The organism is Xanthomonas cannabis pv. cannabis (genome assembly GCF_000802365.1).
Taxonomy (GTDB): Bacteria; Pseudomonadota; Gammaproteobacteria; order Xanthomonadales; family Xanthomonadaceae; genus Xanthomonas; species Xanthomonas cannabis.
This window is the reverse complement of the sequence record NZ_JSZE01000013.1, coordinates 1-49114: the sequence shown is the minus strand read 5'-3', so window position 1 is coordinate 49114 and position 49114 is coordinate 1. Positions and strand designations below refer to the sequence as shown.

The following is a 49114-nucleotide window of genomic DNA, read 5'->3' as shown; positions in this document are numbered from 1 at the left end:
GGATCATCGGGAGGCGGTGGCGCCTCGGGGAGCTGGTAATGCGACTGCTCAGGCATCTGTTCGCGCCCTCGGCGCAGCGTCGGTTTCCCGCCAGGTGCATGGAGACCATCACTGCCGCCGTGGCCGACAGCGAGCGCAGCCACACCGGCCAGATCGTGGTGGCGGTCGAGGCGGATCTACCGCTGGGGGCGCTGTGGCGCGGGCAAACGGCCCGCCAGCGCGCCGAACAGGCGTTCGCGCAACTGCGTGCCTGGGACACCGAAGGCAATAACGGCGTGCTGGTCTATCTGCTGCTGGCCGACCACGCCATCGAAGTGGTGGCCGACCGCGGCCTGCGCAGCCGTGTGCCCCAGGCGCAGTGGGACGAGGTGTGCCGGCGCATGCAGCAGTTCCTGCGCGAGGGGCAGTACGAGGTGGCGGTGCTGGCGGGCATCGAGGCAGTGACCGAGCTGCTGGTCGCTCACTTCCCGCGCGGCGCCGACGCGCCGCATGAAGACGAGCTGCCCAACCGGCCACAGCTTTTAGGCTGAGCGCGTCCAAGGTGTCAGAATAGCGGCCTCGCTCTATGTGATCCGCGGTCCGCATGATCTATCTGCACGCCATCGACCCCATCGCCTTCTCGCTCGGCCCGGTACAGGTGCACTGGTACGGCTTGATGTATCTGGCGGCGTTCTTCTCGGCCTGGGCGCTGGGTCGCTCGCGCATCCTGCGCGGCCGCCTGCCCGGGGTAGACATGGACGGTTTTTCCGACCTGCTGTTCTACGGCATGCTCGGCGTGGTGCTGGGCGGGCGCATCGGCTACATGCTGTTCTATGCCTTCGAGACCTTCCTGGCCAACCCGCTGATCCTGTTCAAGGTGTGGGAAGGTGGCATGAGCTTCCACGGTGGCCTGCTCGGCGTGCTGATCGCCTGCTGGCTGTGGGCACGCAAGCACCGGCTGCATTTCTTCGATGTCATGGATTTTGTCGCGCCGCTGGTGCCGCTGGGACTTGGGTTCGGGAGGCTCGGCAATTTCGTCGGCGGCGAGTTGTGGGGCAAGTTCACGCAGGCTGGCTGGGGCGTGATCTTTCCGCATGCGCCGGAGCTTGCCGACCAGTTGCCGGCGCAGATCCAGGCGCAGTACGCCGCCGGCGCATTGAATCAGTTTGCACGCCATCCCTCGCAGCTTTACGAAGCGGCGCTAGAAGGCGTGGTGATGTTCGTGGTGCTGTGGGCGTTCTCGATGAAGCCGCGTGCCCGTTACGCGGTGTCGGGCCTGTTCGCGCTGCTGTACGGCGTGTTCCGCTTCATCGTGGAGTTCGTGCGCGTGCCGGATGCGCCGATCGGCTACCTGGCCTTCAACTGGCTGACGATGGGGCAGATTCTGAGCCTGCCGTTGATTGCCGTGGGCCTGGTGTTGCTGGCGATGTCGCGCCGCGCGCCGGTGCTGCAGCCGGTGGTTGCAGCACCCGCCACGGCGGAGGCGGCCAAGTGAAGCCGTATCTGGATCTGCTGCGGCATGTGCTGGAACACGGCGCCGAGAAGTCCGACCGCACCGGCACCGGCACGCGCAGCGTGTTCGGCTGGCAGATGCGCTTCGACCTCAACGACGGCTTTCCGCTGGTCACCACCAAGAAGCTGCATCTGCGCTCGATCATCCACGAGCTGCTGTGGTTCCTGCAGGGTGACACCAATATTGGCTACCTCAGCGACAACCAGGTGCGCATCTGGGACGAGTGGGCCGACGTCAACGGCGATCTCGGTCCGGTCTACGGCAAGCAATGGCGACGCTGGACCGGCCCGGACGGCGTCGAGATCGATCAGATGCAATGGCTGGTGGACGAGATCAAGCGCAACCCGGATTCGCGCCGGCTGGTGATCAGCGCCTGGAATGTCGGCGAATTGCCGCAGATGGCGCTGATGCCGTGCCACAGCCTGTTCCAGTTCTACGTGGTGAACGGCAAGCTCAGTTGCCAGCTGTACCAGCGCAGTGGCGACATTTTTCTGGGCGTGCCGTTCAACATCGCCAGCTATGCGTTGCTGACCCACATGGTGGCGCAGGCCACCGGCCTGAGTGTGGGCGATTTCGTGCATACGCTGGGCGATGCACATCTGTATTCGAATCACTTCGAACAGGCGCGCGAGCAGCTGACGCGCACACCGCGCGCGCTGCCCAGCTTGCGCCTGAATCCGGAGGTGACCGACCTGTTCGCGTTCCGCTTCGAAGACATCGCCATCGAAGGCTACGACCCGCATCCGGCGATCAAGGCGCCGGTGGCGGTATGAATCGGGGGGACAGCCGGCCCCGGCTCCACCTCATCGTCGCCCTCGACCGCAACAACGCCATTGGCCGCGACAACGACTTGCCGTGGAAATTGCCCGATGACCTCAGGCGCTTCAAGGCGCTGACGGTGGGCAAGCCGATCCTGATGGGCCGCAAGACGGCGCAGTCGTTGGGACGTGCGCTGCCGGGGCGGTTGAACCTGGTGCTGACGCGCTCGGGGCACGTGCCGTTCGAGGGCATGCAGGCGGTGGCATCGGTGGAGCAGGCCATCGAGCGTGCCGCGCAAGAGGGCGCGCAGGCGCTGTGCGTGATCGGTGGCGGGGAGGTGTATCGGCTGACCTTGGAACATGCCGATCTGCTGGCAGTGACCGAAGTGGATACCGTGGTCGCCGGCGCCGACACGCATTTCCCGCCGATCGATCCCGCCGTGTGGGAACCGGTCCAGCGCCAGGCGCATGCGGCCGATGAGCGCCATGCGTTTGCGTTCGAGTACGTGGACTACCGGCGCCGCTGAGCCTTGGCCGTTACGCTGCGATCTTGCCGTTGCAGCATGTGCGCTCAGCCGTGCCGGTGGCTCGGCACCGTCATCCTGCGCCGGGCAGGCGCACCTTAGCCGGAGCGCGTGTTCACGACCAGTTCGCCCAGCGCGATCAGCCGTGCACGCACGACGTTGCGGCTGACTCCCAACAGTGCAGCTGTCCTGACCTGATTCTGGTCGCAGTGCCGATAGGCCGCACGGAACAGCTGCTCTTCGACCGTTGCGTGCAATGCGGCCTCGCCTGTCTCGAAGAGTCTGGCAAAGGCCCGTGCAAGCAGCGCCTGGCCGTCCGCGGGCGGCTCGTCACCGAGACGGGAGGGCAGGCGCTGTGGCGGCAGCTGGATGTCCTCGGCGCGGACCACGCCGTTGCGGTGCATCAGCAAGGCGTGGTGGATGACGTATGAAAAAGTGCGCGACTCAACGGAATCGCGCTGTTTCGCGCGCGTTTCCTTATGCATCTCGATGCATCAGGAACTGCCACGCCAGCACCGCAATGGCATGGCCGCTCATCCGTCGGCGGAGTCAGCGGCAGAGCTGCAATGACGTGATGCTTAAAGGTTCCGGCATGCGGGGCATCTGCGTTTGATGCCGGCCCAGAACCGGAACCAGATCCATGCGTAAGCCTGGCGACCCTTACGTTCTTCTGCGCATTGAAACGTTGGAATGCTACGAACGCGAAGCGTCCGTGCTGAGTCACAGGCCGCACGCTGCTGCATGCGGCGCGCATCGCGCGACCTTGCGAGAGTCAGCCAGACGCGCGTTGTGCCGCACGCCTCGCTGGCGAATCATTCCGTTGCCGGTGTGGCCGGCCGGTTGGGCGCCGCTGTGTCGGCCCCCGTGTTCGCGCCACCGCCACTGCCATGGCCCCGTCCACGGCCACGCCCGCGCTGGCGGCCCTGGCCTTCGCGCGGGCGCCGCGGCGCATGCGCTGCCGGTGCTGCCGGAGTGGGGACTTCGCGCCCGGGGACCTGCACGACACGTAGTTCGTCGGTGTCCAGCTGCAGGGCGGTGAGCTTGCCGCCCCACACCGCGCCGGTATCGATGGCGTGCACGCCCTGGGTGATCGTCAGGCCCAGCGCCGACCAATGCCCGCAGACGATCTTCAGATCGCGTTCGACCCGGCCGGGCACTTCGAACCAGGGATACAGGCCCTGCGCCTGGGTGCCGGGCGTGCCCTTGTCGTCGGTGGCGATCCGCCCGCGCGGGGTGCAATAGCGCATGCGCGTGAACAGATTGATGATGGCGCGGCTGCGCTCATAGCCGCTCAGCCCCGGCGACCAGCCCGGCTGATCGCCGTACATGTTGCGCAACAGCTTGCGATAACCGCCGCCCTGCAACTGCTGCTCGACCTCGCGGGCATGTTTCTCGGCCATCTGGGTGGTCCACTTCGGGGCCAGCCCGGCATGGATCATCATCCAGCCCAGCTCGCGATCCACATGCGCCAGCTTCTGCATGCGCAGCCAGTCCAGCAGCACGTCGCGGTCCTCGGCCAGCACGATGCGCTGCAGGTCCGGGTTGACCTTGAGCTGCTCCTCTTCCGAGCGTGCGCCGATCGCCAGCAGCGAGAGGTCGTGATTGCCCAGCACCACCACGCTGTGCGCGCGCAGCGAATGCACCAGGCGCAACGTCTCCAGCGATTGCCCGCCACGGTTGACCAGGTCGCCGCAGAACCACAGCGTGTCCCGGGCCGGGTCGAAGTTCACCTTTTCCAGCAGGCGCTGGGTGATGTCGTAACACCCCTGCAGGTCGCCAATTGCCCAGACGCTCATCGCGCACGCTCCATCAATCCAGCAGTCATCAGTGCAGCGTCCTGGGTACGCTCAGCACGAAGGCGGCGATCGGGGCGGTGAATTCGGTGCCATCGTCGGCCACCATGTCGTAGTGGCCCTGCATCTGGCCCTGTTCGGTTTCCAGCAGCACCCCGGAGGTGTACTGGAAGGCTTCGCCGGGACGCAGCCAGGGTTGTTCGCCGACCACGCCTTCGCCATCGACCTGTTCGGTGCGACCGTTGGCATCGGTGATCTTCCAGTGGCGCGCCACCAGGCGCGCAGGCACCGCGCCCGCATTCTGGATACGGATGCTGTAGGCGAAGGCGTAACGGCCTTCTTCCGGGGTCGATTGGTGGGCGAGGAAGCGCGGCGAGACCTCGACCTCGACCCGATAGCGTGGATCATCGTGCATGGGAAAAGTCCAAATAAACCACTGTGGGAGCGGTGCTCAAGCCAGCTCGACATTGGCCAGCCGGATGAAATCGGCGACCTCGAGCTGCTCGGCGCGGGCATCCGGACGCACGCCGGCGGCCTCGAAATGCGCTGGTTCGCACACATTGGACAAGGCATTGCGCAGGGTCTTGCGGCGCTGCCCGAAACCGGCGCGCACCACATCGGCGAAGCGGCGGCGGTCCTTGATCTGCACCGTGGCCGGGTCGCGCGGCACCAGTCGCACCACGGCCGAGTCCACCTTCGGCGGCGGCCGGAACGCGCCTGGCGGCACCACGAACAACGCGGTGACCTCGCAGTACGCCTGCAACATCACGCTCAGCCGGCCATACACCTTGCTGCCGGGGCCGGCCGCCATGCGGTCGACCACTTCCTTCTGCAGCATGAAATGCATGTCGGCCACGGCCGCGGCATGGTCCAGCGCATGAAACAGGATCGGCGAGGAAATGTTGTAGGGCAGGTTGCCGACCAGGCGGATCGGCGTGCCGTTGGCCAGTGCGGTGAAATCCACGCTGAGCACGTCGCGATGAATGATGCTCAGTGCGCCGATCGGCGCTGCAGCGTCGGTCAATGGAGCGATCAGGTCGCGATCGAACTCGATCACGGTCAACGCGCCATGGGTGCGTAGCAGCGGGAAGGTGATGGCGCCCTGACCGGGGCCGATTTCGACCAGGTGCTGGCCGGCGCGCGGGCCCACCGCCTGCACGATCCGGTCGATGTAATACCGGTCGGCAAGAAAGTGCTGGCCAAGCGACTTCTTGGCCGGTGCGCTGAAGGAAGAATTCATCTGCGCAGTTTAACGGAGCCGGCGGCTGCACGCCGTGTGGTGCGACGTGCGCGGCGTGTGCCGCCACGGCCAGTGACGCGCACGCAGCTTCGCAATGCCCTGCCGGGATGGTGGCTCAGCCGCGCGCCGCCAGCCGCGCGCATAACGCCGTGGCCGCCATCAGGCTGGACGGGTCGGCGATTCCGCGGCCGGCCAGTTCCAGCGCGGTGCCGTGATCCACCGCCACGCGCGGGTAGGGCAGGCCCAGGGTGATGTTCACCGCCTGCTCGAAACCGCTGTACTTCAGCACCGGCAGGCCCTGGTCGTGGTACATCGCCACCACCGCGTCGAAGCCACTCAGTTTCTGCGGCAGGAAGGCGGTATCTGCCGGCAATGGCCCGATCAGCTGCAGGCCCTCGCCGCGCAACTGCTGCAGAACCGGAATGATCACATCCAGTTCTTCGCGGCCCAGATGGCCGTCCTCGCCCGCATGCGGGTTGAGGCCGAGCACGGCAATGCGCGGCGTCGGCAGGCCGAAGTCGCGCTGCAAGGCGGTATGGGTGATGCGCAGGCACTGCATCAGCGCGTCGGCGCTGATCGCATCGGCGACCGCGCGTAGCGGCAGGTGCGTGGTCACCAGCGCCACGCGCACGATGCTGTTGGCCAGCATCATCACTACCGGGCAGCCGGCCTGTTCGGCCAGCAATTCAGTGGTGCCGGTATAGGCGATGCCGCCGGCGTTGATGACCGCCTTGTGCACCGGGCCGGTCACGATGCCTCGCAGGCGCCCGGCCAGACAGTCGCCGGCGGCCGTGCGCAGGCCGGCAATCACCGCCGCGGCATTGGCGGGATCGGCATGGCCGAAGCGGGTCGGCGCCGCCTGTCGAACCGGAAACAACGGCAGGTCGCCGGGGCGACGCGCCGGCTGGTCCGGATCGAGCAGGCGCACACACAGCGACAGCGCCTGTGCGGCGCTGTGCAGGGTGTCAGGATCGGCGTAGGCAATCAGGTGCGCATCCGTGCGCGGCCGTTGGGCGAGCCGCACACACAGTTCCGGCCCGATCCCGGCCGGCTCGCCCGGCACCAGCGCGAGCGAGGGGACCCCCATCGACTCAGCGCGCCGGCTGTGCCGGCGGCGGGGTCGGGGCAGCCGGTTCGGCCGGCTTGGTCGGCTCTGCAGTGGCATTGCCGTCGGCACGATCGCCGGTGCGGTAGCTCACGTACGCTTCGCCACGCAGTTCCTGCAGGTAGCGGTTGTATTCCTCTTCCAGCTTGCGGCGACCGATCGTTTCACGGATCTGCGCACGCTGGTTTTCGGAACTGACATCGGTCTGGCGGCTGCCGACGCGCTGCACGATATGCCAGCCGGCCTGGGTGCGGAACGGCTCGGACACGGCGCCATCGGCCAGGCTCTCGACCTGCTTGCCGAAGTCCGGGCCGAACGCATCGGCCGGGAACCAGCCCAGGTCGCCGCCCTGGCTGCGGCTGTTGGTGTCCTCGGAGGACTCCTTGGCCGTCGCCTGGAAGTCCGCGCCGCCCACGATGCGGGCGCGCAGCGTGTCGATCTTGGCCTTGGCCTGCGCGTCGGTCTGGTTGTCGCCGATGCGGACCAGAATGTGGCGCGCGTTGTACTCGGTGACCATCTTCTTCTCGCCGCCGGCATTGGCGTCGCGCATTTCCACCAGCTTGAGCAACTGGAAACCGCTGGGGCCACGCAGCGGGCCGGCCACCTGGCCAGGCTGCATGTCGCGAATCAGCTGGGCAAACGCGTTGGGAATCTCGTCCAGGCTGCGCCAGCCCAGGTCGCCGCCTTCCAGCGCATTCGGGCTATCCGAATAACGCACCGCCGCTGCCGAGAAATCCAGCTCGCCCTTGTCGATCAACGCCTTGACGCCATCGACCTTCTTCTGGCCGGTGGCGATCTGGTCGGCGGTCGCGCCTTCAGGCAGGCCGACCAGGATATGGGCCAGGTGATACTGGCTACCGGTCGTGGCCTGCTGGGCCAGCGCGGTGTCCACTTCGCCTTCGCTCACGCTGATGCGGCTCTGCGCAAAGCTCTGACGCAGGCGCTGCACGATGATCTCCTCGCGCACCGACGAGCGGAAGTCGCCGTATGCCATGCCGTCGGCCGCCAGCTTCTGGCGCAGGCCATCGACGGTGGTGCCGTTCTGCTGGGCGATGCTGGCGATGGCGCGGTTGAGTTCCTCGTCGCTGACGCGGATCCCGCTGCCGTCGGCGCGGCCCACCTGCAACTTGACCAGGACCAGGCGCTCGAGCACCTGGCGCTGCAGGACATCGTCCGGCGGCAGCTGGTTTTCGCGGCCCGCATATTGCGACTTGACGTTGCGCACAGCGCGATCGAGCTCGCTCTGCAGCACCACGTCTTCGTCCACGATGGCGGCGATACGATCCAGCGGCTGGGATTGCTGCGCCGAGGCCAGCGGCGAGACCGTGCTGGTGATCACCAGCAGCGAGGCAAGAACAACAGAGAAAGGCTTGGTCATGGAATCAGGTTCGGATCGTAATCGTCCGGATTGGTCGTGGTGTTGCTGGGCGGGACCAGGTACAGGTCGTCGCGGTAATAGCCGAGAATAGCACGGCGCAAAGTGCGGTCCGTGTTCTGGCCAAACGAGCTCAAGCCCTTGAGCACGAACTCGAACTGGATGGAGTTGTCCATCTCGCCATCGCGGTTGCGCACGAACCGGCGCACCAGCGCGCGCACTGCCAGGCAGCAGCTGTCCCACTGCACGCCACCGATCATCTCCAGCGGCTCGCGATCCAGCAGCGAGTAGTAATAACGGCCGACCGCACTCCAGGTGGGGTTGATCGGGTACAGGAACGAGAAGTCGGCCTGTTCGAGCTGATCGCTGTTGTCGGTGGGATTGCGGCGGTAGCGATACGCCAGATTGACGATGCCGTCGTTGCCCAGCAGATAGCGCGTGCGCACACTGGCCAGATCTTCCTTGCGCGAGTTCGGGTTCCACTGGTAAGTGGCGCCCATCGACCAGCGGTCGTTGATCATGTAGTTGGCATCGGCCACCCAGGCGGACTTGCCTTGTTCGATCGGCTGCTCACCGCCGCTTGTCGCCGGATTAGTGCTGTTGTTGATGGTGACCAGCGAGTCGTTGAAATACAGGATCTGGCCGGCACTCAACGACAGCTTCTCGCGCCCGTCGTCCTGGCGCAGCCAGCGCGAGGTCACTGCCAGAGTCAGCTGATTGGCATCGTTCTGGCGGTCGGCGCCCGTGTAACGGGTGTCGCGGAACAGCTGGCCATAGCTAAACGTGAACGGGCGGGTATCGAAGACCGGCAGATCGTCCTGATCGCGGTAGGGCACGTACAGGTAGTACATGCGCGGTTCCAGCGTATTGAGATAGTTGGTCCCGAACAGCGAGGTTTCGCGGTCAAAATACAGGCCTGCATCCAGCGAGGCGATCGGCAGACTGCGGCTGGGCGAGCGATCGCCTGTCAGGGGGCTGGTGTTGGCAAGGTCCCTGTCCAGCTGATAAGCGGTGTGTCGCCATGCGACCGTCGGCGTCATGAACCATGCTGCGCCCGATAGCGGCATCGAGATATAGGGCTTCACGTCCAGGCGTGTTCCGCCGGCGTAGTTGAAATTGCGGACGTTGGTGCGGATGAATTCGTCCGTATCGTTGTCGCCGTCTGTGTCATTGACGTCGCGGAAGACTTGGTACGAATCGTCGTGCGTGAAGCGCACCGCCTCGGCATACACCCCGGCCTCGAAGAAGCCAAATGGCTTCTCCCACGTGAAATACGCGCGCGGCTGGCGGTTATAGGGGAGTGCCGTCTCATCCAGCGTGTAGTCGGTCAACTGCCAGCGGTCGGCCATCAAACCTGCAGTCCAGGTTTCACCGGTGCCGTAGATGCCGATGGTGCTCTGCAGGCTGGAGGCCGAGCCCATGCCGTTCAGGCGGCTGGTGAAGTCCTCCACATAGCGCGTGTCGCTGACCCAGGAGATGCTGCTGCGCGCCTGCCAGTGATCGTTGATGTTGTGATAACCGGTGTAGAAGACGCTGCCGCGGTCTTTCTTGCGCAGGTTGTCATTGGGCAGGTAATTGCCGGTGATCTCACCGCGACCGCCCTCGTAGAGGTAACGGAATTCGGTGCCGAACATGAAACCGCGCTTGCTCATGTAGCGCGGCAGCAGGGTGGCATCGTAGTTCGGCGCCAGATTGAGATAGATCGGCTGCAGATAATCAAAGCCATTGCGGCCGGACAGGCCGAACTGCGGAAACAGCAGGCCGGTCTGACGGCGGTCGTCGATCGGGAACTTGAACCAGGGGAAATACAGCACCGGCACCTTGCCGATCTGCAGCACGGCATTGCGTGCCGTGCCGAAGCCTTCTTCATTGTCGACGTCGATCTCGGGCGCACGCACGCGCCAGATCGGCTGCGACGGATCGCAGGTGGTATAGGTCGAGCGATGCATCTGGCCGACCTGGCCCTGCAGGTCCACAGATTCCGCACCGCCGTTGCCGCGCCGGTCCACCAGTTGGTACTGGATGTTGGTGACCTTGTGGGCGTCGGTGTCCTGATTGCCTTCGGCACGGTCGGCAATCATCCGGAACGAGCTGTCCTGGTACCGCACGTTGCCTTCGGCGATGTAGTTGCCGGTCTCGGTGTCCATGCGCAAGTTGTCTGCGCCCAGGAACTGGTCGCCGCGCTTGAGCGCCACGTTGCCCTGGTATTGCGGAGTGGTACTGGTCCCGGACAGCTGGTCGCCTTCGATGTCGGTCGGCAACTGCGGGCGTATCTCGGCCGCCTTGGGGTCCGCGGCGGGCGCGCCGTCGAAGCCGGGTAGCGGGTCCACGGCCGGGCACAATCCCCAGTTCAACGGCTTGTCGGCAGCCATGGCCGGGAGGCAGATGGCAATGCTCAAGGGCAGGGGCAGCAGGCGGAGAGCTCGGCGCACGCGTGGTTCAACCAATAAAATGGCGACTAGCTTGCCGTATACCCCGCATAGGGGCAATGAAGAGCGGCTGCGCCGCGCGGGCGAGGTTCATCGCCGGCGGCCGCGCGCCAGGCGTGCCGACGGGGTCAGCGCAGGGCGGCGACGTGGGCCACGCTGCTCTCGCGCAACGCCTGCAGGTCGTATCCGCCTTCCAGCATGGACACCACCCGACCGCGCGCATGGCGCTCGGCCAGGGTGCGCAGCGCGCCGGTCAGCCAGGCAAAATCGTCGTCGTCCAGCATCAGGTCGGCCAGCGGATCGCGCAGGTGCGCATCGAAACCGGCCGAGATCAGGATCAGCTGCGGGCGGAAGGCATCGATCAGCGGCAGCATCTCGTCCTCCCAGACATTGCGGAAGCGCAGCCCGTCGCTGCCCGGCGGCAGCAGCAGGTTGTGGACGTTGCCGACGCCGCGTTCGTGGACGCTGCCCGAGTGTGGATAGAGCCCGGACTGATGGGTGCTCAGATACTGCACGGCCGGGTCGCGCTCGAAGATCGCCTGCGTGCCGTTGCCGTGGTGGACGTCGAAATCGACGATGGTGATCCGCTCCAGCCCATGCCGGTCGCGCGCATGGGCGGCGGCCACGGCGATGTTGTTGAACAGGCAAAAGCCCATCGACACCTGGGCGGTGGCGTGGTGGCCGGGCGGGCGCACTGCGCAGAAGGCAGTGCGGGTCTGGTCCTGCATGACCGCGTCCACCGCGGCGATGCCGGCGCCGGCGGCGCGCAGGGCGGCCGCGCGCGAGGCAGGCACCATCCGCGTGTCCACATCCAGTTGGCGATAGCCGTCGAAAGCGGTTTCCAGCACCGCGTCCACCTGCTCGCGCTCATGCACGCGGCACAGGTCGCCCAGCTTGGCCAGGGGCGCCTCGCGCCAGTCCAGGTCCGGAAAGGCGGCGCGCAGGGCGTCGACCACCGCTTCCAGGCGGGCGGGGCTTTCAGGATGCTCGGGGCCGGCGTCGTGACCGAGGCAGGCGGGATGGGTAAAGACCAACATGGGACGACTCTAGCCTCTCCGCCGTGCCGGGCACAGGGTCAACCGCGCCGGCGGTCGTGCCGCCACAGCACTTCCTGCTGGCCATCGACCCGTGCCAGCACGCGCGCCAGGACGAACAACAGGTCCGACAGCCGGTTGAGATAGCCGATCGCCTCGCTGCGTACCGCTTCCTGGCGGGACAGCGCGACGGTCTCGCGCTCGGCCCGGCGCACGATGGTGCGGGCCAGGTGGCAGCGCGCGGCCGCTTCGCCACCAGCCGGCAGGATGAATTCCTGCAGCGGCGGCAAGCCGTCGTTGTAATGGTCCAAGTGGCGTTCCAGGGCGGCGATATCGGCCGCCTCGATCGCCGCATGCCCGGGGATGCACAGCTCGCCGCCCAGGTCGAACAGCTGGTGCTGCACGGTGGTCAGCAGGTCGGCGACCGGGGCAGGCACGCCGGGCGCGGCCAACAGCACGCCGAGCGCCGAATTGGCCTCGTCCACGGTCCCGTAGGCATTGACGCGCAGCGCGTCCTTGCCGGTACGGCTGCCGTCGCCCAGGCCGGTGCTGCCATCGTCGCCGGTGCGGGTATAAATGCGCGAAAGCCGGTTGCCCATGATCTAGCCGGCGTGGGAATGGTGCTGCGGCGCTGCCAGGCGCTCGGCCGCGACCTGGACCAACGCGGCGGCGGCGACATACAGCGCCGCACTGCGCAGGTAGGGCCACAGCCAGTCGGTGTAGTTCTTGAACCAGCCGGCCAGCGTGGGCTCACTGACGCTGGCACTGATCCAGTAGAAGCTGCCCTGGGCGATCAGCTGGCACAGCGCCACGCCGATCAGCAGGGCGGGCATCAGCCGGGCGAGCGCGTTCCAATGGGCGCCGTGGTAGTGCCGGCGCAGCCAGACGCCACCGGCCCACAGCGCGAAGTACGCTGGGATCAGGCACCAGTAGGCCGGCGAGACGCAATAGTGCTGCCAGAAGCTCAGGCCCTGGCGGGTGATCACCAGCCAGTCCACCGCCACCGCAAGCCCCATCAACAGCGGGAACGCCAGCCGCGTGCGCGCGGCCAGGTGAAAGCCGCCGATGAAGAACACCGCCCAGGACGCATCCGGGACCGGCGGGAAGTGATTGATCCGCGTGGCCGCCATCAGGAGGGCGAGCAGACTCAGAATCCAGGTGTCGTGCGAGCGAGACGTCATGCGCGAAAGTGGCCAGGTCACAGGCCGGGGAGTGTAGCGTGGAACCCGGCATGCCCGTGCCGGCGACGCGGGGAAAACGGGCCGGGCGCGGCAATCTGTCTCAACGCCCGGCGGCAACCTGCCTGGGGCCAGGGCTTATCATGTGGCGATGACACATCCACATGACGTTTTGATCGTTGGCGGCGGCCTGGTCGGCTCCAGCCTGGCGATTGCGCTGGACCGCCTCGGCCTGGATGTCGGGTTGGTGGAAGCCACCCCGGCCGGCGCGCCACCGGCGGTATTCGACCAACGCAACCTGAGTTTCGCCGCCGCCACGGTCAATGCATTGGGCGCGCTCGGGGTCATGGCAAGGTTGCGCAACCCGCCCGGGCCGATTCGGCGCATCCACGTCAGCCGTGCAGGCGACTTCGGGCGCGTGCAGCTGGACGCCGCCGACTACGGGCGCGAGAGCTTCGGCCAGGTGGTGGTGGCGCGCGATTTCGGCGATGCCCTGCAGGCGCGTCTGGACGAGCTGACCCGGTTGCACCGGTATCGCCCGGCACGCTGCATCGGCGTGGAGCCGGTGCAGGACGGCCTGCGCGCAGTCCGCCTGGCGGCCGCCGACGGCGAGCGACTGGTCCGCGCCAGGCTGGTGGTTGGCGCCGATGGCAGCCACAGCGCGGTGCGCGAGCTGCTGCATATCGGCACCGACGCGCACGATTTCCTGCAGACCCTGTTCGTGGCGCGCGTGCGGGCCGCCAGGTCGCCCGATGGCACTGCCTGGGAGCGCTTCGGCGAACACGGGCCAACCGCATTGCTGCCGCGGGGCGACCGCCATTACGGCGCCATCCATTGCGTGGCGCGTGCCGATGCCGAAGCGGTGGCGGCCCTGGACGAGGCCGGCTGGCTGGCACGGCTGCAGCGCGCGGCCGGCTGGCGTGCCGGGCGCTTCATCGCCAGTGGCGAGCGCAGCGCCTACCCGTTGGTGCAGGTGCTGGCGAACAGCCTCATCGCCGAACGCGTGGTGCTGCTGGGCAATGCCGCGCAGACGCTGCATCCGATCGGCGCGCAGGGCTTCAATCTCGGGCTGCGCGATGCGCTGACGCTGGCCGAACTGATCGAACACGATCGCAGCGATGCCGGTGCGGGTGCGCGGCTGGATGCGTATCTGGCGCGTCGACGCGTGGACCGTGAACACACGATCGGCTTCTCCAGCGGGTTGGCGCGGCTGACCGGCAATCCGGCGCCTTTGCTACGACCGCTGCGCAGCCTGGGCCTGCTGGCGACCTCGCAGGCCGCTCCGTTGCAGTCGATGCTGGTCGGGGGCGCGATGGGCTTCCGTGGCGAAGTCCCGCAGCTGTGCCGGGGTGTGGCATGAACCGGCGCACGCCGCGTGATGCGGTGATCGTCGGTGGCGGTGTGGTCGGCGCCGCCTGCGCCTTGGCGCTGGCCGATGCCGGGCTGCAGGTCGCGTTGGTGGAAGGGCATGAACCCGCGCACTGGCACGCCGACCAACCCGACCTGCGCGTCTACGCATTCGCCGCCGACAACGCCGCGTTGCTGGACAGTCTGGGCGTGTGGTCGGCGGTGCGTGCCGCCCGCGTGCAGCCCTACCGGCGGATGCGGGTCTGGGATGCCGGCGGGGGCGGCGAGCTGGGGTTCGATGCCGACACGCTGGGGCGCGAACAGCTGGGCTGGATCGTCGAAAACGCGCTGCTGGTCGATCGCCTCTGGGCGGCCGTGCACGCAGCCGGCATCGAGGTGCATTGTCCGGCGCGCGTGGTCGAACTGGAGCAGGACAGCGGCAGCGTGCGCCTGCGGCTGGACGATGGCAGCCGCCTGGAGGCGGCGATTGCGATCGCCGCCGATGGCGCTGCGTCCACCTTGCGCGAATTGGCCGGGGTGCCGGTCTCGCGGCACGCCTACGCGCAACGCGGCGTGGTGGCCTTCGTGGAGACCGAGCGGCCGCACCAGTCCACCGCCTGGCAGCGCTTCTTGACCACCGGGCCGCTGGCGTTCCTGCCGTTTGCCGAAGGCCGCAGTTCGATCGTATGGACCTTGCCGGATGCCGACGCCGCACGTGTGCTGGCCCTGGATGATGCGGCGTTTTCGCGCGAGCTCACCCAGGCCTTCGCCGCACGCCTTGGCCAGGTGCGGGTGGCCTCGCCGCGCGCTGCCTTTCCGCTGCAGCGGCAACTGGTGGAGCAGTACGTCAGCGGCCGTGTGCTGACCCTGGGCGATGCCGCGCACGTGGTGCATCCCCTTGCCGGGCAGGGCGTCAATCTGGGGTTGCGCGATGTCGCTGCGCTGCGCGAGCAAGTGCGCAACGCGCGCGCCAAGCGTGCCGACTGGGCTGCGCCGCACCGCCTGCAACGGTGGGCGCGAACCCGTCGCAGCGACAACGCCGTCGCCGCCTACGGCTTCGATGCGATCAATCGGGTGTTTTCCAATGACGAGATGCACCTGACCTTGCTGCGCGGAACGGTGCTCGGCCTGGCCGGCAAGCTGCCGCCGCTGGTCGATGTGTTGTGGAAGCGCGCCTCTGGCGGTGCGTGAGCATCGCCGCGCCGGCCGGCGTGAACGCGGATAACCGGCGCAGCCTTTGTTTTATGCCTAGAAACTTATAGCGAAGGCCGCATCTTCCATACGACGGACGCGCACGGCCTAGCTACAGTCGGCGCATGACCTCGGTTGCGCGCCCACCCAAGCCCCCCTTGCTGCTGCTCTGCGGCCTGCTCTGCGATGCCGCCATCTGGCAGCCGCAGCGCGAGGCGCTGGAGGGCCTGGCGGAGGTGCAGGTGCTGGACTTCCCCGGTTTCGACAGCATCGTGCAGATGGCCACCCACGTGCTGGCCGATGCACCGCCGCAGTTCGCACTGGCCGGGCACTCGATGGGGGGACGCGTCGCGCTGGAGATCATGCGCCAGGCACCGGAGCGCGTGACCCGGCTGGCATTGCTCGATACCGGCGTCGCCCCACGTCGCGAGGGCGAGCGCGAAGAGCGACAGGCGCTGGTGGACCTGGCCCGCACCCAGGGCATGCAGGCGCTGGCGTCGGCCTGGCTGCCGCCGATGCTGCACCCGGACCGTGTCGACGATGCCGCGTTGATGGAGCGCCTGACGGCGATGGTGCAGCGTCAAAGCCCGAAGGGGTTCGCCGGCCAGATCACGGCCCTGCTGGAGCGCCCCGATGCCGCGCCGGTGCTCGCACGGATCCGCTGCCCCACCTTGCTGGGCGTCGGGCGCCAGGACGCCTGGAGCCCGTTGGCCCGGCACCAGGACATGGCGCGGCACATCCCGCAGGCGCGTCTGGTGGTGTTCGAAGACAGCGGGCACATGGCGCCGGTGGAGGCGCCGGCGGCGGTGACCGCCGCCCTGCGCGACTGGCTGCAGGCCGCGTGATGGCCAGCGGGCCACGCCACCGGCGGTGACGCAGCGGTCGCTGGCGACGCCGATCGGTTTTGCTGAAATCCAAGGAGGCTGCATGCACGACGAGGCATCGACCATCATTGCCTGCGAGCAACTGATCCACAGGTTCGCGCTGTACAACGACCGCCACGATTACGAGGCGCTTGCTGCCTTGTTCACCGACGATGGCGTGTTCGCACGGCCCAGCGCACCCGACGCACCGGTGCGTGGGCGCGAGGCCATCCTGCAGGCGTTTCGTACGCGTCCGCCGCGCACCACCTGCCACCTGATGCTCAATACCCTGGTCACCGTTCAATCGTCGACCCTGGCGCATGCGCATAGCAATGTGCTGCTTTACACCGCCAGCCAGACCTCTGCGCCACCGCCGTTCGCCGCGCAGTCACCGGCCTTGCTCGGTAGTTTCGACGACGTGCTGGTCTTCGAGCAGGAGCGTTGGCTGTTCAAGCAGCGGCTCGGTGCGTTGCTGCTGCAGATCGGTTGCTGAGCCGCCATCGCTAACACGCAGAAGCGTTGCAGCCGCCATCGGCGTGCCGCGCTGTCGTATCGCTTTCTCCCCCACGCCGCGCCCGCTGTCACCCACCTGTCCGCACCGGAGATTCGCCTAGTGGAACGCGTCCGTTTGTCTGCTCATTGTCGTTCGGTGTTGCTGTGCGCCCTGTCGCGTCGGCAACGGTCATGGATTGTCGGCGCCACACTCGCTGCGGTGTTGCCGGGCACGGTGATGGCGCAGGCCGTACCGGAAACGGCGGCACCGCCGCAGGGCATCAATGTGGGGGGCACCAGTTTCATGGACGGGTTTGGCTCGCTGACGCCCGGCTGGACCGTCATCGAATACCTGCGCCATTACCACTTCAATTCGATCCGGAATGCCAGCGGCGACGATTCGCCGGCCTTTCGCGACCCGCAAGTGGACGTCAGCGTGCTGTTGACCCAGATGATCTATGTCACGCCCTATACCTGGAAGGGAGGTTCGTTGAGCTTCAATGCCATCGTGCCGTTGGTCAATTACGACACCGCATTTGCCGCAGACAGCCCCGTGCAGCTGAGCAGCAATGGGTTCGGCATGGGCGATATCTCGTTCGGGCCTGCCTTGCAGATGCCGCCGGTCATGCGCGACGGGCGCGTGTTCTTCTTCCAGCGCTTTGCAATCGACGCCTTTGCGCCGGTCGGCAAGTTCGATCGTGATACCGCGATCAACCAGAGCACCGGGTTCTGGTCGGTGGCCCCGCACTGGGCATTCACCGTGCAACCCAGCGATCGCTGGGAAATCAGCGGGCGCCTGAATTATCTGTACAACTTCCGGACCAGCCGCGCCGGCGGCGTGCCGCCGATTCCCGGCTTCCGTTTCCGCAACGGGCAGGCCGGCGACCTGGTCTGGCTCAACTTCGCCACCTCGCTGAAGCTCAACGAGCAGTGGCGGGTGGGGCTCAATGGGTACTACCTGCAGCAGTTGAAGGACAACCGCACCAATGACCAGCGTGTGCCGGACAGCAAACGCAGGCAGTTCTATATCGGCCCCGGTCTGTCCTGGCGCATGAACGAAAAGAACCTGTTCAACTTCAATGTGTACCTGCCGGTGGATGTGGAAAATTCGGTCGCTGGCAATAACTTCAATCTGATGTTCGTGCATTCGTTATAGGCGTCCACCGCCGCCATGCGCAGCGCCTGCGACGGGGCGCTGCGTGTGGCGGGTTAACTGCCGTTGCCACCTGCACGAGCGGGTAGCAAGCTGGTCGCTCAATGGGTGCCGCGTGGCGCGTCTGCGGTGTTGGCGCAGGTGCGTCGTGCTCAGCTCCGGGGCGCGGTAGTCACATTCCCATGCTGTGGCGTTGCGTATGCGCATGTTCGCGGAACAGCAGTTCCGCACGTGCTCCGTCGCGTTGTTCGATCGCCGAGACGATCGCCCCATGTTGGCGGTGCCCGTAATACAGATCGTCGTAGGCCACGGTGGCCGAGCGCTGGCCGAACACCACATGGCTGGGGCTGACGAACGGCACCACCGTGCAGCGGTCCACGGTTTCGGTGAGGATGGGCTTGTTGGCCGCCACCACGATGGTGCGATGGAAGCGGGCATTCATCGCGGCATAGGCCTGCTCGTCACCGGCATCGAGGCTGCGCTTGGCGAACAGGCGGTCGCCTTCGCCAAGACAGCCGTGCAGGGTGGCAAGCACCTCGGCCGACGCGCCCTGCTCGGCCAGCGTGCGCGCCGCCAAACCTTCCATCAGGGCGCGTACGGCCAGGGCATCCAGGCTTTCCTGCTGGCTGAAGCGGCGCACCGCATAGCCGCGGTTGCCTGTCTGTGCCAGCAGGCCTTCCTGGCACAACGCCGGCAGGGCCTGGCGGATGGGCGTGCGCGAAATCGCCAGGCGTTCGGCCAGGGCCGCTTCGGTGATGCGTTCGCCCGGGGCAAAGGTGCCGCACAGGATCAATTCGCGTAGCTGCTGGACCGCTTGCAATCGGTGGTTGTTCGCCATTGGCTCCATTCTCTCGCGCCGTACCGCAGCGCACGTTCCTTGGAAGGGGAAAACTCGCAAATGCGTGTATAAAAACCTTGCGGACGAGATCGCTTGATGGCAATTTGGATCCCAAGGATACCTTCTTTGGTAATCCGGAGTGCTCGATCGTCCCTGTTGGGATCCATTGCATCGCCGGTCCCGACCCAATCAATGACGCGCGCCCGGCCTTCCTCGGCGGCGCCGCGTCGCAGGAGCGCAGCATGGCAAGCATCATCGGCGGCATCGGAACCTCGCACGTTCCTACCATCGGGGTGGCCTACGACAAGGGCAAACAACAGGATCCGATATGGAAACCGTTGTTCGACGGCTACGCGCCGGTCGCCGAGTGGTTGGCCCGGCAACGGGCCGACGTGCTGGTGTTTTTCTACAACGATCACTGCACCACGTTCTTTTTCGATCTGTACCCGACCTTCGCGTTGGGCGTGGGCGAGCGTTTCCCGGTGGCCGACGAGGGAGCGGGCTTGCGCAACCTGCCGCCCATTCGCGGCGATGTGCAGCTGCAGTCGCATATCGCCGAGTGCCTGGTCAATGACGAATTCGACCTGACCGTGTTCCAGGACAAGCCCATCGACCATGGCTGCGCGGCACCCTTGCCGCTGCTATGGCCGCATGTGCCCGACTGGCCCGGCACGGTGGTGCCCATCGCGATCAACGTGCTGCAGTACCCGCTGCCGACCGCGCGCCGCTGCTACCGGCTGGGTCAGGCGGTGCGGCGTGCCATCGAGTCGTATCCGGAAGATCTCAGGGTGGTGGTGGTCGGCACCGGCGGTTTGTCGCACCAGATCCATGGCGAGCGCACCGGCTTCAACAACACCGAGTGGGACATGGAGTTTCTGGACCGCTTCCAGCATGCCCCCGAGACGCTGACCGACCTGACCCACACCGATTACGTGCGCCTGGGCGGGGCCGAGAGCGTGGAGCAGATCATGTGGCTGGCCATGCGTGGCGCGCTGGAGGGTCCGATCCGCAAGTTGCATCAGAACTACTACCTGATGACCACCACCGCGATGACCGTGGTGGTGTACGAGCCGGGCGAAGAGGCGGCCGATGCGCCGCGTTCGGCAGAGCTGTTGGCGCGTACCGCCAACGCGGCATGAGGGCCTGCACATGAATCCGCAAGTCAACGGCATGGACAAGATCGACGGGACCTATCTGTTCGATCTGCGCACCAGCAACCGCGCGCTGCGCCTGAATCGCTTTTTCTGGCAGATGATCCGCGCGCCGTGGCGCGACCGCTTCTTGCAGGATGCAGAAGTGCTGATGCAGGAGGCCGGGCTCACCGAGCAGGAGAAGGCGCTGATCCGCGCACGCGACTGGCTTGGCCTGGTGCAGTACGGCGCCAATTTTTTCGTCATCGAAAAGTTCGCCCGTGTGGTGCGCATGACCAATCTGCAGGTCTACGCCATCATGCGCGGCGAATCGTTCGAAGCGTTCATGCAGACCCGGCAGGTGCCCGAGGCGCGCTGAACTGCGCGCCTCGGGCACCTGCCGGGTGCTGTCACCGACTTCCCAACGTAAGGCCCATCCCCCATGACCATGTCCTCCGTGTTCTTCGAACACCGCATCAAGGTCCGGCATCTACGTGTCATCGAGGCGCTGGACCGGCAAAAAAGCCTGCTCCGCGCCTCGCGCGTCTTGAATGTGACCCAACCTGCGCTCACGCGTGCCCTGCAGGAGATCGAAGAGATCGTCGGGGCACCGCTGTTCGAACGTCACTCACGCGGTGTGCGCCCCAACGCCATGGGCGAGGTGCTGGTGCAGACCGCGCATGTGGTGCTGGGCCAGTTGCGCCGCGCCCAGGACACCTTCGAGGGTCTGCTGCAGGACGACGCGCTCACGATCACCGTGGGCGCCCTGCCGGTGGCGGCAAGCGGCCTGTTGCCGGCCGTGCTGGCGGCGCTCTACCGCGCCGAGCCCACGCTGCGGGTGCGGCTGTTGCATGGCCGTACCGACGAACTGCTGCCCAAGCTGGCCGGCAACGAAGTCGATCTGGTCGTGGGCCGGCTCTATCCGCTGGCACGCTACGACGCACTGGTCCGCAAGGTGCTGTACCAGGATCCGATCGCCCTGGTGGCGCGCAGCGACCACCCCCTGTTTGCGAACGGCCCGGTACGCATTGCCGAAGCCGCGGCATATCGCCAGGTGCTGCCGACGCTGAGCCAGCACGTGGAGCGTGACGTGGCGCAGGTCATGCGCGAGCATGGGCTGGCCACGCGCGACCAGCTGCGTTCCAGCTCGGCCAGCTTCACCCGCGAGATTCTGCTCGGCACCGACAGCATCGCGGTGATGCCGAGCATGATGGTGGCCGGCGACATCGCACGTGGCGAGTTGCGCGCCTTCCAGCTGCAGCAGCCGTCGCAGGCGCGCGCAGGTGGGGTGATCTACCGCGACAACAATGCCATTCTCAAGCCGGGCGTGCGCCTGCTGATGCGCGAGCTGGAGCACCAGTTGGCGCTCATGGCCGAGCAGGGCGCGGTGTGGGTGGACGACCATGTCGGCGAAGACGACATCCTGCTGGATGCGTCCGCGTAAGCGCTGGCGCGCCTGTCTGCTCGTGCTGCAGTGAAAGGCACGATGCAGGCGGTCTGAGTAACGCACATCGGGCAGCCAGGGCTGCCCGATGTGCATATTGGGACAGTGGTGCCCACGACGGCGTCTTCGGCATTCCCCCTGCGCGTGCGTTGGATGCAGGGCACGCGCAGGGCGAGTGCTGGAGTCAGGGACGCGCAGCGACACACACACGCTGCCAAGGCCAGTCGGCGTGCACGTCGCCGCCGGGCAACGTGTCCGCCCAAGAGTGGCTAAAAAACGTAGCGAGCGCCGCCAGGCGGGTGCGGATGGCGCGGAGGGACCGGCGTGGACGCGTGGTACATGCGGGTTCCGGGCAGCGGCCATGCAGTCGTTTTGTCAGCTGCTCTGCGTCCGACGTGCATCAGCAGGCGCTATGCGTCGTTCGCGAGCGCATCCTTCAGGCGCGCCTTCTGCAGTTTGCCTGTCGCCGTGCGTGGCAACGCCTCCACCACGCGTAGATGCTTTGGCACCTTGTACTTGGCCAGGCGCTCGATCAGGTAGCTGCGGATCTGCTCCAGATCCGGGTCCTCGGAGGCTGGCACGATCGCCAGATACCCCACCTCGCCCCATTGCGGGTCGGCCATGCCCACCACCGCGCATTCGCGGATCTGCGGGTGGTCGGCGAGCACGGCTTCGATCTCCGCGGGGTAGACGTTTTCGCCGCCGGAAATGAACATGTCCTTCTTGCGGTCCACCACGAAGAAGAAGCCATCGGCATCGCGCTTGACGATATCGCCGGTGCGGAACCAGCCCTGCGCATCGCGCATCTCCGCAGTGGCCTTGGGGTCGCGCCAGTAGCCGGGGCTGAGATTGGGTCCACGCAACAACAGCTCGCCGGGAACCCCTGTCGGGCAGTCGTTGCCGTCGCCATCGACGATGCGGGTCTGCACCGTCGGCGAGCAGATGCCGGCCGCGCCCAGCTTGTTGCGAATGACCTCGCAATCGACCGACATGCCGAACACCGTGCCGGCCTCGCTCATGCCGAAGCCGCAGACCATGGGAATGCCGTCGTCCACCCAGCCCAGCAGGTCGTCGCTGGCGTGCGGCGCACCGCCGCTGACCAGGGCGGTGAGGTGACGCAGCGCTGCAGGGTCGAAACCCGGTTGAGCGCGGAAGGCCTGCATCATCTGCGGCACACCGACGTAGTGGGTGATGCCCAGCGCCGGATTGCCGAGCCAGCCCAGCGTGCGCTGCGGCTCGAAACCGCTGGAGACCTGGATCGACCCGCCCACCGCCAGTGCCGGCCGCACATTGGTGGCCAGGCCGATGATGTGGAACATCGGTGCTTCGCACAGGAAGCTGCTGCCTGCATCCACACGGGTGGTGACGCCGAAGTTGTGCGCCACCTGCTGCAGGTTCTGCTCGCTCAGCATCACGCCCTTGGGCTGGCCGGACGTGCCCGAGGTGAACAGGATCAGGCTGACGCGGTCCGGCGGAATGTAGGACGTCTCGGCCGGCGCAAGGCCTTTGGCGGTCTCGATGAAGTCCGTCAGCGCTTCGACATGCGCGCGCCCGGCGGCGACATCATCGCCCAGCAGCAAGCGCGGCTCGGCGCGTTGCAACAGGGCATCCAGCTCGGTGGCGCTCAGGCGCCAGTTGAGCGGCACGTAGATCGCGCCCACGCGTCCGCAGGCGAAGTGCAACGCCACCTGCCAGACCGAGTTGCGGGCGAGCACGGCGAGCCGTTCGCCGTCGATGCAGCCGCGCAGTTGCAGCAGGGCGGCGAGGCGGCCGATCAGCTCGTCCAGTTCGGCGTAGGTCCATTGCTGATCCAGCAACAGGTCGCGCGCGGCGAGGCGTTGCGGTGTGAGGCGGGCATGGAAGGAAATCGAGTCAGTCGGCATGGTCATGGCGCTGTCTTCCGAATGCGGTTTGGGGGAGTGGCTGGCGTGAGTGCGACGGCAACGGCAGAAGGTTCACGCGCACGCCCGATGACGCAGCGGGCATTCACCAGCGATGGCGTGAACCGGTTGCAGGAGAGCGGCAGAGCCGCAGTGCTATCGCCGCGAGGCGGGCGCGCACCGCTGGCAGGTACGCGCTCGGGTGGTGCCCGGCTAGCTGAGATAGACGGTTTTGGTTTCCAGGAAGGCATGCAGCCCTTCGATGCCGCCTTCGCGGCCGACGCCGGAGTGCTTGAAGCCGCCGAACGGCATGTCGATGTCCACCCACATGCCGTTGATCGAGTGGCTGCCGCTGCGCACGCGGCGTGCGATGCGGTACGCGCGGTCGACATCCTCGCTGTAGACGGTGCCGTGCAGGCCGTAATCGCTGGCATTGACCTTGGCGATCAGGTCGGCCTCGTCGTGGTAGTCGATGAAGCTGACCACCGGGCCGAAGATTTCCTCGCGTGCGATGGTCATGTCGGGCGTGACATTGGCGAACACCGTCGGTTCGAGGAAAAACCCGCGCGGCAGATGCGCTGGCCGGTTGCCGCCCATCACCAGCTGCGCGCCCTCGGCGCTGCCCTGCGCAATGTAGGACTGCACGCGCTCCAGCTGCCGGCCGAGCGCCAACGGGCCCATGCCGGTGTCGGCGGCGAACGGGTCGCCGAGCTTGAGTGCGCCCAGGGCCGCGCAATACGCCTGCAGGATTTCCTCGCGCCGTTGCGCCGGGACCAGCACCCGGGTCAGCGAGAAACACACCTGGCCGGTGATCGGCATGGAATAGGGCACCAGGCTGGGCAGCACCTTGGTGAGGTCGGCGTCCTCGAGCACGATGGCGGCCGACTTGCCGCCCAGCTCCAGGCCGACCCGGGCCAGCCGTTCGGCGCAGGCCACACCGATCAGCCGCCCCGCCTGGGTGGAGCCGGTGAAGCTCACCTTGTCGACGAGCGGATGGCGGATCAGCTGTTCGCCAACGTCGCGACCGGCCGGCAGCAGGTTGAACACGCCATCGGGCACACCGGCGGCGCTGATGCATTCGGCCAGGATGTAGGCATCGATCGGGGTTTCCGGCGATGGCTTGGCCACCACCGTGCAACCGGCGGCCAACGCGGCGGCCACCTTGTAACAGAGCAGCACCAGCGGCGCATTCCAGGGCGTGATGGCAGCGACCACGCCAACCGGTTCCTGCACCACATGCACGCGGCCGCCATTGGCACGTGCGCGCGGTTCGACGAACGGGTGGGTGGTGATCAACTCGCCGTAATAGTCGAACAGCCCCGGCGCCTGCTGCGAGGCGCGGCGGCTGAAACCGATGGTGGCGCCGACCTGGCCGGTCCAGGCCTCGGCCAGTTCCGGCAGGCGGGCACGCAACTGGTCGGCAACCCGCTTGAGCACCGCGCCGCGTTCGGACGGCGACAGCTGCGGCCACGGGCCGGTATCGAAGGCGGCACGCGCCGCGGCCACGGCGGCCTCGGTATCTGCGTGCGAGGGTTCGGTGTAGCGCAGCAGGCGCTCTTCGTTATGCGGGGCGACCACGTCGACATGCCGGTCGCCGCTGCTCGCGCGCCACTGGCCATCGATGAACAGGCCCAGGGGCCCACGCGCGGCGATTCCGCGCAGCGTTGCGGATAAGGCTTCCATACTCCCTCCTCGGTGCAGAAAACCACTGGCGGCGCCAGCGATGCGTGGCGTGCACGCAGCGCTTCAGGTGCCGTTGGACGTGCTCAGGTGCTCTTTTTGGTCAGGTCGTATTCGCCCAGGCCGGGCTTGTAGCTCTTCTCGTCGATGAACTGACGGATGCCTTCCTTGCGCGCGTTGTTGTCGAAGGAATTGGCCGCTTCCTGCATGCGCACCAGATAGTCTTCGGCTTCGTCGTAGGTCATGGTGCCCACGCGACGCACCGCATCCTTGGCGTATTTCAGCGCCACCGGGTTCTTGCGCAGCAGCAGCTCGGCCACTTCGCGGGTGCGCGCTTCCAGGTGCTCCAACGGCACGCTTTCGTTGACCAGGCGCCACTCGGCGGCCTTCCTGCCATCCACCATTTCGCCGGTCAGCGTCATCCACATCGCATCGCGCATGGACAGCAGTTCCACCGCCACCTTGGTCACCCCGCCGCCGGGCAGGATGCCCCAGTTGATTTCCGACAGGCCGAACTGCGCCTCGTCGGCGGCAATGGCCAGATCGCACGCAAACAACGGGCCGAAGCCACCGCCGAAACACCAGCCGTTGACCATCGCGATGGTCGGCTTCTGATACCAGCGCAGGCGCCGGAACCAGCCATAGGATTCGCGTTGCGAACGGCGCACGCCACGCAGGCCCTGCGCTTCGGTTTCGCGGAAGTATTCCTTCAGATCCATGCCGGCCGACCAGGCGGTGCCTTCGCCGCCGAGCACCAGCACGCCGACGTTGTCGTCGAACTCCAGCTCGTCCAGCACATCCATCATGCGGCGGTTGAGCGCCGGGCTCATCGCGTTGCGCTTGTCAGGGCGGGCGAACTTCACCCAGGCAATGCGGTTTTCGATGCGAACCGATACCACGTCATGCTCGTTCAAGCGGCGTCTCCTTCAAGTCGGGGGCTGCGGGGATCAGAAGTCTTCGGCCAGCGCGGGGTCCGGCGCGGTCGTCCGTTCCAGCGTGGCGCTGGCGTTCAATTTGCATAGCAGGCGCAGCAGGGTCTGCTGCTCGCTGGCCTGCAGGCCGGCGCAGGTGCGTTCGACGGCACGCGCAAGGCAGCCCTGCGCCACTTCCAGCGTGCGCTGGCCGTGCTCGGTCAGGTACAGGCCCTTGCTGCGGCGGTCGCGGCCGGCCAGGCGTTCGATCAGGCCCTGCTCGGCCAGCGCATTGGCGATCTTCATGCCGGCGGCGCGGTTGACCAACAGGCGATTGCCGAGTTCGGTCTGGTCGCAGCCGGGCTGGTCGCGGATATGGATCAACGCGGTGACACGCGCCGGGGTCAGGTGCAGTTCGGCCAGCTCCTGGCGCGCAGCGTGGCTGGAGGCCAGGGTGGCCAGTTGCAGTTGGTAGCCGAGGTCGGCGGCAAGTGCCAGGCGAGCGGTCATCGATCCATCCAAATTGTATCCGTTAAATACAATCTAGCCGAGCGAAGCGAGCGCTGCAAGGGGGTGGTGTGTCAAAAACGAAGGCCGGCGCGCGCCTGCGTAGCACCGGCGCGCGTGACTGCCATGCGGATGTGCGCCAGGGCTACTGGATCAGCCAGCCGGCCAGCTGTTCGCGGGTGAGATAGCCGCTGTGACGGCTATCCAGCGCATCGAATTCGTCGGCCAGTGCGGGGTTGGCCTGGGCTTCGGTGCGACTGATGCGGCCATCGCCGTCCACGTCCATGCCCTGGAAATCGATGCGGTAGCTGCCCGCCACGCTGCTGGGCTGGATCGAGCGCACGATCACGCTGGATTCGCCGCGCGGGCGCTCCAGCTGGGTCTGATGGGTGACCTCGCCGCTGGCCAGCGGCTGGGTGCGGATGACGTTGGGTACCTCGATCAGCGGCATGCTGCTGGCTGGTGAGGGTGCTTGCTGTGCGGGCGCGGCGCCGCACGCGAGCAGCATGGCAATGAGTGTGGCACTACGGCTGGTGGTCATCAGATCCCCCTGATGCGGAACAGCCGGTAAGGATAGTGGGTGTCGAGCCGATTGCGGTGGGCACCGCTTGCACGCTTGCCGCTGCGCGCCACGCGGGCGACCGCCAGCGTGCAGGGCAACGGCGTGTGGCCGCTGTCCTGCACGTCGCTCAGCCGGGAATGAAGGGAAACACGATCTTGAGCAACCCCTTCAGTCCGCCCTCGGCGGTGCTGGCCACGGCCTTGGCGCCCAGGCTGTTGAGTGCGCGGCGCACATCGTCCCAACGCAGCTGGGCGATGTCTTTCTTCAATAGGTCCGACACTTCTTCGGCGGTGGGGGTGAGCTTTTGCAGCGCGCGGATGGCCGCCTGCGGGTCCTGCTGCAGATAGCCCCAGCGTTCGGCAATCTTCAACAGCGTGTCGAAACGCACCGCCACCACTTCGCGATTGCGTTCGTACACCGGCAATGCGCCAACGTCGAGGATTGCCTGCTCGAACTGTTGCGCATCGTCGGGGTGTTCGATGCGCACTGCCAGGAAGCCTTCCTTGCGGCTGCGTTCGCTGACGTGCTTGGCACCCGAGCGCAGGTTGTCCTCGGTCAGCACGTTGGCCACGATGCGCTGCATGGCCGCGTCGCCTTCCTCGGGCACCAGCGCACGCCAGCGCGCATAGCCATCGCGACGCAGCGCCTTGACCTTGGCCGAGGTGACCCGCAACTGCAGTGCGACCACGGCATTGGCGCTGTTGCGCGAGATGGCGCCATCGCGTTCGAGCAGCACGAAGATCAACAATTCCAGGTCGCGCTTGGTCAATGACTGAAACCCCTGCAACAGGGTCAGTCGCAGGAATTCGCTGCCGAAGGCGGCTGCGTCCTTGAGTTCGATCGGTTGCATGGGGAGTCCTCCGCAGGTGACCTGCACAATGCCAGCACCCGGTTGCGCGGGCTGAGAACCGATGCGACGCGCACAGCAGTTTCAGTGTCCGGTTTCGCGCCCGGGGCGGTCGGATCTGAACGTTTCAACTGCGCCGCGATCCTGCAGCGTCACAAAGACCTGTTTGCCGTCGCTGCCGCCGAAGGCGACGTTGCTGGCCTTGCGCCCCTTCAGCGCAACCGTGCGCAGCAGCCTGCCCGTCGGCGACACCACGGCGATCTGGCCCGCATCGTAGCGGGCGATGTACAGATTGCCATCGGCATCGCAGCGCATGCCATCCATGCCGAAATCGGGGAACGCGATCAGCAGGCGCTTGTTGCGCAGGCTGCCGTCATCGCCACGGTCATACACCCACACCTTGCGCGACATGCTTTCGTTGACGTAAAGCCGCTTGCCGTCCGGGCTGACGTCCAGTCCGTTGGGGGTGGTCATGCCGGACTCCAGCAGCCGCACCGCGCCGTCGCGCCCGATGTGCCACAAGCGCCCGCTGTTGTCCTTCCAGTTCGGGTCGCTGGCGTAGAAGCTGCCATCGGGTGCAAGCGCCAGATCGTTGGGACCATCGGCGTCGGGCAACGCAGCGAACGTGGTCACGGCACGCGTCTGCATGTTCACCTGCAGCAGTTTGTGGCCGGTGTAATCGGCCACGTACATCGCCCCATCGCGAAAGCGGATGCCGTTGCCGGTGCTGCCTGCCGGCAAGGTGACGAACACCTGCGCGTGGGCACTGCCGTCCGGCTGCAGGGTGATGCGCGCGATGGTGCCATCCTTGCCCAGATTCACGGCGTAGAGCGCGCCATCCGGGCCGGTGGCCGGGCCTTCTGCGTTATGCGTGAAGACGCCATCGCCGATCAGATCACGCGCAACGAAGGGCGCGTCGGCCGCGGCAGCGAGCGAACTGGACAACAACAACGCCAACGTCAGGTAGCGGGCGCGTGCAATAGCCATCATGCGGAATGCTCCAGGCGAGATCGTGCGCAGTGTGCCAGAACGTGCGCCGCGACCATGGCGGTACTCACGCGCGATCAAGTAAGGTGCGCGGGCGGTACCGAACCAGTGCAAGGTGCAGGGGGCAGCTTCTGCTCCGGCAGGCGATGGCGTGACGCATACGTGTCCTGCGTGCCGCATGACATCGCGATGTCACCGCTGCCTGCATGACGTCGCTTGCCAGTGCTGGTCGCCATTCTCACTTGAAGGAGGTTTGCATGTCCGTGGAATCCTTGACACGTCGCCGCTTGCTCGCCGCCTTCGGCAGTGCCGGCATCCTGCTCGGCGCGCCGGCCTGGACGCTGCCCAAAAAGAAGCCGGGAAAGCCGCTCAATGTCGCCCTGGCCGGTCTCGGCAGTTATGCCAGCGAACAACTCGCGCCGGGTCTGGCCTTGACCAAGCACTGCAAGCTGGCCGGCATCGTCACCGGCACGCCGTCGAAGATTCCGCAATGGCAATCCAAGTACGGCATCGCCGATCGCAATGTCTACAGCTACGAGAACTTCGACAAGATTGCCGATAACGACGATATCGACGTGGTGTACATCGTCACCCCGACCCATCTCCACGCGCCGCTGACCCTGCGCGCAGCGGCAGCCGGCAAGCACGTGTGGTGCGAAAAGCCGATGGCGATGCATGCCGGCGAATGCGAGGCGATGATTGCCGCCTGCAAGCGCAACAAGGTGGCGCTGACGATCGGCTACCGCATGCAGCACGAGCCCAACACGCGGCGGCTGATTGCGATGGCCAGCGAGAAGCCGTTCGGCGCCATGCAGCGCGTGCGTGCCGAGGCCGGTTACAACGGGTATCGCGATACGACCAAGGCCGACCGCCCATGGCGGTTGCGCTCGGAATTCGGAGGCGGCGCGATGTACGACATGGGCGTGTATCCACTCAATGCCGCACGCTACACCGTGGGTGCCGAGCCGCTGGCAGTCACCGCCAAGCGCTGGACCGACCGTCCCGAACTGTTCGATGAAGTGGACGAACATATGGATTTCACGCTGGAATTCCCCAATGCCGTGCGTGCGGCGTGCAAGACCAGTTTCGGTGCCAACATGAATGTGCTGCGTGCCGACTGCGAGCGCGGCTGGTATGAACTGTCGCCGTTTCAGAGCTACCAAGGCGTCACCGGCAAGGCCAGCGATGGCCGTGTGTTCGATGCCAAGGTGCCGCACCAGCAGGCCTTGCAGATGGACGAAGACGCATTGGCCATCATGAATGGCACGCCGCTGCGCGCGCCCGGCGAAGAAGGCCTGCGCGATATCCGCATCGTCGATGCGATCTACCGCTCGGCCCGCGAGGGCAGCAAGCGCATCGTGCTCTGATCGCGCCCAGCTCCGTCAATCGACGGAGTTGACCCGCCGGGGCCAGGCGAGCAGGCTGGCGCGCACCAGCCTGCCACGATGAAGTCCCCACGAACATGCAGTCCAGCACCGAAAGCGGCTGCCCAGCAATCACACCGGACTGCCATCAGCGCGACTGGCGCAGGTGAATCACCACACCAGCTCCCGCGATACCCGCCCGCACCCACAGCAACAACGCCACCAATCCGCGCTTTTACGATTCCCGATTCCCGATTCCCAGCCTCAGTCCCGCATCGCCAGCACCGTGATCTCTTCGCGATCGTGATACAGCTGCTTGGCCCGCACGGTCAGCGACTTTTCGGCCTGCTGCTCGAAGAGATCCAGGCACAGGCGGGTCTCGTCCCAGCGTTTTTTCATCGGCAGCTTGAGGTTGAACAGGGTGTGGCGACACCAGCCTTCGCGCACCCAGGTGGCCATGCGCTCGGCGACGCGGCGCGGTTGCTCGACCATGTCGCAGACCATCCAGTCCAGCGCCTGTGCCGGTTTCCAGTGGAAGCCATCGGCGCGCAGGTGCTCGACCAGGCCGGTGTCCAGCACGTGCTCGCGCAGCGGGCCGTTGTCCACGCTGGTGACATGCAGGTGCTGGCGGGTGAGCACCCAGGTCCAGCCGCCGGGCGCGGCGCCCAGATCGGCAGCGCGCATGCCGGGCTTGACCAGGCGTTCGCGCTCGTCGGGCGTCAGCAAGGTGAGCAGTGCTTCGTCGAGTTTGAGCGCCGAACGCGACGGTGCGTCGGGCAGCAATTTGAGCCGCGGAATGCCCAAGGGCCAGGGCGCGCTGTCGTCGGCATCGGCCACCGCCAGCACTGCGTGGTCGCCATCGAGGAAACACACATGCAGCCGTGGCAGGCGCGGCTGCGGCTTGTCGGTGAGCAGGCCGGCCTTGCGCAGGGCCGGGCGTAACGCATTGCCAAAGCTGCGCGCCAGGCCTGCCAGCGGTTTGCCGGCATCCGAATCCGGATGCTCCACCCACAGGTCGCCAAAGCGCGGTTGCCCGTGCAGTGCGGCCAGGATCGGGGTGATGCGATCGGTCGGGTCGATGCCCTTGAGTTCTGCCAGGACGACCAGCTTCTGCCGCGCGAAGATCAGCTCGCGCCACTGCAACCTGGCGGCCAGTTGCGCAGCTTCATCGCAGACGAACACCACATAGCCATCGTTGCGCTGCGTGCGCGCATAGCCGGTGATGCCGACGAACGCGGCGCGCGCGCTCAGTTCTGCGGCCAGTTCCGGCTCGAAGCCCTGGCGGCAGTAACACAGCAGCCCGCTCATCGCAGCGCTCGCAGGGAGAGGTCAATAATGGTCACCGCCGCCCTCGCCGTAACTGCGCAGCACCGCGCACGCCTGCTCGCGCTGTACGTCGCGCACCACATCGATGCCGCGGCGGGTGAGCTCGCCCACCCAGTCGGCGGGCAGCGGGCCTTCGTCGAATTCGGTCAGGGCCATCACGTCTTCGGCGCGGGCGCCGATCAGCAGCCGGTCGATGCCCGCCCATACCGTGGCGCCGTAGCACTGGCAGCACGGTTGCGCGGAGGTCGCCAGGGTGATGGGCGACAGCACATCATTCAGGCGCGGGGTCTGCAGGCGCTGCTGCGCCAGCATGTAGGCCATGTTTTCGGCGTGCGCCAGCGAGGTGGTCTGCGGCACCACACGATTCACGGCTGCGGCAATGATGTGATGGTCCGGGCCGAACACCACGGCGCCAAAGGGGCCGCCGCTGCGTGCTTCGACGTTCATCCGCGACAACGCGATCGCCAGCGCCACCTTCTCGTCGTCGCTGGGATAGGCGCGACTGGCATCCACGAAATCATGGATCCAGGCGGGCAATGTGAGGTGGACTTGCGCGTAGAGCATCACGTGACGACCGGTAGGAGAGGGGGGAAGGGGCGGCGCAGTGTATCGGCCCGGGGGCAGCGCGCAACACCAGGAGGTGGCCGGAGATGAATGCCGTCACTGCCGGCCACGGGCTGCTGCACGCCAGGCGGCAACCAACGTACGCGATCGCTACCGGCGGCAGCCGCTTCACTGCACCCAGGGGCCCTGCCGTGGTCCTACTTGGCGGCGCACTGGCCGGAGACGCATTGGCAGCCGCTGATGTCCTGAAAACCGCACACGCTCATCATGCCGCTGGACTGGCATTGCGCCATCACACCCTTGGGGTCGGTGGCGCTGTTGACGTTGACGCAGGCCGGGAACGCCCCGCAACAGTTGCCGACGTTCTTTACCGTGCAATCGGCATCGACCTTGCACGTGGTGATGACGGTGACGGGTTTGGCGGTCGCCGCAGGTGGCGTGGCGGCCTCGGTCGGCGGTGCGGCGACACAACCGATCAACGTGAACACTACCAACAGCAACAGGCTGCTCAGACACCAGGACAAGGCACGGGACATGCGGTTGCTCCGATCAGGACAGGTGAGAGGTCATGGTAAGCCTTGGGCGCGCCCTGGGGTGCGGCCAGGCGTCCCAGGCGTTGATCGCTGCGCGTTTCGCGACTGCATGTCGCTGGCGTCAACGGGCGTTGCCGCGCGCAGCGTGACCACTGAGGTGGGCCACGTCTGGTAGGGCCGCCGATGGGCGGGGACCGGCGGCACCGGCTGCCGCGGTCATGCAAAGACCACGGGTCCCATCCACGGCTCGCTGTACTGCAAGCGCGTGGTCAGCGACCTCGGGTCAGTGCAGAACCGCAACGGCTGGCCAGCGCCAGTTGCTGCATGCTTTCGTCGCGGCGATCGCTGGGCAGTTCGTCGTCCGGCGGGTGCGGAACGAACAGGCACAATGCCTCGGCCGGCGTCACCGCTTGCGCGTTGTGCGGCGGCGGCGAACAGGCCGTCAGCCCGATGGAGAGCGCCAACACGGCGCCATACAGCGTCCGCGGTCTGGGGCGTGGCAGGCACATGGCGGCGTTCCAGTGGACACGGCCTGCAATCTAGGCGCAGCGCCTCGACAGCGCTGGGCGTCAATTCGCTTCCGAATGCAGTGCTGCGCACCACAGCACGCCGACCAGCAGGCACGCGATCGCTGCCAGTTCCAGCGGCGTGGGCAGACGCATTTCCCAGGCAAAGCCGTACAGCAGTGCAAAGATGGTCTCGAACACGATCATCTGCCCGACCAGCGTCAACGGCAGCACGCGGCTGGCGCGGTTCCACAGGGCGTTGCCGATCACCGAGGCCAGGATGCCCAGCAACAGCGAGACGCCCCAGAAGCCGGCCCAGTCGATCGGCGCATGCGGCGCGCTGCCGATCAGCGCGGCCGGCGCCAGCAGCGCCGCCAGTGCGCCGGTGACCACGCCGGTCAGCAGCGACCAGTCGCCGCCGGACAGATCGGGGCGGCGCCGCAACCAGCGTGCATTGACGATCGAATAGGCCGACCACGAGACCAGTGCACCGACGGCGCACAACAGGCCGGCAATACGGGTGAGACGGTCGCTCGCCTGCTGCCCCGAATCGTCCTGCACGGTGTCCAGCGCCACCAGCGTCACGCCGATGACGCACAGCACGCACGGGGCAGCGAGCCGCCGTAATTGCACCGCGCCCGCCGCCCGCGTCCCGACGACGGTCACCACCACCGGCAACAGGCCGATGATCAGCGCGGTGGCGGCGCTGCCGGCCCATTGCACCGCGCTGCCCAGCAGCACGTAATAGACCAGATTCCCCATCAGGCTCAGGCGCCCCAGCGCCCACCACTCGGCGCGGCCCAGCCGGGCGGCGGTCTGGCGCGCGCGTGGTGCCAGCACCACCGCCGCCACCGCGCCGTACGACAGGTAGCGCGCCACCGCCAGTTGCAGGGGCGTGAACGCCGACAACAACTGCGGTGCCAGAAACACCAGCCCCCACAGCGCGCCCGCGCCGACGCCGCAGGCAACCCCCACCATCAAGCGCTCACGCATCGTGTTGCTCCTGTCAGTCGTGCAGCATGCAGGCCACGGCCGGGCGCAGCTCCCTGCGCGTGTGCATCAGCTCAGAACGCGACGCGTCTTGACAGCCCTGTGCGGGGTGCGCAATGCCATGTGGCCCCTCCGTTTGCATCGGTAGCCACGTGTTGCGCAGTGCAAAGGCCGCACCGGCGCCTTGATCCGGTGCAGACACCCGTTACTTGGCCCAGGTATCGCGCAAGGTCACGCTGCGATTGAACACCGGTGTGGCTGCACTATGGTCGCGGCGATCGGCAACGAAGTAGCCGGTGCGCTCGAACTGAAACGCCTGCTCGGGCGTTGCCTGCGCGGCGGCCGGTTCCACATATCCGCGCACGCTGCGCTTGGACTCGGGGTTGAGATAGTCGCGGTAGGTCTTGCCTTCGGATTCGTCGTCGGGCTTTTCCACCGAGAACAGACGGTCGTACAGGCGGATTTCCGCGTCCACCGCATGCACGGCGCTGACCCAATGGATGGTGCCCTTGACCTTGCGGTTGGCACCTTCCATGCCCGGGCGCGATTCCGGGTCCAGCCAGCCGCGCAGCTCGACGATGTCGCCGTCGGCGTTCTTGATCACCTCATCCACGCGCGCAATGCCGGCGCCACGCAGGCGGATCTCACCGCCCGGTACCAGCCGTTTCCAGCCCTTGGGCGGAACCTCGGCAAAATCCTCGCGCTCGATCCATAGCTCGCGTGCGAACGGCACTTCACGCGTGCCGAAGCTCTCGTCCTTGGGGTGATTGGAAAACTGCAGCGTCTCGGTGTGGCCTTCGGGCAGGTTGGTCAGCACCAGCTTGAGCGGTTCGATCACCGCCATGCGGCGCGCCGCTGCTGCGTCCAGATCTTCGCGCAGGCAGCCTTCCAGCACCGAGAAATCGATCAGCGAGTTCTGCTTGCTGATACCCACCCGATCGACGAACAGGCGCATCGCCGCCGGTGTATAGCCACGACGACGCAAGCCCTGCAGCGTGTACATGCGTGGGTCGTCCCAGCCGTCCACCAGCTGTTCGTCCACCAGCGCGGTGAGCTTGCGCTTGCTCATCACCGTGTAATTGATGTTGAGGCGCGAAAACTCGATCTGACGCGGTTTGCCGGCTTCGCGCGGCAGGCCTTTCTCCAGCAGCGGCTGCAGCAATTCCGGGTGGCCGGCCAGGTCCACCTTGTCCACGCACCAGTCGTAGAGTGGGCGGTGGTCTTCGAATTCCAGCGTGCACAGCGAGTGGGTGATGCCTTCCACCGCATCGCCCAGCGAATGCGCAAAGTCGTACATCGGGTAGATCGGCCAGGTGTTGCCGGTGTTCTGGTGCTCCACATGCTTGATGCGGTAGAGCGCCGGATCGCGCAGGTTGATGTTGCCGCTGGCCATGTCGATCTTGGCGCGCAGCGTGCGTGCACCATCGGGGAACTCACCGGCGCGCATGCGGCCGAACAGGTCCAGGTTTTCCTCGACGCTGCGCTCGCGAAACGGCGAATTGCGGCCGGGTTCGGTCAGGGTGCCGCGGTACTCGCGCACCTGCTCGGCCGACAGGTCGCAGACGAAGGCGTGGCCGTCGCGGATCAGCTTCTGTGCGGCCAGGTAATACACCTCGAAGTAGTCCGAGGCGTGGCGCAGCTGTGCCCATTCGTAGCCCAGCCAGCGCACGTCGTCCTGGATGGCCACCACGAACTCGGGGTCTTCCTTGGCCGGGTTGGTGTCGTCCAGGCGCAGGTTGCACAGCCCGCCGAACTCGGCCGCCAGGCCGAAGTCCAGGCAGATCGCCTTGGCGTGGCCGATGTGCAGGTAGCCGTTGGGCTCGGGCGGGAAGCGGGTGCGGATGACGGTGTGCTTGCCGCTGGCCAGGTCCTCGCGAACGATCTGGCGGATGAAGTCTTTCTTCTCCGCCGGGGCGGTGGCGTCGGTGGCTGCAATCTCGGACATGCGGGGCATCGGCATTAGGTAAACCGCAAGTTTAGGCGGTGGCACCGGTTAGGGGTAGGCGGCGGGGCAGCGGGGCGCGTCGGGCCGGCAGTTCGGGTGTATCGACCAGGCGGTTCGTCACCGCTGCAGGCTGTGCTGGCAATGCCTGGCGTAGCCGTGGCCCGGTTTGGCACCATGCAACCCACCGGCGCATCGCGTGGTCCGCATGCCCGGCGACCAGTGCGCGGTTGCCGCCATCGGTGCGCCGCAACCGCATTGCGTGGCTGCGGCCATGCAATGCCTGGCACCGGTCGCCCAGGCCCTGCCCAAGCGCCGCCCCGTCGCAGCGCGCTGCAAGGCGGTTGTCCCCACGTGCGGCCGGGCGCGGCTGGCGGGCATCGGTCGCGACGCGTACGCTGCGCCAACCCCGTTGGAGCGCCCCACCCATGTCACTGCCCCGCCTGGTGATCGGCGACAAGACGCTTTCTTCCTGGTCGTTGCGGCCGTGGCTGCTGTTGCGGCACTTCCAGGTGCCGTTCCAGGAAGTCGCGCTGCCGCTCGATACGCCGGAATTCCAGACCCGCATCGCCGGGTATTCGCCGACGCGCCAGGTTCCGGTGCTGTGGGACGACACCCTGCATGTATGGGATTCGCTGGCGATCTGCGAGTACGTCAACGAGCGCTGGCTGGATGGACGCGGCTGGCCTGCCGGGCTGGCCGTGCGTGCGCAGGCGCGCGCGGCCGCGGCGGAGATGCATTCGGGCTTTGGCGCGCTGCGCACCCAATTGCCGATGGACCTGGCCCGCACGCCCGCGCCCGCGCAGTGGGACGCCGCCGTCGAGCGCGATATCACCCGCATCCAGGCGCTGTGGGCCAGCCTGCGCGCCGAGCACGGCCACACCGGGCCGTTTCTGTGCGGCGAGTTCGGCATTGTCGATGCGATGTACGCGCCGGTGGCGTTGCGCTTTACCAGCTATGGCGTGCCGCTGTTCGAAGCCGCCGGCGATTACCTGGCCGCACTGGATGCACTGCCGGCGCTGCGCGAGTGGAAGCAGGGCGCCGAGCGCGAACGCCTGGAGCGCGGCTGACATGCAGATCGCGTATCGCGCCAGTCACATCATCGACGCGCATCTGGCCAAGCACGCGCTGGAAGATGCCGGCATCACCGCATTCGTGTTCGGCGAGTCGCTATTGGGCGGTGCCGGCGAACTGCCGGCCTTCGGCGTGCTGCAGGTCTGCGTCGCCGACCTGCACCTGAGCCAGGCGCAGGCGGTGCTGGCAGACATCGGCCTGTGCGGCGAGGTCACCCGCGCGCTGTAGCGCAGCGCCAGTTGTAGGAGCGCACCCGGGCGCGACGAGGCTGGGCCGATAAACGTCACGTCGCGCCCGGGTGCGCTCCTGCGCTGGCGTTATCGGCAAGCCCCCGTCGCGCCCGGGTGCGCTCCTACGCTGTGCAGGCATCATCCCGGCTGGCGCCACCCGGGCGGCGCAGCCTCCGGCGCGGCCAATGCACGCAGGCGCTTGAACAGCACGGTGGTTTCAGCCACGTTCCAGACCCGCAGCGCCACCTCGAAGGTGTCCAGCGGCTTGGTCAGAAAGTCTTTTGCCCCCAGCCCCAATGCACGGTGGCGCGCGCTGCGGCTGGGATCGGCGGTGAGCACGATCACCGGCAGGAAATGCGCCGGGTCGGACAGCCGGGCCAGCTGTTCCAGCAGGGCGTAGCCGTCCAGCTCCGGCATCTTCAGGTCCAGCAAGATCAGATCCGGTGCAAATGCCGAGACCAGGCCCATGACCCGCAGCGGATCGGTGGTGGCGATGACCTGCTGGAAGCCTTCGCGCTGCAGCAGGTCTTCCAGCAGCCGCACATTGGCCGGCTCGTCGTCGACGATGAGGATGCGGGAGCCGAGAATTTCGTCGCGTGTCATGCCAGCAACCTGTCGATCACGGTGAAGAATTCCGCCACGTCCAATGGCTTGGTCAGATACGCACGCACGCCCTGATTGCCGACGCGCGCCAGCGTGGCGGTGGTGGCATCGGCACTGATCACCACCACCGGGACCTGCGCGGTGGCCGGCTGCGCCTGCAACTCGCGCAGCAACTCTTCGCCGTTGCCGTCGCTCAGGTGCAGGTCCAGCAGGATCAGGTCCGGCACGCCCTGCCGCAGCAGTTCGCGCGCTTGCGCCAGGCTGGCCGCTTCCAGCAGCTGCCATTGCGGGCGGCGCTCGGTGAGTGTGCGGATCAACGCCTGGTTGGAGGGGTTGTCCTCGATGCTCAACAGGCGGCAGACGCCGCTGCCGGTGGCGCTGGGCGGCAGCAGGGTCCGCGCGGGCTCGCTGCGTTGCGGCTCGCCCTGCGGCAGCGAGATCCAGAAGCGCGCGCCATCGCGACTGCTGTCCACCCCGATCTGCCCACCCATCGCCTCGATCAGGCGCTTGCTCAGCGCCAGCCCCAGGCCGGTGCCTTCCACGGCGGAACGCTCGGCACCCAGCCGCTCGAACGGCGTGAACAGCCGCTCGATCTGCGCCGGGGTGAGCCCCGCGCCCTGGTCGGCCACGGTGATGCGCACCTGCTCGTCGCCGGCGTGTGCGCTCACCTGCACCTGGCCACCGGGACGATTGAACTTCACTGCATTGGACAACAGGTTGAGCAGGACCTGCCGCAGCCGCTGCGCGTCGGCGCGCACCGTCCACGTCGCTTCGATGGCCGGCGGTTGCAGGGCAATGCCGTATCGGTCCGCATCCGGTGCGATCAGGCCCAGCGCCTCGTGCACGGCCGCGCGCACCGAGATTGGTTCCGGGCTCAGATCCAGCTGATCGGCCTCGATGCGCGCGATGTCCAGCAGCTCGGTGATCAGCCCCAGCAAGTGCCGGCCGGCGCCCAGGATGTGTTGCAGGTGGCGGCGGTGGCCGGGCTCGGGCAGGTCCATTTCCAGCACTTGCGCATAGCCCAGGATGGCATTGAGCGGAGTGCGCAGTTCGTGGCTGCTGCGCGAGAGGAACTCGGTCTTCGCGCGGTTGGCGGTTTCTGCTTCGCGCCGCGCCAGCTGCGCTTCGGCCGCGCGCGCGGCCAGCAGTTCGCTGGCCTGCGCCAGACGCTGACCGACCTGGCCCAGCTCGTCGCCGGCGCGCGGTTGCGGTGCCAGCGGCAGGCCTTCGCCCAGGCGGTCCGCATTTGCCGCCAGCGTGCGCAGACGCCCGGACAGCGCCGAGGCAAACCAGGCCACGGCAAACACCGCGCCCAGGCCGCCGAGCATGGCTGCACTCAGGGTGATGATGAGATTGCGCTGGCGCAGCCCTTGCGCCTTGGCCGTGCGCACCTGCAATTGCGCGGTTTCGTAATTGCGCAGCTCGCGCAGTTCCGCGCGCAGGATGTCGAGCTTGTACTTGCCATCCCAGAGCTGGCGGATTTCTTCCTCGCGGCTCAGATCCGGCGCCAGCAGCCGGCGCCACCCCTGCATTTTTTCGGCAAAAAGTGGCTTGATGCGCGCAAACCGCTGCGCCTGGCCCGGGTCGGTGATGCGTTGCGACAAGCGCTCGGCCACCCGCTGCAGGCGTGGCTCGGCATCGCGATACGGGGTGAGGAATTCATCGCGGCGCACCAGCCGGTAGCCACGCACACCGGCCGCAGTTTCGGCCAGCAGCGCATGCGCTTCGTACAGATCGCTCAACACCTCCAGCGTCTGGCGCACGTCGTTTTCGGCGGCGATGTTCTGCCGCTCCACGCTGTAGATCGCCATCAATGCGACGGCCAGCAGCAACAACGGCAACGTGACGACCGCCAGGCTCTTGCGGGTGATCGGCCAATCGTTCCAACGCACTGCCAATGCATTCATAGCGCGAGTCCGGCTTGGACCGCGTACACCGCGGCCTGGGTGCGATCTTTTACCTCAAGTTTCTGCAGGATTCGCTCCACATGCACTTTCACCGTGCCGGGAGAAATCCCCAGTTCAGCTGCGAGGCTCGCGTTGGTGAGTCCGCGCGGGAGCAACGACAGCACCTGTTTCTCGCGCTTGCTCAGCGCGTTCAGGCGATCGTCCTGCAGCGGTTTGCGCCGCCGCGTGGCAACCGGTTTGGCCGGTTCGGCCACCATCGCCGGCAGCAACAGGGCGAAGGCCTGCAACGCCTGCACGTCATCGTTGCCGGGGGCAGGACGGCCGTCGTTCCAGGCCACGCAGACCATGCCGTGGGTAGTGCCCAGTGCATGGATCGGCACCCTGGCCTCGCGGATGTCGACCGGGCGCGGCGGCATCAGCCAGGCTGCGTCGTGGCTGTCGCCGGCCGCACTGGCCCCGGGCGGCAGGGCCTGCCCACGGCTGGCGAGCACCTGCGTACGCGGCCCGCGCTGTGCCAGCACCGCGCCGTGCTCCAGGCCCAGCAACAGCAGCACGCGCCCCAGCACGGCATCGCAGGCCTGCTCGGGGGTGTGTGCCTGACGCAGCGCCACGGCTGCTTCCCAGAGCGCCTGCCAGCGTGCGCCATCGGAGGCCTCGCGGCGCAAGGCAAGCCGCCAATCACCAGCACTGGTAGGGGTTTCCATGGATTCGCTCTAGGCCGATCAGCATATTTAAGTATATGCCAGTCGGCAGAATTGTTGGGGCCGCTTGATTTCGATACTGAACTCGCCCGATGAGGCACCCCACAACAACCCAACGGAGATTCCCATGCGTCGCACTCTGTTCTCTATGGTTCTGGCTCTGGCTGCCACCCCGGCGCTGGCTGGCGGCGTGATGCACTACACCGACAAGGCCAAGCTGCCGGCTGGCGGCGAAGAGCGCGAAGTCGCTGCACTGTTCGACACCTGGAACGCCGCACTGGCAACCGGTAACCCGGACAAGGTGGCCGATCTGTACGCACCGGATGGCGTGTTGCTGCCGACCGTATCCAATGAAGTGCGCGCCTCGCGCGAGCAGATCGAAAAGTACTTCGAGATGTTCCTGGCCAAAAAGCCCAAGGGCGTGGTCAATTACCGCACCGTGCGCGTGCTCGATGACGACAGCGCCGTGGACGCCGGCGTCTACACCTTCACGCTGACCGACAAGAACGGCAAGAAGAGCGACGTGCAGGCGCGCTACACCTTCGTGTACGAAAAGCGCGACGGCAAGTGGTTGATCATCAACCACCACAGCTCGGCGATGCCGGAAGTCGATACGCGTTCGGCGGTTGCCAAGACCAAGTAAGTGCCCTCCGGCGACCGTGCGCCGGCCGTGCAGGCTTGAAAGCTGCCGCGGCCGGCGCCATCCAGCAGGCAATCCTCACGATCGCGGAGTTGCACCATGCTGGGAATCGGCGCCTTCAAACAACGCATGCCACGTCCGGGCGAGGCATTGCCCGGACGCGAGCAGGCACTACCGCTGCACAACACGCACCTGATCAACGGTCATCCGTTGCGCGGTGAATTCACCGGCCTGGCCCAGGTGCAGTTCGGGCTTGGTTGCTTCTGGGGCGCGGAACGCAAGTTCTGGAACGTGCCCGGGGTGTACACCACGGCGGTGGGCTACGCCGGGGGCGAGACACCGAACGCAACCTACTCGGAAGTGTGCTCGGGGCAGACCGGCCATACCGAGGCGGTGCTGGTGGTGTACGACGCGCAGGCGGTGTCGTTCACCCAGTTGTTGCGCACGTTCTGGGAAAGCCACGACCCCACCCAGGGCATGCAGCAAGGCAACGATGTCGGTACGCAATACCGCTCGGCCATCTACTGCACGACGCAGGAGCAATACGACGCGGCACTGGCCAGCCGCGATGCCTACCAGCAGCAACTCACTGCAGCCGGGTATGGCGCGATCACCACGGAGATCCGTTTCCCGGCGCCCACGTTCTATTACGCCGAAGACGATCACCAGCAATATCTCGCCAAGCATCCCCACGGCTATTGCGGGCTTGGCGGAACGGGAGTGAGCTGCCCGATCGGGCTGGATGCCTGACGGAAAGGCGGGCCGGATTGAAGCGCTGTCATCCACGTGATCGTGGCAGTGCGCCGATGGCCGACAGTGACCGGCAGCGTTATCACGATCAGGCAGCGCATGGGAGTGCATGCCAGGCAACTTGAATGGCTACGTCGGAGACGACGTGGCCATCTTTTTTTGGGGGGGTGTTCGCAATACGGGCTGGCGATGGCGCCGTGTGTGTGGACGGCGAATCGGCTGACGAAGCTGTGCCGCAATCAGTGTTGGTGAGTTGCTGCGGCGAGCAATGCAGAAAGTGGATGCACTCGCCGCAACGACGCGGTGGCGAATCACTGCGGGTGCATCGCTACAGCCAACGGAGCGCAGACCGGGTTCAGTGCATCGGCACGGCGCGTCGGTGCCAGGCATCAGCTGTGCGCGCCTGGATCCGCTGGATCACACGAATTCGCCGGCGAACATGCCGCGCAACTGCGCCAACGTGTCGGTGCGCTCCGGATGCAGCAAGCGCATGCACGCCAGGGCGAAGCCCACCGGGCTGGTGCCCGGTGCGGTAATGACGCCATCGGCGCTGACGACCTTTTCATGGCGGTAGTGCGCTGCGCCCGCATATGGCACGACGTGTTCCTGCAGGAACGCCAGCGCGTTGCTGGTGTGCGCACGCTCATCGAGCAGGCCGGCATAGGCCAGGGCAATGGTGGCGCCGCAGATGGCCGCGACCGGGCGCTGTTGCTGCACGCGCTCGACCAGCAGGCCGCTCAGGCCGGGAATCTCGCCGGCTTGCCAGCGTTCGCTGCCGGGCAGAATCCACAGATCGGCCTCAAGCGGCGCCAGATCGGACAGCGCAAATTCCGGCGTGATGCGCAGGCCGCCGATGGACTGTACCGGTTGCCCGTCGATGCTGGCGATGGCGACCTGGTCGCCGAACCATTCGCGTGCCGCCGGTAGCACCACGCCGATTTCCCAATCGGCGACGCCGTCGACCATCACCACTGCAATGTTTGCCATTGTCCGTTACGCCAGTTGAGGGAATCCGGATTCTAGGCAGTGCGCGCGTGGCGGGTGTAAGCGGCGTGTGGAGAGCAGTGGCGGGCCGTGCTCGGCAATCATGCGGCGCGTTCCCCACCGGGCCAGGGCATTTGCAGTGGCCAAGAGCGCAAGGTCGCAGCTGTCGTGGCACGGGGCGTGAGGCCTGCGCGAATGGCGCGCGGTCGAGGATGGAAGGCGCCATGGTGTCGCATCCATCGCTGTTGCCTCGGGGCAGGCGATGTTGCTGCCACCTCCACAAACGACAACGCCCGCAGCCATCGGGCTGCGGACGTCGTATCGCAGAAGCACCCTGCCGCTATCAGCCGGCGAGCTTGTCGGCGATGGTCTTGCGCAGGGCCTGCAGATCCTTGGCAAAGGTGTCGATGCCGCCGGCGAGCTTTTCGGTGGCCATCGCATCGGCCGCCAGATCGGTGGCAAAGCTGTCGCTGTCGATCGGGGTGATCTGCGCGTCGTTGGCTTTGGCCGGCGAGAGCTTGCGCGGCAGCTCGCCGTGTTCGGTATCGAGCTTTTCCAGCAGGTCCGGCGAAATGGTCAGGCGGTCGCAACCGGCCAGCGCTTCGATCTGGGCGGTGGAGCGGAACGAGGCCCCCATCACCACGGTGGACGAGCCGCGCTGCTTGAACTCGTTGTAGACGGTGCGGACGAACACCACGCCCGGATCTTCATCGATCGTGGCCGGGGTCTGGCCCTGGGCGACGTAGTAATCCAGGATCCGGCCCACGAACGGGGAGATCAGGAACACGCCGGCCTCTGCGCAGGCCAGTGCCTGCGAGCGGTTGAAGATCAGCGTCAGGTTGCAGTCGATGCCTTCCTTCTGCAGCTGACGGGCGGCTTCGATGCCTTCCCAGGTCGCGGCGATCTTGATCAGGATCTTGTCCTTGGACACGCCGCGCTCGGCGTACATTGCAATGAACTTGCGCGCCTTGGCGATGGTGGCCTGGGTATCGTGCGCCAGATCGGCGTCGACTTCGGTGGACACGCGCCCCGGCACCAATTCGGCCAGCTTGACGCCCACGCCGATGGTCAGGCGGTCGGCGACTTCGTTGACGGTGGCAGTGCGGTCTTCGCCACCGTGCTCGCGGCCCCAGGCCAGCTCGCGTTCGATCAGGTCGGCATAGACCGGCAGGTCCAGCGCCTTCTTGACCAGGGTGGGGTTGGTGGTGCAATCGACCGGCTTCAGGCGCTTGATGGCGTCGTAATCGCCGGTGTCGGCGACAACAACGGACAACTCACGCAGTTGGGCAAGCTTGGAGGGGGATGCAGTCATGCGGGTTCTCTCGAATCGTGGAACGGGTCGGGGATGACGCGGCGCGCTACGTTAGCGCGCCGCGCGCTGGAAGTCGCCCGCAACGGCGGGTTGATCGTGCACGGCGGTCACGCGCAGGCGCAAGTTGCGCCCGTCGGGCGTGCGCCAGTCGATGCTCTGGCCGACCGACAGGCCAAGCAGGGCACTGCCGACCGGCGCAAGCACCGAGATGCGGCTGTGCTGGACATCGGCCTCGTGCGGGTACACCAGGGTGAGCGTATGTCGTTCGCCATGCAGCTCATCTTCGCAGTCGATGCGGGAGTGCATGGTGACGACATCGCCGGGAATCTGATCGGGCGGCAGCACACGGGCGCGGCCCAGTTCGTCGCTCAGCGCGGTGGCGGCGGGATGCTTGTGGAAGGCGGGCGAATCGAGCAACGCCTCAAGCCGGGCGAGGTCGTGGCTGGACACAAGGATGGACGGCGGCAAGCCGCTGTGGTGTTGCGAAGTCATGGCGATCTCCTGACAGAAACGGCTCGCCGTCATGGCAAGCGGCACTGACAAGATGAGGGCGCCGGCGGCTGATCGCAATGCATGGACGTGTTGAGAAACCAAGGCACCGGCACGTGCCGCCAGGCAGGCGCTGCAGGCCTGGTGCAGCGAGCAAGTGTTCCAGATGAACTAGCCGCAGGGGCAGGGCATGACAGCTGCTGTTGGACGAGCCCGCTCTGCCGACGCATGCTGCAAACGCCGCGCTCCGAGGCCCAAGCAAACGAATCAAAACGCCGTTTGCAAATCGCGGGGGCGGGCTGGCCGGGCTGCCGGCTCCAGCCAGCCCAGCACGCAGCGGCGAGTTGATGCGCAGCTAACCGTCTGGCAAGAGTGCTGCGCACACAGGCAAACAAAAAGCGACGCTCGCGCGCCGCCCAATTCAAACCTCCACCCGGCGATAAAAGCGACCGCAACCGCGATACGCTTTTACGATTCTCGATCCCGATCCCGATCCCGATCCCGATCCCCGAATCCCGATTCCCCGCCTTCAGGCAGCTACGGCCTTCGGTCCGGTCGCAGGCTGATCCAGCGCAAACAGGGTGTCGGGCAATTCCTTGAACAACTGCGACAGTTGCTCCAGAAATCCGGTCATGGCCGAGCTACGGCGCCATGCCATCGCGATCCGGCGGCTGGGCTGCTTGTCTTCGCGGAAGCGGATCAGACGGATGTTGTCCGAACGCGCCACCGGCGGCTTGACCGCCAGCAGTGGCAGCAAGGTCACGCCGACATTGGCCGCCACCATCTGGCGCAGGGTTTCCAGGCTGGTGGCCTGGAATTCGGATTTCTCCAGCGCGCCGGCCAGGTGGCAGACATCCAGTGCCTGCTCGCGCAGACAATGGCCGTCTTCCAAAAGCAACAGGCGCTGCTCGGACAGATCGTCCAGGGTCATGCTGTCATGGCGCGACAGCGGGTGGCCTTCCGGCACGGCCAGTACGAAGGGTTCTTCGAACAGGAATTCGGCATGCAGCTGGTCGTCCTGCAATGGCAGCGCCAGCAACGCAGCGTCCAGGCGGCCTTCGCGCAGCTGGTGCATCAGCTGATCGCTTTTCTCTTCGATCAACAGCAGTTCCAGGCGTGGGAACCGCTCGCGGATGCGCGGCACCACATGCGGCAACAGGTACGGTGCCAGGGTGGGAAAGATGCCCAGCCGCACGGTGCCCGCTTCCGGGTCCTGGCTGCGCCGTGCGGCTTCCTTCATCTGTTCGACCTCGGCCACGATGCTGCGCGCACGCACGGCAGCTTCGCGGCCGGCCGGGGTCAGCATGACCTTGCGCGGCGCGCGTTCCACCAGCGACACGCCAAGCTCGTCTTCGAGTTTCTTGATCTGGGTGGACAGCGTCGGCTGGCTGACGAAACATGCCGTCGCAGCACGACCGAAGTGCTTGTGGTCGGCCAGGGCTACCAGATATTTCAGGTCACGCAGATTCATGTGCAGCAGCCCTCATGGCGTTGACGATGGACGACGGACGCGTACAGCCAGCTTAGCGCCCGGCTGGGCCGGGCGTTGGCGGCCGCTGCGCTTATGCGGCCTGCGCGACGCTCTCGGCGCTGACCGGGGCGCTGGAGCGGATCAGGTAATCGAATGCGCTCAGGGCGGCCTTGGAACCTTCGCCCATCGCGATCACGATCTGCTTGTACGGCACCGTGGTGGCGTCGCCGGCGGCGAACACGCCTGGCACGCTGGTCTGGCCACGGTCATCGACGATGATCTCGCCGCGCGGAGACAGCTCCACCGTGCCACGCAGGAACTCGGTGTTGGGCAGCAGGCCGATCTGCACGAACACGCCTTCCAGTTCCACATGCTGGCTGTCGCCGCCGGTGCGGTCGGTGTAGACCAGTCCGGTGACCTTCTGCCCGTCGCCCAGCACTTCGGTGGTCTGCGCACTGGTGATGATGCGCACGTTGTGCAGGCTGCGCAGCTTGCGTTGCAGCACCTCGTCGGCGCGCAGCTTGTCGTCGAATTCCATCAGCGTGACATGCGCCACGATGCCGGCCAGATCGATCGCCGCTTCCACACCGGAGTTGCCGCCGCCGATCACCGCCACGCGCTTGCCCTTGAACAGCGGGCCGTCGCAATGCGGGCAATAGGCCACGCCCTTGTTCTTGTACTGGTCCTCGCCCGGCACGTTCATCTGCCTCCAGCGCGCACCGGTGGACAGGATCACCGTCTTGCTCTTGAGCGAGGCGCCATTGGCCAGCTTGATTTCGATCAGGCCATCGGCACCGGCCGGCACCAATTGCTCGGCACGCTGCAGGTTCATGATGTCCACGTCGTACTGGCGCACGTGCTGCTCCAACGCTGCAGCCATCTTCGGGCCTTCGGTTTCCGGCACGGAGATGAAATTTTCGATCGACATGGTGTCCAGCACCTGCCCGCCGAAGCGTTCGGCGGCCACGCCGGTGCGGATGCCCTTGCGTGCGGCATACACCGCCGCTGCCGAGCCGGCCGGGCCACCGCCCACCACCAGCACGTCGAAGGCATCCTTGGCGGCGATTTTTGCGGCATCGCGCTTGGCGGCATTGGTATCGAGCTTGGCGACGATCTGCTCCAGCGTCATGCGGCCCTGGTCGAACAGTTCGCCGTTCAAGTACACCGTCGGCACCGACATGATCTGGCGGGTTTCGACCTCATCCTGGAACAGCGCGCCATCGATGGCGACATGCTTGATGCGGGGATTGAGCACGGCGGCCAGGTTCAGCGCCTGCACCACGTCCGGGCAGTTCTGGCACGACAGCGAGAAATAGGTTTCGAACTGGTAATCGCCGTCCAGGTGCTGCACCTGCTCGATCAGCTCGGCAGTGGCCTTGGACGGGTGGCCGCCCACCTGCAGCAGCGCCAGCACCAGCGAGGTGAACTCGTGGCCCATCGGCAGGCCGGCAAAGCGCAGCGAGATGTCCTGGCCCGGCGTGGTCAGCGCGAAGGACGGCTTGCGCTGGTTGTCGTCGCGGTGGATGTCCAGGCTGATCTTGTCCGAGAGCAGCACCAGGTCTTCGAGCAGGTCGAGCATCTCGCGCGCAGCCGGGCTGTCGTCGATGGACGCATTGATCTGGATCGGCCGCGTGACCCGTTCCAGGTAGGCGGTCAGCTGGGTCTTGAGGTTGGCATCCAACATGGAGAACTCCTGGGAATGGGCAAGGGGAGGGCGTGGCGTCGCTGCGCTGAGGCAGGTCGCCGGGAGAGGAAGGAGGTGAACCGCAGCCGGCGCAAGGTCGGAGTGCGTGCTGGCGATGGCTGGCGGGCAGCCCGGCACCGGCTCCGGTTCACCTCCGGCCCGTGCGGGCCGGAGATGCTCCGACCTGATGACAGGTCGGAAGTGACAGCCGGCTTAGATCTTGCCGACCAGGTCCAGCGACGGAGCCAGGGTCTTGGCGCCTTCCTTCCACTTGGCCGGGCAGACCTGGCCAGGATTGTTGGCCACGAACTGCGCCGCGGTCAGCTTGCGCAGCGTCTCGGTGACGTCGCGGGCGATGGAGTTGTCGTGGATTTCCAGGGTCTTGATCACGCCTTCCGGATTGATGATGAAGGTGCCACGCAGGGCCAGGCCTTCTTCTTCAATGTGCACGCCGAAGGCGCGGGTCAGCTTGTGGGTCGGGTCGCCGATCAGCGGGAACTGCGCCTTGCCCACGGCCGGGGAGGTTTCGTGCCACACCTTGTGCGAGAAGTGCGTGTCGGTAGTGACGATGTAGACCTCGGCGCCTGCCTTCTGGAAGGCGGCATAGTTATCAGCGGCGTCTTCCACCTCGGTCGGGCAGTTGAAGGTGAACGCGGCCGGCATGAAGATCAGCACCGACCACTTGCCCTTCAGGCTGGCCTCGGTGACTTCGATGAAGTTACCGTTGTGGTACGCATTCGCCTTGAACGGCTGGACCTGAGTGTTGATGAGAGACATTGAGTTTCCTCGTGCGATGAAAGGGGGGCGGGGGATGGAACAGTCGCCATGGTAGGCAGGATCGATAGATTCCTCAAATCGATTGATGGAATTGGATAGATAGGTTTTGGCTATCGATTTTGCAGGCGGCATCTGGTGCTGCAGCGGCGATGCTCCGTCTCCGATAATGGTCAGCCGATGTTTCGCATGAGTGAACGATCCGTATGAGCCACGATCCTGCCGCCCTATCCGGCGAACAGCTGCTGCGGCTGGCGGCGGCGCGGATCGAGCGCGGCGATGCCGAACCCCTGCTGCTGCACGCGCTGGGCCGCGACCGCGCCTGGCTCTTCGCCCATGGCCGCGACCCGGTGCCCAGCGCCGTCGCCGCTGCTTTCGACGCACTGGTGCAGCGGCGTCAGGCCGGTGAACCGGTGGCGTATCTGACCGGCTCGCGCGGGTTCTGGACGCTGGATCTGGAAGTCTCGCCGGCGACGCTGATCCCGCGCGCCGACACCGAGACCCTGGTGG

At 66.6% G+C, this 49114-nt stretch carries 50 protein-coding genes, 1 other RNA gene and 1 pseudogene; 18 read left to right on the top strand and 34 right to left on the bottom strand.

Annotation, left to right across the window (positions count from 1 at the left end; genetic code table 11):
- The first annotated feature begins 38 nt into the window (after window positions 1-38).
- From OZ10_RS03280 to OZ10_RS03265, 4 genes are read left to right on the top strand one after another with little or no spacing between them, the layout of a single operon-like run.
- Window positions 39-530: a TPM domain-containing protein gene (locus tag OZ10_RS03280; protein WP_039563941.1), complete on the top strand. Its 492-nt coding sequence runs from the start codon at window positions 39-41 to the stop codon at window positions 528-530.
- 53 nt (window positions 531-583) lie between these two features.
- Window positions 584-1474 carry a prolipoprotein diacylglyceryl transferase gene (gene lgt, locus OZ10_RS03275; RefSeq protein WP_039413016.1) on the top strand — a complete coding sequence of 297 codons (891 nt, stop codon included), beginning with the start codon at window positions 584-586 and terminating at the stop codon, window positions 1472-1474.
- Window positions 1471-2265: a thymidylate synthase gene (locus OZ10_RS03270; protein ID WP_039563940.1), complete on the top strand. Its 795-nt coding sequence runs from the start codon at window positions 1471-1473 to the stop codon at window positions 2263-2265. Before lgt ends, OZ10_RS03270 begins: the two co-directional genes overlap by 4 nt.
- On the top strand, window positions 2262-2777 hold the full coding sequence (locus OZ10_RS03265; RefSeq protein WP_039413021.1) for a dihydrofolate reductase: 516 nt from the start codon (window positions 2262-2264) through the stop codon (window positions 2775-2777). The genes OZ10_RS03270 and OZ10_RS03265 overlap by 4 nt, the downstream gene beginning before the upstream one ends.
- A gap of 95 nt (window positions 2778-2872) precedes the next feature.
- Here the strand turns inward: OZ10_RS03265 and OZ10_RS20355 are convergent, their stop codons facing one another.
- The 10 genes from OZ10_RS20355 to OZ10_RS03220 all read right to left on the bottom strand — a co-directional run bounded on the left by OZ10_RS20355 (window position 2873) and on the right by OZ10_RS03220 (window position 12931).
- Entirely contained in the window at window positions 2873-3259 is a 387-nt protein-coding gene (locus tag OZ10_RS20355; RefSeq protein ID WP_052209956.1) for a hypothetical protein, read from the bottom strand.
- Window positions 3260-3586: 327 nt separating this feature from the next.
- Window positions 3587-4570, bottom strand: a complete 984-nt coding sequence (locus tag OZ10_RS03260) for a symmetrical bis(5'-nucleosyl)-tetraphosphatase (RefSeq protein ID WP_039563939.1) — start codon at window positions 4568-4570, stop codon at window positions 3587-3589.
- A 28-nt stretch (window positions 4571-4598) separates the two neighbouring features.
- Window positions 4599-4982 carry a Co2+/Mg2+ efflux protein ApaG gene (apaG, locus tag OZ10_RS03255; RefSeq protein WP_039413027.1) on the bottom strand — a complete coding sequence of 128 codons (384 nt, stop codon included), beginning with the start codon at window positions 4980-4982 and terminating at the stop codon, window positions 4599-4601.
- A gap of 36 nt (window positions 4983-5018) precedes the next feature.
- The gene (gene rsmA, locus OZ10_RS03250; RefSeq protein ID WP_039563938.1) at window positions 5019-5807 is read right to left on the bottom strand and encodes a 16S rRNA (adenine(1518)-N(6)/adenine(1519)-N(6))-dimethyltransferase RsmA; all 789 of its coding nucleotides are present in this window, start codon (window positions 5805-5807) and stop codon (window positions 5019-5021) included.
- Between the two features lie 115 nt (window positions 5808-5922).
- Complete coding sequence (gene pdxA, locus OZ10_RS03245; protein WP_039413033.1) at window positions 5923-6894, bottom strand: 4-hydroxythreonine-4-phosphate dehydrogenase PdxA; 972 nt, start codon at window positions 6892-6894, stop codon at window positions 5923-5925.
- A 4-nt stretch (window positions 6895-6898) separates the two neighbouring features.
- Window positions 6899-8290: a peptidylprolyl isomerase gene (locus OZ10_RS03240; protein ID WP_039563937.1), complete on the bottom strand. Its 1392-nt coding sequence runs from the start codon at window positions 8288-8290 to the stop codon at window positions 6899-6901.
- Window positions 8287-10719, bottom strand: a complete 2433-nt coding sequence (gene lptD, locus OZ10_RS03235) for an LPS-assembly protein LptD (RefSeq protein WP_039563936.1) — start codon at window positions 10717-10719, stop codon at window positions 8287-8289. Before lptD ends, OZ10_RS03240 begins: the two co-directional genes overlap by 4 nt.
- Before the next feature lie 125 nt (window positions 10720-10844).
- Window positions 10845-11753 (bottom strand): histone deacetylase family protein, encoded by a 909-nt coding sequence (locus tag OZ10_RS03230; protein ID WP_039413038.1) that lies wholly within the window; start codon window positions 11751-11753, stop codon window positions 10845-10847.
- A gap of 38 nt (window positions 11754-11791) precedes the next feature.
- Window positions 11792-12349: a cob(I)yrinic acid a,c-diamide adenosyltransferase gene (locus OZ10_RS03225; protein ID WP_039563935.1), complete on the bottom strand. Its 558-nt coding sequence runs from the start codon at window positions 12347-12349 to the stop codon at window positions 11792-11794.
- A gap of 3 nt (window positions 12350-12352) precedes the next feature.
- Window positions 12353-12931 (bottom strand): hypothetical protein, encoded by a 579-nt coding sequence (locus OZ10_RS03220; RefSeq protein WP_039413045.1) that lies wholly within the window; start codon window positions 12929-12931, stop codon window positions 12353-12355.
- A 148-nt stretch (window positions 12932-13079) separates the two neighbouring features.
- Here OZ10_RS03220 and ubiH point away from each other — a divergent pair, with 148 nt between their 5' ends.
- From ubiH to OZ10_RS03195, 5 genes are all read left to right on the top strand, one after another.
- Window positions 13080-14288, top strand: coding sequence for a 2-octaprenyl-6-methoxyphenyl hydroxylase (gene ubiH / locus OZ10_RS03215; protein ID WP_039563934.1), 1209 nt, complete (start codon window positions 13080-13082; stop codon window positions 14286-14288).
- A complete protein-coding gene (locus tag OZ10_RS03210; RefSeq protein ID WP_039413051.1) occupies window positions 14285-15466 on the top strand; it encodes a UbiH/UbiF family hydroxylase in 1182 nt (393 codons plus the stop codon). The genes ubiH and OZ10_RS03210 overlap by 4 nt, the downstream gene beginning before the upstream one ends.
- 125 nt (window positions 15467-15591) lie before the next feature.
- A complete protein-coding gene (locus OZ10_RS03205) occupies window positions 15592-16311 on the top strand; it encodes an alpha/beta fold hydrolase (RefSeq protein WP_039413054.1) in 720 nt (239 codons plus the stop codon).
- An 82-nt stretch (window positions 16312-16393) separates the two neighbouring features.
- On the top strand, window positions 16394-16822 hold the full coding sequence (locus OZ10_RS03200) for a nuclear transport factor 2 family protein (protein ID WP_039563933.1): 429 nt from the start codon (window positions 16394-16396) through the stop codon (window positions 16820-16822).
- Between the two features lie 120 nt (window positions 16823-16942).
- Entirely contained in the window at window positions 16943-17977 is a 1035-nt protein-coding gene (locus OZ10_RS03195; protein ID WP_039563932.1) for a SphA family protein, read from the top strand.
- A 169-nt stretch (window positions 17978-18146) separates the two neighbouring features.
- On the opposite strand, the gene OZ10_RS03190 is transcribed toward OZ10_RS03195, so the two are convergent.
- Entirely contained in the window at window positions 18147-18821 is a 675-nt protein-coding gene (locus tag OZ10_RS03190; RefSeq protein ID WP_039413062.1) for a GntR family transcriptional regulator, read from the bottom strand.
- Window positions 18822-19054: 233 nt separating this feature from the next.
- Here OZ10_RS03190 and OZ10_RS03185 point away from each other — a divergent pair, with 233 nt between their 5' ends.
- The 3 genes from OZ10_RS03185 to OZ10_RS03175 all read left to right on the top strand — a co-directional run bounded on the left by OZ10_RS03185 (window position 19055) and on the right by OZ10_RS03175 (window position 21386).
- On the top strand, window positions 19055-19951 hold the full coding sequence (locus OZ10_RS03185; protein WP_039563944.1) for a gallate dioxygenase: 897 nt from the start codon (window positions 19055-19057) through the stop codon (window positions 19949-19951).
- A 10-nt stretch (window positions 19952-19961) separates the two neighbouring features.
- Window positions 19962-20321, top strand: a complete 360-nt coding sequence (locus tag OZ10_RS03180) for a protocatechuate 3,4-dioxygenase (protein ID WP_039563931.1) — start codon at window positions 19962-19964, stop codon at window positions 20319-20321.
- Between the two features lie 63 nt (window positions 20322-20384).
- Complete coding sequence (locus OZ10_RS03175; RefSeq protein WP_039414712.1) at window positions 20385-21386, top strand: LysR substrate-binding domain-containing protein; 1002 nt, start codon at window positions 20385-20387, stop codon at window positions 21384-21386.
- A gap of 267 nt (window positions 21387-21653) precedes the next feature.
- On the opposite strand, the gene OZ10_RS20515 is transcribed toward OZ10_RS03175, so the two are convergent.
- The 8 genes from OZ10_RS20515 to OZ10_RS03140 form a co-directional block, all read right to left on the bottom strand.
- A non-coding RNA gene (locus OZ10_RS20515) (sX9 sRNA) lies at window positions 21654-21727 on the bottom strand.
- 69 nt (window positions 21728-21796) lie between these two features.
- Complete coding sequence (locus OZ10_RS03170; RefSeq protein ID WP_039563929.1) at window positions 21797-23275, bottom strand: AMP-binding protein; 1479 nt, start codon at window positions 23273-23275, stop codon at window positions 21797-21799.
- Window positions 23276-23479: 204 nt separating this feature from the next.
- Window positions 23480-24949 (bottom strand): aldehyde dehydrogenase, encoded by a 1470-nt coding sequence (locus OZ10_RS03165; protein ID WP_039563928.1) that lies wholly within the window; start codon window positions 24947-24949, stop codon window positions 23480-23482.
- Between the two features lie 83 nt (window positions 24950-25032).
- Complete coding sequence (locus tag OZ10_RS03160) at window positions 25033-25860, bottom strand: p-hydroxycinnamoyl CoA hydratase/lyase (RefSeq protein WP_039414721.1); 828 nt, start codon at window positions 25858-25860, stop codon at window positions 25033-25035.
- A 33-nt stretch (window positions 25861-25893) separates the two neighbouring features.
- A complete protein-coding gene (locus OZ10_RS03155) occupies window positions 25894-26367 on the bottom strand; it encodes a MarR family winged helix-turn-helix transcriptional regulator (RefSeq protein WP_039563926.1) in 474 nt (157 codons plus the stop codon).
- 142 nt (window positions 26368-26509) lie between these two features.
- Window positions 26510-26905, bottom strand: a complete 396-nt coding sequence (locus tag OZ10_RS03150) for an EF-hand domain-containing protein (protein ID WP_039563925.1) — start codon at window positions 26903-26905, stop codon at window positions 26510-26512.
- Between the two features lie 148 nt (window positions 26906-27053).
- A complete protein-coding gene (locus OZ10_RS03145; protein WP_039414730.1) occupies window positions 27054-27776 on the bottom strand; it encodes a hypothetical protein in 723 nt (240 codons plus the stop codon).
- Window positions 27777-27857: 81 nt separating this feature from the next.
- Entirely contained in the window at window positions 27858-28763 is a 906-nt protein-coding gene (locus OZ10_RS03140) for an SMP-30/gluconolactonase/LRE family protein (protein WP_039563923.1), read from the bottom strand.
- Between the two features lie 254 nt (window positions 28764-29017).
- On the opposite strand from OZ10_RS03140, the gene OZ10_RS03135 reads away from it, so the two are divergent.
- Entirely contained in the window at window positions 29018-30127 is a 1110-nt protein-coding gene (locus tag OZ10_RS03135; RefSeq protein ID WP_039563922.1) for a Gfo/Idh/MocA family protein, read from the top strand.
- Window positions 30128-30388: 261 nt separating this feature from the next.
- On the opposite strand, the gene rlmM is transcribed toward OZ10_RS03135, so the two are convergent.
- The 6 genes from rlmM to OZ10_RS03105 form a co-directional block, all read right to left on the bottom strand.
- On the bottom strand, window positions 30389-31432 hold the full coding sequence (gene rlmM / locus OZ10_RS03130; protein WP_039563921.1) for a 23S rRNA (cytidine(2498)-2'-O)-methyltransferase RlmM: 1044 nt from the start codon (window positions 31430-31432) through the stop codon (window positions 30389-30391).
- A 21-nt stretch (window positions 31433-31453) separates the two neighbouring features.
- Complete coding sequence (locus OZ10_RS03125; protein WP_039409968.1) at window positions 31454-32014, bottom strand: nucleoside deaminase; 561 nt, start codon at window positions 32012-32014, stop codon at window positions 31454-31456.
- A gap of 197 nt (window positions 32015-32211) precedes the next feature.
- Window positions 32212-32550, bottom strand: coding sequence for a hypothetical protein (locus OZ10_RS03120; protein ID WP_039563943.1), 339 nt, complete (start codon window positions 32548-32550; stop codon window positions 32212-32214).
- A gap of 266 nt (window positions 32551-32816) precedes the next feature.
- Complete coding sequence (locus OZ10_RS03115) at window positions 32817-33056, bottom strand: hypothetical protein (RefSeq protein ID WP_068873828.1); 240 nt, start codon at window positions 33054-33056, stop codon at window positions 32817-32819.
- A gap of 60 nt (window positions 33057-33116) precedes the next feature.
- Window positions 33117-34046 (bottom strand): DMT family transporter, encoded by a 930-nt coding sequence (locus OZ10_RS03110; RefSeq protein WP_039563920.1) that lies wholly within the window; start codon window positions 34044-34046, stop codon window positions 33117-33119.
- A gap of 202 nt (window positions 34047-34248) precedes the next feature.
- Entirely contained in the window at window positions 34249-35988 is a 1740-nt protein-coding gene (locus tag OZ10_RS03105) for a glutamine--tRNA ligase/YqeY domain fusion protein (RefSeq protein WP_039563919.1), read from the bottom strand.
- A gap of 425 nt (window positions 35989-36413) precedes the next feature.
- Here OZ10_RS03105 and OZ10_RS03100 point away from each other — a divergent pair, with 425 nt between their 5' ends.
- Window positions 36414-37055, top strand: coding sequence for a glutathione S-transferase family protein (locus tag OZ10_RS03100; RefSeq protein ID WP_039409977.1), 642 nt, complete (start codon window positions 36414-36416; stop codon window positions 37053-37055).
- A 1-nt stretch (window position 37056) separates the two neighbouring features.
- Complete coding sequence (locus OZ10_RS03095) at window positions 37057-37287, top strand: putative signal transducing protein (RefSeq protein WP_039409981.1); 231 nt, start codon at window positions 37057-37059, stop codon at window positions 37285-37287.
- A 140-nt stretch (window positions 37288-37427) separates the two neighbouring features.
- On the opposite strand, the gene OZ10_RS03090 is transcribed toward OZ10_RS03095, so the two are convergent.
- Genes OZ10_RS03090 through OZ10_RS03080 form a run of 3 tightly spaced genes read right to left on the bottom strand, consistent with a single transcriptional unit; the run spans window position 37428 to window position 40503 of the window.
- Entirely contained in the window at window positions 37428-37892 is a 465-nt protein-coding gene (locus OZ10_RS03090; RefSeq protein WP_039409985.1) for a response regulator, read from the bottom strand.
- On the bottom strand, window positions 37889-39799 hold the full coding sequence (locus OZ10_RS03085; protein ID WP_039563918.1) for a hybrid sensor histidine kinase/response regulator: 1911 nt from the start codon (window positions 39797-39799) through the stop codon (window positions 37889-37891). Before OZ10_RS03085 ends, OZ10_RS03090 begins: the two co-directional genes overlap by 4 nt.
- Entirely contained in the window at window positions 39796-40503 is a 708-nt protein-coding gene (locus OZ10_RS03080) for a helix-turn-helix domain-containing protein (protein ID WP_039409991.1), read from the bottom strand. The genes OZ10_RS03085 and OZ10_RS03080 overlap by 4 nt, the downstream gene beginning before the upstream one ends.
- 124 nt (window positions 40504-40627) lie before the next feature.
- Here OZ10_RS03080 and OZ10_RS03075 point away from each other — a divergent pair, with 124 nt between their 5' ends.
- Together OZ10_RS03075 and msrA are read left to right on the top strand one after the other, a co-directional pair.
- Window positions 40628-41143: an SgcJ/EcaC family oxidoreductase gene (locus tag OZ10_RS03075; RefSeq protein WP_039409994.1), complete on the top strand. Its 516-nt coding sequence runs from the start codon at window positions 40628-40630 to the stop codon at window positions 41141-41143.
- A 96-nt stretch (window positions 41144-41239) separates the two neighbouring features.
- Window positions 41240-41890 (top strand): peptide-methionine (S)-S-oxide reductase MsrA, encoded by a 651-nt coding sequence (gene msrA / locus OZ10_RS03070; protein ID WP_039563917.1) that lies wholly within the window; start codon window positions 41240-41242, stop codon window positions 41888-41890.
- 417 nt (window positions 41891-42307) lie between these two features.
- Here the strand turns inward: msrA and OZ10_RS03065 are convergent, their stop codons facing one another.
- The 6 genes from OZ10_RS03065 to ahpC form a co-directional block, all read right to left on the bottom strand.
- Window positions 42308-42877, bottom strand: a complete 570-nt coding sequence (locus OZ10_RS03065; RefSeq protein WP_039409999.1) for a type 1 glutamine amidotransferase family protein — start codon at window positions 42875-42877, stop codon at window positions 42308-42310.
- A 340-nt stretch (window positions 42878-43217) separates the two neighbouring features.
- Window positions 43218-44186: a transaldolase gene (gene tal / locus OZ10_RS03060; RefSeq protein WP_039563916.1), complete on the bottom strand. Its 969-nt coding sequence runs from the start codon at window positions 44184-44186 to the stop codon at window positions 43218-43220.
- 51 nt (window positions 44187-44237) lie between these two features.
- Entirely contained in the window at window positions 44238-44678 is a 441-nt protein-coding gene (gene rnk / locus OZ10_RS03055; RefSeq protein WP_039410079.1) for a nucleoside diphosphate kinase regulator, read from the bottom strand.
- 526 nt (window positions 44679-45204) lie between these two features.
- Complete coding sequence (locus OZ10_RS03050; RefSeq protein ID WP_039410005.1) at window positions 45205-46146, bottom strand: LysR substrate-binding domain-containing protein; 942 nt, start codon at window positions 46144-46146, stop codon at window positions 45205-45207.
- A gap of 91 nt (window positions 46147-46237) precedes the next feature.
- Window positions 46238-47830 carry an alkyl hydroperoxide reductase subunit F gene (ahpF, locus tag OZ10_RS03045; protein ID WP_039410006.1) on the bottom strand — a complete coding sequence of 531 codons (1593 nt, stop codon included), beginning with the start codon at window positions 47828-47830 and terminating at the stop codon, window positions 46238-46240.
- Window positions 47831-48043: 213 nt separating this feature from the next.
- On the bottom strand, window positions 48044-48607 hold the full coding sequence (gene ahpC / locus OZ10_RS03040) for an alkyl hydroperoxide reductase subunit C (RefSeq protein WP_003488826.1): 564 nt from the start codon (window positions 48605-48607) through the stop codon (window positions 48044-48046).
- Window positions 48608-48810: 203 nt separating this feature from the next.
- On the opposite strand from ahpC, the pseudogene OZ10_RS03035 reads away from it, so the two are divergent.
- Window positions 48811-49114: pseudogene (locus tag OZ10_RS03035) on the top strand (peptide chain release factor N(5)-glutamine methyltransferase); the annotation flags it as partial.

Coding starts and splice junctions, on each gene's coding strand:
- OZ10_RS03280 (WP_039563941.1), top strand. CDS start 39: ATGCGACTGCTCAGGCATCTGTTCGCGCCCTCGGCGCAGCGTCGGTTT.
- lgt (WP_039413016.1), top strand. CDS start 584: ATGATCTATCTGCACGCCATCGACCCCATCGCCTTCTCGCTCGGCCCG.
- OZ10_RS03265 (WP_039413021.1), top strand. CDS start 2,262: ATGAATCGGGGGGACAGCCGGCCCCGGCTCCACCTCATCGTCGCCCTC.
- OZ10_RS20355 (WP_052209956.1), bottom strand. CDS start 3,259: ATGCATAAGGAAACGCGCGCGAAACAGCGCGATTCCGTTGAGTCGCGC.
- OZ10_RS03260 (WP_039563939.1), bottom strand. CDS start 4,570: ATGAGCGTCTGGGCAATTGGCGACCTGCAGGGGTGTTACGACATCACC.
- apaG (WP_039413027.1), bottom strand. CDS start 4,982: ATGCACGATGATCCACGCTATCGGGTCGAGGTCGAGGTCTCGCCGCGC.
- rsmA (WP_039563938.1), bottom strand. CDS start 5,807: ATGAATTCTTCCTTCAGCGCACCGGCCAAGAAGTCGCTTGGCCAGCAC.
- pdxA (WP_039413033.1), bottom strand. CDS start 6,894: ATGGGGGTCCCCTCGCTCGCGCTGGTGCCGGGCGAGCCGGCCGGGATC.
- OZ10_RS03240 (WP_039563937.1), bottom strand. CDS start 8,290: ATGACCAAGCCTTTCTCTGTTGTTCTTGCCTCGCTGCTGGTGATCACC.
- OZ10_RS03230 (WP_039413038.1), bottom strand. CDS start 11,753: ATGTTGGTCTTTACCCATCCCGCCTGCCTCGGTCACGACGCCGGCCCC.
- OZ10_RS03225 (WP_039563935.1), bottom strand. CDS start 12,349: ATGGGCAACCGGCTTTCGCGCATTTATACCCGCACCGGCGACGATGGC.
- OZ10_RS03220 (WP_039413045.1), bottom strand. CDS start 12,931: ATGACGTCTCGCTCGCACGACACCTGGATTCTGAGTCTGCTCGCCCTC.
- ubiH (WP_039563934.1), top strand. CDS start 13,080: ATGACACATCCACATGACGTTTTGATCGTTGGCGGCGGCCTGGTCGGC.
- OZ10_RS03210 (WP_039413051.1), top strand. CDS start 14,285: ATGAACCGGCGCACGCCGCGTGATGCGGTGATCGTCGGTGGCGGTGTG.
- OZ10_RS03205 (WP_039413054.1), top strand. CDS start 15,592: ATGACCTCGGTTGCGCGCCCACCCAAGCCCCCCTTGCTGCTGCTCTGC.
- OZ10_RS03200 (WP_039563933.1), top strand. CDS start 16,394: ATGCACGACGAGGCATCGACCATCATTGCCTGCGAGCAACTGATCCAC.
- OZ10_RS03190 (WP_039413062.1), bottom strand. CDS start 18,821: ATGGAGCCAATGGCGAACAACCACCGATTGCAAGCGGTCCAGCAGCTA.
- OZ10_RS03185 (WP_039563944.1), top strand. CDS start 19,055: ATGGCAAGCATCATCGGCGGCATCGGAACCTCGCACGTTCCTACCATC.
- OZ10_RS03180 (WP_039563931.1), top strand. CDS start 19,962: ATGAATCCGCAAGTCAACGGCATGGACAAGATCGACGGGACCTATCTG.
- OZ10_RS03175 (WP_039414712.1), top strand. CDS start 20,385: ATGACCATGTCCTCCGTGTTCTTCGAACACCGCATCAAGGTCCGGCAT.
- OZ10_RS03170 (WP_039563929.1), bottom strand. CDS start 23,275: ATGACCATGCCGACTGACTCGATTTCCTTCCATGCCCGCCTCACACCG.
- OZ10_RS03165 (WP_039563928.1), bottom strand. CDS start 24,949: ATGGAAGCCTTATCCGCAACGCTGCGCGGAATCGCCGCGCGTGGGCCC.
- OZ10_RS03155 (WP_039563926.1), bottom strand. CDS start 26,367: ATGACCGCTCGCCTGGCACTTGCCGCCGACCTCGGCTACCAACTGCAA.
- OZ10_RS03150 (WP_039563925.1), bottom strand. CDS start 26,905: ATGACCACCAGCCGTAGTGCCACACTCATTGCCATGCTGCTCGCGTGC.
- OZ10_RS03145 (WP_039414730.1), bottom strand. CDS start 27,776: ATGCAACCGATCGAACTCAAGGACGCAGCCGCCTTCGGCAGCGAATTC.
- OZ10_RS03140 (WP_039563923.1), bottom strand. CDS start 28,763: ATGATGGCTATTGCACGCGCCCGCTACCTGACGTTGGCGTTGTTGTTG.
- OZ10_RS03135 (WP_039563922.1), top strand. CDS start 29,018: ATGTCCGTGGAATCCTTGACACGTCGCCGCTTGCTCGCCGCCTTCGGC.
- rlmM (WP_039563921.1), bottom strand. CDS start 31,432: ATGAGCGGGCTGCTGTGTTACTGCCGCCAGGGCTTCGAGCCGGAACTG.
- OZ10_RS03125 (WP_039409968.1), bottom strand. CDS start 32,014: ATGCTCTACGCGCAAGTCCACCTCACATTGCCCGCCTGGATCCATGAT.
- OZ10_RS03120 (WP_039563943.1), bottom strand. CDS start 32,550: ATGTCCCGTGCCTTGTCCTGGTGTCTGAGCAGCCTGTTGCTGTTGGTA.
- OZ10_RS03115 (WP_068873828.1), bottom strand. CDS start 33,056: ATGTGCCTGCCACGCCCCAGACCGCGGACGCTGTATGGCGCCGTGTTG.
- OZ10_RS03110 (WP_039563920.1), bottom strand. CDS start 34,046: ATGCGTGAGCGCTTGATGGTGGGGGTTGCCTGCGGCGTCGGCGCGGGC.
- OZ10_RS03105 (WP_039563919.1), bottom strand. CDS start 35,988: ATGTCCGAGATTGCAGCCACCGACGCCACCGCCCCGGCGGAGAAGAAA.
- OZ10_RS03100 (WP_039409977.1), top strand. CDS start 36,414: ATGTCACTGCCCCGCCTGGTGATCGGCGACAAGACGCTTTCTTCCTGG.
- OZ10_RS03095 (WP_039409981.1), top strand. CDS start 37,057: ATGCAGATCGCGTATCGCGCCAGTCACATCATCGACGCGCATCTGGCC.
- OZ10_RS03090 (WP_039409985.1), bottom strand. CDS start 37,892: ATGACACGCGACGAAATTCTCGGCTCCCGCATCCTCATCGTCGACGAC.
- OZ10_RS03085 (WP_039563918.1), bottom strand. CDS start 39,799: ATGAATGCATTGGCAGTGCGTTGGAACGATTGGCCGATCACCCGCAAG.
- OZ10_RS03080 (WP_039409991.1), bottom strand. CDS start 40,503: ATGGAAACCCCTACCAGTGCTGGTGATTGGCGGCTTGCCTTGCGCCGC.
- OZ10_RS03075 (WP_039409994.1), top strand. CDS start 40,628: ATGCGTCGCACTCTGTTCTCTATGGTTCTGGCTCTGGCTGCCACCCCG.
- msrA (WP_039563917.1), top strand. CDS start 41,240: ATGCTGGGAATCGGCGCCTTCAAACAACGCATGCCACGTCCGGGCGAG.
- OZ10_RS03065 (WP_039409999.1), bottom strand. CDS start 42,877: ATGGCAAACATTGCAGTGGTGATGGTCGACGGCGTCGCCGATTGGGAA.
- tal (WP_039563916.1), bottom strand. CDS start 44,186: ATGACTGCATCCCCCTCCAAGCTTGCCCAACTGCGTGAGTTGTCCGTT.
- rnk (WP_039410079.1), bottom strand. CDS start 44,678: ATGACTTCGCAACACCACAGCGGCTTGCCGCCGTCCATCCTTGTGTCC.
- OZ10_RS03050 (WP_039410005.1), bottom strand. CDS start 46,146: ATGAATCTGCGTGACCTGAAATATCTGGTAGCCCTGGCCGACCACAAG.
- ahpF (WP_039410006.1), bottom strand. CDS start 47,830: ATGTTGGATGCCAACCTCAAGACCCAGCTGACCGCCTACCTGGAACGG.
- ahpC (WP_003488826.1), bottom strand. CDS start 48,607: ATGTCTCTCATCAACACTCAGGTCCAGCCGTTCAAGGCGAATGCGTAC.